The organism is Tenacibaculum sp. Mcav3-52 (assembly GCF_022347665.1).
In the GTDB taxonomy this organism is placed as follows: domain Bacteria; phylum Bacteroidota; class Bacteroidia; order Flavobacteriales; family Flavobacteriaceae; genus Polaribacter; species Polaribacter mesophilus.
The window spans coordinates 400,080-457,750 of the sequence record NZ_JAKRGE010000003.1; the positions used below are offsets into that span (position 1 = coordinate 400,080).

A 57,671-nucleotide genomic window follows, 5' to 3' on the forward strand; every position below is an offset into this window, starting at 1 on the left:
AGAACTATTAGCATCTAAAATAAAGAAGTCTGAATCTGTTTGAGTAAACGATATTTCTTTATCAACACAGTTTTCTTCCATAGCCACTCTTTCGGCTTTGGATGACTTATTATCATGTAGTTCTTTAATATTTAAATTATGAATACCATCAGGAATATCTGACGTTATAAATTGAGCTATTTGCTCTGTGCTAGAGTTTATTTCTGAGTTATGTAATAAATCTTCTTTTTGACATGAAATAATTGAAAAAAGGGTTAATCCAAGTATTTTTAGATTTTTCATTTATTTATTTTTTAAATTTAACATTGTACTAATTAAGACCTCGAGGAGTTATTAAACATCTTTAAATATGTTTTCCCTACTTTTTTATCTATTTTTTTTAGTTTTAACTACCAAACAACATCATATACTTATATATTTAACAAACAAACCCCCTGTATTTAAGTAATAATTAATTTCACATATTATTAACGAGTGTAAAGCCTATTATTCTTATTTTCGCCTTATGCAAAAACAATTATTCTTCCTAATAGCAATAGTATTTAGTATATCATCTATTCAGGCACAAGACAAATTAAAAGGGCAAATAATAGATTCAGAATCTAAAAAACCTTTAAGTGCAGCTCATATTTTAAACCTTAATAGCGTAGTAGGTACCATTACTAATGAAAATGGACTCTTTGATCTTGTTGCTCAAGCAAATGATACTGTGTTGGTTTCTTATTTAGGCTATGCTTCTATTAAGCTAAAAGTTACTAATGATCTTTTAAAAGGAAATGAAGTTGTTATATCTTTAGAGGAAAAGCCTGAAGAGGTAAAAGAAGTTGTAATTAAGTCAACTGAACTAATTGGTGTTTTAGAGGTAGATATAAAACAAGTTCCAAAAGATCGTTTTACTAGAATACATATCAATGGATTGCCACAAACGTATGAAGTTGGAAGGCCTCAAAAAATTTCCTCTCCTATTGCTAAACTCTTGAATCCGGTTGATTTGGTATATAACCTATTCGGAAGCAAACCTAAACAGCTTAAAAAATTAAAGAAGCTTAAAAAAGAAGACGATTTGCGTAAAATGTTAGCTGGTAAATTTGATCGTGAAGTTATGATGGAATATCTTGAAATGGATAGGGCTGAGTTAAATAAGCTATTATCTGACTGTAACTATTCTGAATACTTTATAAAAAAAGCCAGTGACCTACAATTAATTGAAGCTGTTTTAAATTGTTACGAAAACTATAAAACAGTAAAAAAAGGTAAAATAGAAAGAAACAGAATACCTGATAAAAATTAATTTTTTTGTAAAAAAAATAGGGTAAGTGATATTTTATATGTTATATTGTTTATAAATTAATATATAATTACTTTGAATAATGAAAAAAATCATATTACTATCCTTTATGTTTACAATTCTTTTAAGTTGTAGTAAAGATGATAAACTAGCTGAACCAGTAGATGAAGTTAAACTAAACAATAAAGTAAATAATTTTGTATGGAAAGCCATGAACTCGTGGTACAATTGGCAAGAAGATGTTCCTAATTTAGCAGATAGTAAAGATGATAATATAAATGATTACTATACCTTTCTAAACTCATATAATACACCTAATTCATTATTTGAAAGCCTTAAACATGCTGACGATGACTTTTCTTGGTTCATAGAAGATTATGTCGCTCAGCAACAACAATTTCAAGGAACTTCAAAAACTTTTGGTTTTAGACCTAGTCTCGTTAGAGTTGGTACTACTGACTATGTTGTAATATTTGTTCAACATGTTTCAAAAGGTTCTCCTGCAGATTTAGCAGGATTTAAAAGAGGAGACATAATTAATGCTATAAATGGAACTGTAATGACCGTAAGTAATTATGAAACTGTACTTGATGGATATTACCAAGAGACCTCTGAATTTTCTTTTACTGAAAAAGACGGTAAAACCCTTAAAGAGAAGAAAACTATAACACAGGCTGTAGTGTCTGATAACCCCGTCCATCTAACTAAGATTTTTGATAATATAAATGGTAAAAAAGTCGGCTACTTACTATACAATGGGTTTAGATCGTCTTATAATGATGAATTAAACGCAGCTTTTGGTGAGTTAAAATCTGCTGGAATTCAAGAATTAGTATTAGATTTAAGAATTAATGGTGGTGGTTCTGTACAAACATCTGCATATTTAGCAAGTATGATACATGCTGAAGCCGGTACTGATAAGTTTGCCGAGTTAAAATTTAACGACAAACATCCTCAACAAGATTCACCTTATTATTTTGGCAATACGTTAAATGTTTATGGAACAGATGGAAAAAAGACTAGTGAAGAAACAATCAATAGATTATCAGGTATTAATAAATTATATGTTTTAGCATCTGGTAGTACTGCATCTGCTAGTGAAATGATTATAAATGGACTGCGTCCCTTTATTGATGTTAAAATAATAGGAACTAAAACAGTTGGTAAAAATGAGGGGTCTATCACCTTATACGACTCTCCTACTACTGATTATACTTTTCATGATGGTAAAGGAGTCAATACTTCACATAAAATGGCTATGCAGCCAATTGTTTTTCAAATCTACAATAAGCTTGGTCAAAATGATTATGGTGATGGATTTGAGCCTAATATCTTAATCGAAGAATGGAAACATTGGGATAACATCTTACCTTTTGGTGATGAAAATGAAATTGTGCTTAAAACAGCACTAGATGATATAAGAGGGGTATCTTCAAAATCTACATACGAAGTAAAAAGTTTTGAACATATTGACATAAGTGTGTCAACAAACAAGTTTGAACAAGAAATGTATATTGATAGTCATTACTTTAACAAGTAAAATAACCTTATAAGAAGCAGCAAAATTTTGCTGCTTTTTTTATGCTTTTATTTCATCCAAAAGAATTAAATTTACGCCTTTCAAAAACACACACAAACACAACTAACAATGATTCATTTCTTTGGAAACGTAAACAGCAAGGTTTTTGCTGTTCAAACAACAGAAGAATTAACATCTGAAACAATTTCGAAGTTAACTTGGTTATTTGGCAACCAACCGAAAATAAACGCGGCGTCTCTCGACGCCTTTTTTGTTGGCCCTAGAGCAGCTATGATTACTCCTTGGAGTACCAACGCTGTTGAAATTACTCAAAATATGGGAATTTCTGGAATTATCAGAATTGAAGAATTTGATGCAGTAGCTAATGATTTTTCTGACTTCGACCCAATGATTTCTCAAAAGTTTAACAGCTTAAACCAAGAAACTTTTACCATCAATATTCAACCTGAACCAATTTTAGAAATTGATGATATTGCTACTTATAACGAGCAAGAAGGATTGGCGTTAAGCGATGAAGAAATTGGGTATTTAGAAGAAGTAGCAACTAAAATTGGAAGAAAGTTAACAGATTCTGAAGTATTTGGATTCTCTCAAGTAAACTCAGAGCACTGTCGCCATAAAATTTTCAACGGTACTTTTGTTATTGATGGTGAAGAAATGCCTACTTCCTTATTCAAGTTAATTAAAGAAACGTCTAAACAAAATCCTAACGATATTGTATCTGCTTATAAAGACAATGTTGCTTTTGTTAAAGGTCCAAAAGTAGAGCAATTTGCTCCTAAAAGCGCAGATAAACCAGATTTTTACGAAACAAAAGAATTTGAGTCTGTTATTTCACTAAAAGCTGAAACACACAACTTCCCTACTACTGTTGAGCCTTTCAACGGAGCTGCAACGGGTTCAGGAGGTGAAATTCGTGATAGATTAGCTGGAGGAAAAGGATCGTTGCCATTAGCAGGAACAGCTGTTTATATGACTTCTTACTCTCGTTTAGAAGAAAATCGTCCTTGGGAAAAAGGAATGGACGAACGTAAGTGGTTATACCAAACTCCTATGGATATTTTAATCAAAGCTTCTAACGGAGCTTCTGATTTCGGTAATAAATTTGGTCAGCCATTAATCTGTGGTTCTGTTCTTACTTTTGAACATGAAGAAGATGCTCGCAAACTTGGTTTCGATAAAGTAATTATGCAAGCAGGTGGTATCGGATATGGTAAAAAAGAACAAGCATTAAAAGATACTCCACAAGAAGGAGATAAAATAGTAATTCTAGGAGGTGAAAACTACCGTATTGGTATGGGAGGAGCTGCGGTTTCTTCTGCTGATACCGGAGAATTTTCAACAGGAATTGAATTAAATGCAGTGCAACGTTCAAATCCTGAAATGCAAAAACGTGCTGCCAACGCGGTTCGTGGTATGGTAGAGAGTGATGAGAATTTTATCATTTCTATTCATGATCACGGAGCTGGTGGACACTTAAACTGTTTATCTGAATTAGTAGAAGATACGGGTGGAAAGATCGATTTAGATAAATTACCTGTTGGAGACCCTACGCTGTCTGATAAAGAGATTATTGGAAACGAATCTCAGGAACGTATGGGGTTAGTTATTGCTGAAAAACATATAAACACCCTTAATAAGATTGCTGAACGTGAACGTTCACCTATGTACACAGTAGGTGACGTTACTGGGGATCACCGCTTTACTTTTGAATCTAAAACTAACGGAAACAAACCAATGGATTTAGCTTTAGAAGACATGTTTGGTAGTTCTCCTAAAACAGTTATGACTGATCATACAGTTAATCGTAAGTATGCTGATGTGGAGTATTCTAAAGAAAACTTTACTCACTATTTAGAGCAAGTTTTACAATTAGAAGCTGTTGCCTGTAAGGATTGGTTGACTAATAAAGTTGACCGTTGTGTTGGAGGAAAAGTAGCGAAGCAACAATGTGTTGGTTCATTACAAATTCCACTGAACAATGTTGGGGTAATGGCATTAGATTATAAAGGTAAAGAAGGTATTGCTACTACGATTGGGCACTCTCCTATTTCTGGATTGATTGACCCGGAAGCTGGAAGTAAAAACTCAATCGCTGAAGCTTTAACTAATATTGTATGGGCTCCTTTAAAAGATGGTTTACAATCGGTTTCATTATCGGCAAACTGGATGTGGCCTTGTAAAAATGAAGGTGAAGATGCTCGCTTATATAAAGCAGTAAAAGCGGTTTCTGATTTTTCTATCGATTTAGGAATCAACGTTCCAACAGGAAAAGATTCTTTATCAATGAAACAGAAATATCCGAATGAAGAAGTAATTTCTCCGGGTACTGTAGTTATTTCTGCTGCTGCAAACTGTAACGATATTACAAAAGTAGTAGAGCCTGTTTTACAACCAAATAAAGGAAACATCTATTACATCAACTTATCGCAAGATGATTTTAAATTAGGAGGAAGTTCGTTTGCACAAATCCTAAATAAATTAGGAAACTCAGCTCCTACTATTAAAAATAATGAATTCTTTAAATCTACTTTTAATGCTTTACAGAATTTAATAAAAGAAGGAAAAATCGTTGCAGGTCACGATGTGGCATCTGGAGGATTAATTACTACTTTATTAGAATTGTGTTTTGCAGATGTAAACATAGGTGCAAACTTAGATTTATCTGCTTTAAACGAAGCTGATAGCATCAAGTTGTTATTTGCCGAAAACTCAGGAATTGTTTTCCAAGCAACAGATGCTTCTGTTGAACAAACTTTAGCAGATAATAATATTGAATTCTTTAAAATAGGTTCAGTAACTGAATCTGATCGATTAAATATTAAAAACGGGGCTGATGTTTTTGCTTTATCGATTGCTGAATTAAGAGATACTTGGTATAAGACTTCGTATTTATTAGATCAAAAGCAAACAGCAAATGGTTTAGCTAAAGATCGTTTTGACAACTATAAAAACCAACCTTTACAATATACATTTCCAACTCATTTTACAGGAAAGCTTATTGATACTGTGGGTACTGTAACTAACAGACCTAAAGCTGCTATTATTCGTGAAAAAGGTTCTAACTCTGAACGTGAAATGGCAAACGCTATGTATTTGGCTGGTTTTGATGTGAAGGATGTTCACATGACAGATTTAATTTCTGGTCGTGAAACGTTGGAAGATATTCAATTTATTGGAGCCGTTGGAGGTTTTTCTAATTCAGATGTTTTAGGTTCTGCTAAAGGATGGGCCGGAGCATTTTTATATAATGAAAAAGCGAATACTGCTTTGAAAAATTTCTTTAACAGAGAAGATACACTTTCTGTAGGTATTTGTAACGGATGTCAGTTGTTTATGGAATTAGAATTAATTAATCCAGAACATAGTGAACATGGTAAGATGTTACACAATGAATCTGAAAAGCACGAAAGTTCGTTTACGTCTGTAAAAGTTCAAGAAAATAATTCAGTAATGTTATCTAGTTTAGCAGGAACTGAATTAGGAGTTTGGATTTCTCACGGAGAAGGAAAATTCAATTTACCTGAAACTGAAGATAATTATAACATTGTTGCTAGGTATGGATATGAAGGATATCCTAACAATCCAAACGGTTCAGATTATAACACGGCAATGCTATGTGATAAGACTGGTCGTCATTTAGTAACTATGCCACATATTGAACGTTCTACTTTCCAATGGAACTGGGCTAACTATCCACAAGACAGACAAGATGAAGTTTCTCCTTGGTTAGAAGCTTTTGTTAATGCAAGAAAATGGATAGAGAATAAAAAATAAGTAGAATACTACATTCTCAACTACAAAAAGCACTCTGTAAACAGGGTGCTTTCTTTTTTTACAAAAGTAAACAACAAAACATGTAGTTTACACTTGTTAACTATCTAGTTATGGTAACATTTGTAATATTCTTCTTATTTAACTTCTATTCTACATATATAATATATTTATATAAATACTTTGAAAGGATATGATTAATCCCATAAGTAATTTAAAGTAGTTATAGAAGTATTATAAAGTTTACAGCCTGATTCATATTTATTTAGACTAAACTACCGCAGAATCTTTATTATTTGCCTTAAAGTTGCTTATTTGATGTTTAAGTCAGTTAAATAAGGATAAATGGTTATTTAAACACATTATATTTATTAAAAAAAAGAGATTTTTACATTTATAAACTTAACAAAACAAATAATCAGTTTAATTACAAATGTAAATAAAGATATTTAACAAAAGAATAAATTTTCTCTATACGTAATACTTAAAATGTTGTTTTACAGCAATTTAAACGTTGTTTGTTAAAGTGCTTAATCGCCTTGTTTTGAATTATTTTGAAGAAATATTAAATTTTTCTTGTCTACATTTATAAAACAATATATATTTACAATCGTAAACAGTTCCTAATGTTTTACATAAGTAAACAAATGATTGAAAGATTAAAACAGATATTAGACTATTACAATTTATCAGCGTCAAGCTTTGCTGATAAAATTGATGTTCCAAGATCTAGCATTTCTCACCTATTATCAGGAAGAAATAAACCGAGCTTAGATTTTATTATAAAAGTTGAAACGGCTTTTGATGAAGTTGATCTAAATTGGTTAGTGTATGGTAAAGGCAGTTTTCCTCCAAATGTAAAAAATCAAGAGAAAGAGATAAATATAGAGAAAAATGAAGCTCCTTCTCTGTTTACTGAAAATGTAGTATTTGACCAAGAACCCGAAAAAAAATCAAATACGCAATTCTCAGAGAGTACTATGAAACCAAAAGAGTCAGCCGCTTTTAGAGAAATTAAAAATATTTTAGTTCTATACGATGATGGAACCTTTGAAGATTACAAAAAAAAATAGTATGAATGATTCCCTAACAATCCCCTAAGAATTTAATGAATTGTAAAATTCAAATAACCCCTCAGTATTTGTATCCCCCAACAAATCGTTTGAATTTTATGAGTCATTAAAAAATAAACTCCCCCTAAAACTTATATCCCCTTTAAGTTGAGTTTATAGAAATTGTCCCCCAAGGCAAATCCCTCGTGCTTGCCCGCTTACAAGCAAATCAACCCATTAAAATAGAAAAAGCCTGTATTATAAAAATAATACAGGCTTTTTACTTTTTATATTTAAGTCAAATCTTATGTTAACATTCCTCCGTCAACTGATAATGTTTGACCAGTAATATATGAGCTCATATCTGATGCTAAAAACACACAGGCATTTGCAATATCTTCTGGAGTTCCTCCTCTTTTTAAAGGAATTTCGTTTCTCCAACCTTCAACTACTTTTTCATCTAATTTTGCAGTCATTTCAGTTTCAATAAAACCGGGAGCTACAACGTTACTACGAATATTACGAGAACCTAACTCTAAAGCTACTGATTTTGAAAATCCTAAAATTCCTGCTTTTGAAGCTGCATAATTTGCTTGACCTGCATTTCCTTTTAATCCAACTACAGAACTCATATTAATAATTGATCCTGCACGTTGCTTCATCATCGGACGAATCACTGCTTTGGTTAAATTGAAAACTGATTTTAAATTTACTTCGATTACTTTATCAAAATCCTCTTCAGAAATACGCATTAATAAATTATCTTTTGTAATACCTGCGTTGTTTACTAATATATCAATAGTTCCGAATTCTGCTAAAACATTTTTTGTCAACTCTTGAGCTGCATCAAACTCTGCCGCATTAGATTGATATCCTTTAGCGTTTACCCCTAATTCTTTCAATTCATTTTCTAAAGCAGTTGCTGCCTCAACAGAAGAGTTATAAGTAAATGCAACATTACACCCTTGGTTTGCAAACTCTAATGCAATTCCTCTACCAATTCCTCTAGTAGCTCCTGTAATAATTGCTGTTTTATTTTCTAAAAGTTTCATTTATTAGTTGTTTTAATAGGGTCAAATATAAAAAGAAAATCCTGCTAAAGATTATTTTTTAGCAGGATTTTATATTGATATAAACTTTAATAAATTAAGATTTTATCTTCTTTTCGTTTACATAATTAAATAAATAATCTACATCTAGTTCTTTTATTTTACCTAATTTTTGTAACGACTTAACATCTAAATCTTTTTTATTACCAATCACCATTACGTTGTAAGATTCTCCTTTTACATTTTTATCAAAAAATGTTTTTAAATCTTGCATTTCCATATTTTTAATGGTGTTGTACATTTCTTCTCTATTGTCATTATCAATACCTAACTTTTTTAATCTTTCGTAAGACCAAAAAATGTTTGATTTTGTAATTCTTTGAGCTGCTAACTTCTTAAGTGTAGCTTCTTTAGCTGCATTGAATTGCTTTTCTGCTTCTGGCATGTTATTCATTAAATCCATCATAGCATCTACCGCTTGCTCTAACTTATTTGCCTGAGTACCAACATACGCCATTACATAGTTAGGATCTTCTTTTTTACTAGCATTACTATACGATGCAAATGCTGAATATGCTAACGATTTAGATTCACGTATTTCTTGGAAAACGATTGATGATAATCCACTACCAAAATAGGTGTTGAATAATGTTGAAGCTGCTAAGTTTTCTGGTTTGAATGGTTCTCCTTTAGCTAAAAATAGCATTTCAGTTTGTACCATGTCATAATCAGTATAAAAAACATTTCCACCAGTTTCAGTTTCAGCATATTCTTTAGCAGCAGGATAATCTTTTAACTCTCCTAAAATTTTATGATGATTGTTTAATGCAGCCACAGCATCATCTACATCTTTACCATAATAGAAAATACGTTGCTTGTAATTTTTCATTCCTTTTACAATGTTTACAAGTTCTTCAGGGTCGATAGCTTTTAACTCATCAATTTGCATGATATTTCTTAAACGAGAATTTTCTCCATATTTTCCGTAGCTATATAAACCATTCCAAAGGATATTTTCTTTTTGAGTTTTACCATCTTGACGACCTTTGTAGATTTTCTCAACATACTTATCATACGCATCTTGATCAGCTTTAGCGTTTTCCCATAAATGCTCTAACAATTCTAAACCTTTTGGTAAATTTTCTTTCAATCCACGTAAGCCTACGTAAGTTTTATCATCTTGGGCGCTTACATAATAATCTACTCCTAACTTGTAAAACTCTTTTTTAATTTCTTCAGCAGAATATTTATCTGTTCCTATATACTCTAAGTATCCAGCAGCAAGACTTAATTTTTTATCATTATCTCTACCCATATCAAAAATGATGTTCAAGTCAAATAAGTCATTCTTTTCATTTAAAACATAAGAAACTTTAATATCATTTGCCATTTTAGTTTCTTTTATAGCTGTTTTATAATCGATGAACTTTGGTTGTAAAGGAGCTGATTCAATTTTATTGAACTCCTTTAAAAACTCTGAACTTTTATCTCTATTTAAGTTAACTGGAGTAATTCCTGGGTTTTGAACTTTTACAACATTTTTATCTTCCCCTTTACGTTTATAAGTTACAACATAATTATTCTGATAAAATTTGTTAGCAAAATCTACTAATTCTTGCTTAGAAACCTTTTTTAAATCATCTAAAAATTTCACCTTATCAGACCAATTTTCATGATGAATAAATGCATTAAAATAAGCGCTAGCTAAAGCTGTATTATTCTCATAATGAAGAGTTTGACTTAATTTTAAATCATTTACAACAGCGTCAATCATCCAATCTTCAAACTCTCCTTTCTTTAATTTTTCAATTTGCTCTAATATTAAGTCTTTAACTTCATCTAAAGTTTGTCCTGATTTAGGGTTTCCTATAAAAGAATGGTAACCATAATCATTTAAAAATGTTGGAGAACAACTTGCTCTTTGTACTACTTGCTTTTGATTTAAATTTAAATCTAATAAACCTGCATTACCATTAGCCATAATCATATCACAAAGTGTAACAAACTTTTCTTCTTCAGTGTTTACTCCTTTTGATCTATAAGCAATAGATATTGATTCTGCAGTAGGGCCAAAAACTTCTTTAATAATTGGTTGAGTAATTGGCTCTTCTTTTGGTAATGTTGGGTGAACTAATTCTTTCTTCTCCATTTTACCAAAAGTTTCACTTACTTTTTTAATAGTAGCATCAAAATCTAAATCCCCTACTAATACCACAGCCATATTATTTGGCACATAATACTTATCGAAATAATTATGAATATCAATCATTGAAGGATTTTTCAAGTGTTGACCTGTACCAATTGTAGTTTGCTGACCGTAAGGATGATTAGGAAATAAACCGTCTAACATTGCTGCATAACGCTTTCTAAAATCGTTATCTTGACCTCTGTTAAACTCTTCAAATACAGCTTCTAATTCTGTATGGAATAATCGCAATACTAAAGTACTAAAACGTTCTGCTTCTAAGTCTAACCATTTATTTAATTCGTTTGCAGGTATCTTGTTTTTATAAACAGTCTCTTCAAACCAAGTATGTGCGTTAGTTCCTGTTGCTCCTAAAGATGCAGTCATTTTATCATATTCATTTGCCACAGAATAGTTTGATGCTTCTAAAGAAACCTTATCAATTTCTTGGTAAATTGCTTTCTTTTTTTCTACATCTTCTTCTGTTCTATGTTGTTCATATAAACTAGAAATCTTATCTAAATATTCTTTTTCCTTCTCCCAATCTACTGTACCAATTTTATGAGTTCCTTTAAACACCATATGCTCTAAATAGTGCGCTAAACCTGTAGATTCTTTTGGATCGTAATTTGAACCTGCTCTTACTGCAATGTAGGTTTGAATTTTAGGTTCATCAGTATTTTTACTTAAATATACTTTAAGACCATTGTCTAAAGTATATAAGCGTAAACCTGTGGGGTCGTTAGTAACAGTTTCGTAATTAAAACCGTTGACATCCTGTTTTTGCTCTGTCTTTACCTCTTTTTCTGAAGTAGTCGTTTGCTTACACCCAATAGCAGTAATAAGCAACATGCTAATAAATAGCAACTTAATTGTTTTCATTAATATTTAGTTTTGATTAAATTAAAAAGTCCGTTGAATTTACAAATTCAACGGACTTTAAAATAATTTGTGGTTAAATTTTAACAAAAAATGTTAAAAACTTATTATTTTTAAAGTTATGCTAAAACCTTAGCTACCATTTCTCCAATTTTAGCAGGAGACTCTACAACATGTACTCCATTTTCTGCTAAAATTTTCATTTTTGCTTGCGCTGTATCATCAGCACCACCAACAATAGCACCTGCATGTCCCATTGTTCTACCAGCTGGAGCAGTTTGACCTGCAATAAAACCAACAACTGGTTTACGATTTCCATCAGCCTTAATCCATCGAGCAGCTTCCGCTTCTAAATTACCTCCAATTTCACCAATCATTACAATTGCTTCAGTTTCATCATCATTCATTAATAACTCAACGGCTTCTTTAGTAGTAGTTCCAATAATTGGATCTCCACCAATACCAATAGCTGTAGTAATTCCGTAACCCTGTTTTACAACTTGATCAGCAGCTTCATACGTTAAAGTTCCTGATTTAGAAACAATACCTACTTTACCTTTTTTGAAGATAAATCCTGGCATAATTCCTACTTTAGCTTCTTCTGGAGTAATTACTCCTGGACAGTTAGGTCCTACTAAAGTACAATCTAACTTATCAATGTAAGCTTTTACTTTTACCATGTCAGCAGTAGGAATTCCTTCAGTAATACAAATAATTACTTTAATTCCTGCTTCAGCAGCTTCCATAATAGCATCAGCAGCAAATGCTGGTGGTACAAAAATAATAGAGGTATCAGCTCCTGCTTTTTGTACAGCCTCATCAACTGTATTAAAAACTGGCTTTCCTAAATGCTCTTGACCTCCTTTACCTGGTGTTACACCTCCAACTACGTTTGTTCCGTAATCGATCATTTGGCCAGCGTGGAAAGTTCCTTCGCTACCTGTAAAACCTTGAACTATAATTTTTGAATCTTTATTTACTAAAACACTCATTGGTTTGCTTTTTATTATTTTTTTAAGACAGACAAAAATAACTTTTTAATTGTGTTTTCACAATTAATTTTACGTTACTTTTTTTGTTTATTAGTTTCGTTTTTTAAATAAATTACTTCACGCATTTTTTGACGGTATTCTTTTTGAGGTGTACCAAAATAGACTCCCTTTTTTAAAGATTTCATCACACCTGTTTGTGCCATTAAAACGGTTCCTTTTTCTATAGTTAAGCCACTAACAATTCCTACTTGTCCCCAAATAGTTACTTCATCTTCAATAACAGTACATCCTGCAATACCTGTTTGAGCTGCTATTAAACACTTTTTACCTATTACTGTATCATGACCTATATGAACCTGATTGTCAATTTTTGATCCAGCACCTATTAAAGTATCTCCAGTTACACCCCTATCAATTGTACAAGAAGCTCCTAAATCTACATTATCTTCAAGCACTACTCTACCTCCAGAGATTAATTTATCAAAACCTTCTGGTCTGTTTTTATAATAGAATGCATCTGCTCCTAAAACTGTATTGGCATGGATTGTTACATTATCTCCTATTATACAGTTATTGTTAATTGACACATTTGCATGTATTAAACAATTCTTTCCTATTGTTACGTTTTCTCCTATGAAAACGTTTGGTTGTATAACAGTATTTTCTCCTATAATAGCAGATTCAGCAATACTACTTTTTGAAGCTATAAAAGGATTGAAATGTTTCGTTATTTTATTAAAATCTCTAAAAGGATCTTCAGAGATTAATAATGATTTACCTTCAGGACAATCTACTTTTTTATTTATCAGTATTGTTGTAGCAGCTGAGTTTAATGCTTTATCGTAGTATTTTGGGTGATCTACAAAGACTATATCTCCCTTTTCTACTACATGAATTTCATTAATCCCTGTTATAGAAAAACTACTTTCTCCAACAAATTCTACATTTAATAAAGTAGCAATTTGCTCTAAAGTTTGAGGATGTTTAAATTTCATCTTTAAAAAGAAATTCCCGCCAAAGCGGGAATATTATATTTATTCTTTAATACGTTCTGTATAAGCTCCTTTTTCTGTATCTATTTTTATTTTGTCTCCTTCATTAATAAATAAAGGAACATTAATTCTTGCTCCTGTTTCAACAGTTGCTGGTTTAGTTGCATTTGTTGCAGTATTTCCTTTTACTCCTGGTTCAGTATGGGTTACTTCTAAAATAACATGAGAAGGCATTTCTACTGATAATGGCATTCCATCTTCAGTATTTATTAAAACAGTAACTACTTCTCCTTCTTTCATTAAATCTGGAGCATCTAATACTGATTTTTGAAGTGTAATTTGGTTATAATCTTCCGTATTCATGAAGTGGTATAAATCTCCTTCAGGATATAAATACTGAAATTTATGCGTTTCTACACGAACATCTTCTATTTTATGACCTGCAGAAAAGGTATTGTCTATAACCTTACCTGTAGTAACACTTTTTAATTTTGTACGTACAAAAGCAGGTCCTTTTCCTGGTTTTACATGTAAAAATTCAATGATTTTAAATATATCGTGATTATACTTTATACATAATCCTTTTTTAATATCTGATGTTGTTGCCATTTATTTTGATCTTTATAGTATTGCTCTTTAAGTGCAATTTTAATAATTAATTTGCTTTAAAATATCCTTTCATGATTCCACGATGCGAATCTTTGATAAACTGAATAATCTCATCTCTTTCTGAAGTTGCTTCCATTTCAGCCTCTATAATATCTATAGCCTGAGTATTATTATAATTTTTTTGAAACAATATACGGTAAACGTCTTGAATTTCTCTTATTTTTTCAGTGCTAAATCCTCTTCTTCTTAATCCTACAGAATTGATCCCCACGTATGATAAAGGTTCTCTTGCTGCTTTTACATAAGGAGGAACATCTTTACGTACCAAGGATCCACCTGTTACAAAGGCATGATTACCTACAGAAGCAAATTGATGTACTGCCACCATACCTGCTAACACTACATTATCACCAACAGTTACGTGTCCTGCTAATGTTGAATTATTTGAAAAGATACAATTATCTCCCACTTTACAATCGTGCGCAATATGACAGTAAGCCATTATTAAACAGTTATCACCAATAACTGTTCTCATTCTATCAAGTGTTCCTCTATTAATGGTTACACACTCTCTTATGGTTACATTATCTCCTATTTCTACAGTCGTATCCTCATCATTATACTTTAAATCTTGAGGGATTGCTGAAATTACAGCTCCTGGAAAAATTCGACAATTTTTACCGATGCGTGCACCTTCCATGATAGTTACATTAGAACCTATCCATGTTCCTGATCCAATTTCTACATTTGCATGAATCGTAGTAAAAGGTTCAATAACTACATTTCTAGCTATTTTTGCTTGAGGGTGTACGTACGCAAGTGGTTGATTCATATTATTTTACTTTTGAAATTTGTGCCATAAGCTCTGCTTCACACACCAATTTTCCATTAGCGTATGCATAAGCTTGCATATGAGCAATACCTCTTCTTATTGGAGTTATTAATTCACTTTTAAATATTAATGTATCTCCTGGTAATACTTTTTGCTTGAATTTAACATTATCCATTTTCATGAAGTATGTTAAATAGTTTTCTGGGTCAGGAACTGTATTTAATACTAAAACTCCTCCACATTGTGCCATAGCCTCCACTTGAAGAACTCCTGGCATAACTGGTGCTCCAGGGAAATGTCCAACAAAAAAATTTTCATTCATTGTTACATTTTTCATACCTACCACATGCTTGTCTGATAATTCAATAATTCTATCAATCAATAAAAATGGTGGTCTGTGAGGTAAAATATCCATTATTTTATGGATATCCATTAATGGTGGTTGGTTTAAATCATAGGAAGGAACATTGTTTCTTTTTTCCTTTTTTATGATTTTAGCTAATTTCTTAGCAAAAGTAGTATTTACGGAATGTCCTGGTTTGTTAGCAATTACTTTACCTTTAATTCGAGTACCTGTTAAAGCTAAATCACCAATAACGTCTAACAATTTATGACGTGCAGCTTCATTAGCCCAATGTAATGTTAAGTTGTCTAAAACTCCGTTAGGCTTTACTGTTATGTTGTCTTTATTAAAGGCTTTTTTTAACTTTTCCATTGTACTGTCAGACAACTCTTTGTCAACATAGACAATAGCGTTATTCAAATCTCCACCTTTAATTAAATCATTTTCTAACAACATTTCAATTTCGTGTAAGAAACTAAATGTTCTTGCCGCTGAAATTTCTTCTTTAAAGTCTGAAATTGTATTTAATGTGGCATTTTGAGTACCTAAAATCTTAGTTCCAAAATCTACCATAGTAGTTACTTGGTATTCATCTGAAGGCATTAAAATAATTTCACTTCCTGTTACTTCATCTTTATATGAAATAACTTCTTTTACCACATACTCTTCAATTTCTGCTTCTTGCTCAACAATTCCAGCTTCTTCTAGAGCTTCTATAAAAAATTTAGACGATCCGTCCATTATTGGAGGTTCAGAAGCATTAATTTCAATAAGCAAATTATCGATGTCTAAACCAACAGCAGCAGCTAAAACGTGTTCAGATGTTTGTATTTGAACGCCATTTTTTTCAAGGTTTGTTCCTCTTTGCGTATTTGTTACATAATCAGCTTTTGCTTCTATCACGGGTTCCCCTTCTAAATCTACTCGCTTAAAAGCAAATCCATGATTTTCTGGAGCTGGTTTAAAAACCATTGTAACTTCATTACCAGTGTGCAATCCAACACCTGATAACGTAACTTCGTTTTGTATTGTTTTTTGTTTCTTACTCATTTTTTATTTTTTGAGCATTCAACTCTTTTTCTATTTTATGTATTGTAGTTGCTAATTTTGGTAAGTTTTTAAAGTGTACATATGACTTACTGTAGTCTGAATATCCAAATGCTGGAGAACCTTGTACTACTTCTTCATCTTTTAAACTTTTTCCTATCCCTGATTGGGCTTGGATCTTCACATTGTTTCCAATAGTGATATGACCAACAATACCTACTTGACCTCCAATCATACAGTTTTCTCCTATTTTAGTTGATCCTGCAATCCCTGTTTGAGAAGCTATCACGGTATTTTTACCAATCTCTACATTATGAGCTATCTGAATTTGGTTATCTAATTTTACTCCTTTTCTAATTATTGTAGATCCAAGAGTAGCTCTATCAATAGTTGAATTAGACCCAACATCTACATTATCTTCTATAATAACGTTTCCTATTTGTGGAATTGCTTTATATTCTCCATTTTCATCTGGTACAAATCCAAAACCATCTGCTCCAATAACTGTTCCTGAATGTATCTTACAATTATCACCTACAACGGTTTCAGAGTAAATTTTTACTCCTGCAAAAACAACTGTATTATCACCAATAGTAACATTATCGCCTATATAAGAATTAGGATAAATTTTAACATTATTACCTAAAACCACATTTTCTCCAACATAAGCATAAGCTCCAATGTACTCGTTATCTCCAATAGTAGCTGATTCAGCAATAAAATGAGGATTTTCTCTTCCTTGCTTATTATTCTTTACCTCATTGTAAAACTCCAAAAGTTTTGAAAATGCTTTATACGCATCTTCTACTTTAATCAAAGTAGTTTCTATTTCCTTTTCAGGAATAAAACTTTTATTTACAATAGCTACCGATGCTTTGGTTGTATATATGTATGAGTTATATTTTGGGTTTGATAAAAAGGTTAAAGAACCTTGCTTGCCTTCTTCTATCTTAGAAAGTGTGGATACTTCAGCTCCTGGATTTCCATCAATCTCTCCTTCTAAAATATCGGCTATTTGTTTTGCTGTAAATTTCATTATCTGCAAAAGTAATTATTTTTGTTCAAATACTTCTTGATTAGAGTTTGTTTCTAAGTATTCACCTACTTTATTTTCTTAGGATAGCAGAGGTAAAATTTTACTACAGGTTTTGTTAATGCTTTAAGATTTAGCTGATCAGAAGCTTTTGCTATGTCTTTTAACTTCCCTTTTTTTGTATAAATTTTAATTGGTTTCTTTGTATTGTATGCTTGATGTTTTATTTCATTTGAAAAAACAAAATATTCGAGCTCTTGTTCACTTAAGTCTACAAGTTTTCTGAGCTTTCTACGCCTCTTTTCAATATACTCCTCAGTAAATGGTTTTTCCTGAATTTCAATCTTTAACAAACTTCTGTCTATAATTTTTGTTGCTAATGTAGATAATATAAAGTCTTCATGATTCTTCCATTCTTTTATTGCTGATAAAACATCATAATCGTCTAACTCTGAAAATATTTCTAATGTTGTATTTGAGAAATTTTCTTTATTTATCGGATTATACAAGAAATACTTGAGTGCTCTACTAGAAGGTAACTCTACTCCTTTTGTTGCTAACTCCTTTGCTCTCTTTAATATGCTTACCAAAAGGTTTTCAGCCACTAAACCTGTTTTATGTAGATAAACTTGCCAATACATTAGGCGTCGCGCAATAACAAATTTTTCTACCGAATAAATTCCTTTTTGTTCAATAACCAATTCATTATCCACCACATTCATCATTGCTATTAAACGATCTGATGAAATATTTCCTTCTGCTACTCCAGTAAAAAAACTATCTCTTTTTAAATAATCCAATCTGTCAATATCTAATTGACTTGATATTAATTGGTATAAAAACTTACGTGGGTGTTTCCCTTCAAATACTTGAATAGCTAAACTTAACTTCCCATCAAACTCATCATTCAAGACTTTCATAAATTTTAATGAAATTTCTTCGTGAGTTATTCCATTCACAATGCTATGCTCTAAGGCATGTGAGTATGCTCCATGACCTATATCATGTAACAAAATAGCTATATACAAAGCATTTGCTTCTTCTTCTGAAATTTCAACGTTCTTCATTCGCAATACATGTACAGCTTTTTGCATTAAATGCATGCAGCCTATTGCGTGATGAAAACGTGTATGATTCGCTCCAGGATATACTAAGTTTGATAAGCCCATTTGTGTTACTCTACGTAGCCTTTGAAAATATGGGTGCTCAATAATATCAAATATTAGAGAATTTGGTATGGAGATAAATCCATAAATAGGATCGTTAATTATCTTTAATTTGTTGGTTTTTGATTTCTTCAAAATATATAAATCCTTGAATTTTAAACAAAAAAATCATAATTTATCTACAAAACCAAATTAACCAGCGTTTAATTAACGTATTTTTAGCTTTTAAAAACACAACAAAACAGCTTTTAGGCGTTATTTAGGTAGTAAATAAATTGAAAATTATGATGAGAAACATACATATTCTTTGGGTAGATGATGAAATAGATTTATTAAAACCACATATACTTTTTTTAGAAAAAAAAGATTACAAAGTTACAACCTGCACCAATGGTACAGACGCTATTGACTTGGTTAGTGAAAATAATTTTGATATTGTTTTTTTAGATGAAAACATGCCAGGTATTACTGGATTAGAAGCACTTTCAGAAATCAAACAGAAGAATACAAACCTTCCTATTGTTATGATTACTAAAAGTGAAGAAGAGTATCTTATGGAAGAAGCTATTGGTTCAAAAATTGCTGATTACTTAATCAAGCCAGTAAACCCAAATCAAATACTATTGAGTTTAAAAAAGAATTTAGATCACTCTCGCTTAGTTTCAGAAAAAACAACATCAAGTTACCAACAAGAATTTAGAAAAATTTCGATGGATTTAGCTATGGTTAATTCTTATGAGGAATGGGCTGAACTTTATAAAAAATTAGTTCATTGGGAACTTGAGCTAGAAAACATCAACGACACGGGGATGTTAGAGATTTTAGAATCTCAGAAATCTGAAGCCAACTCACAATTTTTTAAGTTCATTAAAAAGCATTACCAACATTGGTTAACAGGAGATGATAAACCCACATTTTCGCACACTTTATTTAAAGATTATATAGTCCCTAATTTATCCAAAAGCCAAGGAGTTTTATGGGTAGTGATTGATAACCTCCGTTATGACCAATACAGAGTTTTAGAACCTTTTATTAATAATTATTTCAAGAAAGAAGAAGAACATTCTTATTATAGTATATTACCTACAGCTACTCAATATGCACGTAATGCTATATTTTCTGGATTAATGCCTTCTGAAATGGAAAAAAGACATCCAGACTATTGGAAAAACGATATTGATGAAGGGGGTAAAAATTTATTTGAGGCTAATTTTTTAGATGAACAAATAAAACGTTTGGGTCTAAATATTACACATGAATATTACAAAATAGTTTCTTTAAAAAGTGGGAAGGACTTAGCTGACAGCTACAATGGAACACGACAAAATGATCTTACTACTGTAGTTTATAACTTTGTTGATATGCTTTCGCATGCCAAAACTGAAATGGAAGTTATTAAAGAACTTGCTGGTGATGATAAAGCGTATCGTTCTTTAACAGTGAGCTGGTTTAAAAACTCGCCTCTTTATGAGATTATTCAAAAAGCACAAAAATTAGGACAAAAGTTAATAATTACAACCGATCATGGTACTATAAATTGTAAACATCCTACCAAAGTTATTGGTGATAAAAACATCAGTTCTAACTTACGATATAAAACTGGTAGAAGTTTGAGCTATGAAGATAAAGATGTATATGCGGTTAAAAACCCAAAAGATATTTTCTTACCCTCAATAGCTATTAATAGCCCTTTTATATTTACAAAAGAAGATTTGTTTTTTGCTTATCCAAACAATTATAATCACTTTGTAAAGTATTATAAAAATACTTATCAACATGGAGGAGTTTCACTCGAAGAAATGATTATTCCTTGTGCTGTTTATAATCCAAAATAGTGAAAAAGTAAATTTTATTAACAAACATTACTTCATTATTTTTGCTACTTATGAACAGAAATTATTCACTTAGCGAGTTGACAGCTGTAGCTAAAGAAATCATTGCTACTTCCCAACATAAAATATTACTTTTTTATGGAGAAATGGGAGTTGGTAAAACGACATTAATTAAAGAAATATGTAAAGTTTTGGGTGTAGAAGACATTGCCCATTCTCCTACTTTTTCTTTGGTCAACGAGTATAAAACAAACTCAAACGAAACAGTATATCATTTTGATTTTTACCGTATTGAATACGAAGAAGAAGCTTATGATATGGGGGTTGAAGACTATTTATACAGCAATAACTGGTGTTTAGTTGAATGGCCTGAAAATGTTAAAAATTTACTACCTTTAGATACTGTTTCAATATCAATTAGCTTGCTAGAAAACGGGCAACGAAACATTCAATTAAAAACTAACTAAATTTAGATGGGTTCTATTTCACCTTTTACCAAAGAGCAGTTAATGCCACAAACCGAAATGCTTGAAATTAAAAAGCAGAAAGGAGATTTATTTATAGGGTTACCAAAAGAAACTCATTTTGAAGAAAAAAGAATTAGTTTATCTCCTGATGCTGTTGCTGCATTAGTAGCTCACGGACATAGAATTGTAATTGAAACTGGTGCTGGTGAAGGAGCTAATTATAGTGACCAAGAATATTCTGATGCTGGTGCAAAAATATCCTACGATATCAAAGAAGCTTTTGCTTGTAATATTGTACTAAAAGTAGAACCACCGTCTTTAGAAGAAATTCAGATGTTAAACCCTCAAACGGTTTTAATTTCTGCTCTACAATTAAAAACACAAAACAAAAAATACTTTGAAGCTCTTGCTAAAAAAAGAGTAACAGCAATTGCTTTTGACTATATTAAAGATGAACACGGTGTATTTCCTATAGTAAAATCACTAAGTGAAATTGCCGGAATTGCCTCTATGCACATTGCAGCTGAGCTTATGACTGCTTCTAATGGAGGAAATGGTTTATTACTAGGAAATATAGGAGGAGTTCCTCCAACTGATGTAGTTATTTTAGGTGCAGGAACTGTTGGAGAATTTGCAGCCAAAACAGCAATTGGACTGGGTGCAAGAGTTAAAGTTTTTGACAACTCAATAACAAAACTTCGCAATTTACAATCATGTGTACAAGCACCTATTTATACGTCAACAATTCAGCCTAAAACCCTACAAAAAGCTTTAATGCGCTGTGATGTAGCTATAGGAGCTATTAGAGGAAAAGACCGCTCTCCTGTGGTTGTTACTGAAGAAATGATTGAACAAATGAAAGATGGTGCTGTTATTGTTGATGTTAGCATTGATAGAGGTGGCTGTTTTGAAACTTCTCAAGTTACCACACATAGTAAACCTACTTTTTCTAACCATGGGGTAATACATTATTGTGTGCCTAATATTCCTTCTAGATATTCTAGAACAGCTTCTGTATCTATTAGTAATATTTTCACTCCTTACCTCCTAGAAATAGCTGAAGAAGGAGGTTTTGAAAATGCGGCTCGCTTTGATAAAAGTTTACGTAATGGCATGTATTTTTACCATGGAATCTTAACTAATAAAACTGTAGCTGACTGGTTTGACCTTCCTTATAGAGATATTAATTTATTGATTTTATAGTTCAATTTTACTTACTTTTGCACTTCAATTTTTAAATTATGCAGTGGTTAAAACGTGTTGGTTATTATTTAATAGGGATTGCCTTAGGTAGTTTAGTCGTTCTTTTTATTTGGAAAGGTAAAGATGTTTCTTTCGATTATGGAATGGATGCTCGTACTTTAAAGACTATTAGAATAAAAAAGCGTTTGTTTTCTGATAACGCTCAGCAAATATTAGCTACTTCAAAGATTGATACTACTACCATTTTTACTATTTTAAATAATGGAGATGTAGATTTTGGAAAAAGTAAACCTCGTTTAAAACCTTGTGCAGAGTACTTTATAACTGGAAAAGATAGCTTAAGTCACATTGACTTATATGTTATACGCTGTGATTCAACTGCTACAATTGATAAGATTACAATTAACTAACAATTTCTATACTTATCATACAGTCCTATACCTTTTAGTATCATCGGAATTATTTTTTCAAGCCGTTTTTCTTTGGTCGCTACTCTTTTTGCTTCAGAAATATAATTGATAAACTCTCTTTGCTTACTCAAAGTAAACTCGTTAAAAGTTTCCTTTAACCTATCGTTTTTATCCAATTCTAACTGTAATTCTTTAGGGATAATTATGGGTTTAGTATTCTTTTTCGCTTTTAATTCTCTTCCTTCTTCAGAGTTTTTAATAGCTTCTAATACATATTGTTTAATAAGTATGGTATCAATCTCACCCAATTCATTAAATCTCCATTGACGCATTGCTTGTGTTTTTCCTTCTTGAGCATTTACCAATACTTTTTCTTTATCAACTAAAAAACTCCCCTGAAAAAACCATAAACCACAATAGTTTTTAAAAGCAGATAATCCTACTATATTTTTTCCTTTATGTACATAAACAGGTGCTCCCCATTTAATAGTTTCTTCAACAGGAAGATCCATAAAAACAGAACGCAAGAGATTTAACTCTTGCGTCCAATTATTTTTATCTAATATATATTGTGTTACTTTAGGGTTCATTACGCTATTTGTTCTTCTAAAGACACCATCCAATTTACACCATACTTATCTTTTAACATTCCAAACTTACCTCCCCAAAAAGCTTCTTCAAAAGGCATCATAACAAAAGCCCCGTCAGAAGAAAGTCCATTAAAAATAGCAACTGCTTCATCTTCGTCTTCAGTATTTATACTTACTGCAAAGTTATTTCCTTTTGTAAACGCTTCTTTTTCATTTAAAAAATCAGACCCCATAATAGAGAAACCTCCTGCTTCTACAGTACAATGCATTGTTAATTCCATTGCTTCTTCAGGAATGTTTTTACAAACTTCTTCTGGAGCATCTTTAAATTGCATCAACATTGTCATTTCACCACCTAAAACATCCGCATAAAAAGTCATTGCTTCTTTGCAGTTTCCGTTAAAATGTAAGTAAGTACTTGCTTGCATATTGTTAAGTTTTTTAGTTAGCTATTTCACTGGTAAATTTAATACGCATTAATCGTAATTCATCATCATCATAATCTCCATCAAACTCATCCAAGGCTTCTTGAATTTTATCTGTCTCAGCTTCCATAAAATAATCATGAATTTCTTCCTGCTGATCCTCATCAAGTAAGTCATCTACTGCATAATCAATATTAAGTTTAGTTCCCGAAAACACAATAGCTTCCATCTCCTTTATTAATTCAGACATTTCTAAACCTTTAGACTTAGCAATATCTTCTAAAGGCAATTTTCTATCTGTATTTTGAATGATGTATAACTTTAATCCAGAATTAACTCCAGTACTTTTAACTATTAAATCATCAGGACGCATAATATCGTTGTCTTCCACATATTTTGAAATAAGCGCAACGAAATCTTTACCATATTTTTTAGCTTTCCCCTCACCAACACCATGAACCTTTGCAAGTTCATCTAATGTTACAGGGTATTTTAATGCCATATCATCTAAAGATGGGTCTTGAAAAACCGCAAAAGGAGGAACTCCTAAACGTTTTCCTACTTTCTTTCTTAAATCTTTTAGCATTACTACCAATTTATCATCTACTCCTCCTGCTGATTTTTCATTGGTTATAATAGTCCCATCATCTGCTGTTTTATAAACGTGATTTTCTGTCATCATAAATGATGATGGATTTTTTATAAACTCTTTACCTTCTTTTGTTAATTTTAGAACTCCATACTGTTCTATTTCTTTCTTGATTAAATCTGCAACTAGAACTTGACGAATTAAAGCCATCCAGTAATGATTATCTTTAGCTTTACCAATACCAAAAAAAGATTGATCGTTTGTTTTATGAGATTTTAACAATGCATTTTCTTTACCAATAATTGTGTTTACAATTTCTTTTGGTTTATACATTTCACTAGTATCTCTAATAACAGATAATAAAGTTACTACTTCATCTTTAGCTTCGTGCTTCTTCTTAGGATTTCGCATATTATCATCCATATCAGCGCCTTCTCCATTTACTTCATCAAATTCTTCTCCAAAATAATGCAGTAAATACTTACGTCTGTTCATTGATGTTTCAGCGTACCCTACAACTTCTTGTAATAGAGCATGTCCAACTTCTTGTTCGGCAACAGGCTTGTTCGCCATAAACTTCTCAAGCTTTTCGATATCCTTGTACGAATAAAAAGTTAAACAATAACCTTCTCCTCCATCACGTCCTGCTCTACCAGTTTCTTGATAATAACTCTCTAAACTTTTAGGAATGTCGTGGTGTATTACAAAACGAACATCTGGTTTGTCAATTCCCATACCAAAAGCAATCGTAGCTACTACAACATCACAATCTTCCATTAAGAACATGTCTTGATGCTTTACACGTGTTTTTGCGTCTAAACCTGCATGGTAAGGAACAGCATTAATTCCGTTAACTTGTAAAATTTGCGCTATTTCTTCCACTTTTTTACGACTCAAACAGTAAATAATACCTGATTTTCCTAGTCGTTGTTTTATAAAGCGAATAATGTCTTTTTCTACATCTTTAGTCTTAGGTCTAACTTCGTAGAATAAATTTGATCTGTTGAAAGATGCTTTAAACACATTTGCATCTGACATTCCAAGAGTTTTAAGAATGTCTTCTTGTACTTTCTCTGTTGCAGTTGCAGTTAAACCAATAATTGGTACATTATCAATCTGTTTAATAATATTTCTCAGATTTCTATACTCAGGTCTAAAGTCATGTCCCCATTCAGATATACAGTGCGCTTCATCAATAGCTACAAATGATATTTTTTGTCTTCTTAAAAACTCAGCGTACTCTTCTTTAATTAAAGATTCAGGAGCTACGTACAATAACTTGGTAATTCCCGATTCAATATCTGATTTTACTTGTGCAATCTCCGATTTGTTCAACGAAGAATTTAACACATGGGCTATTCCATGATTTTCAGAAATACCCCTAATGGCATCTACTTGGTTTTTCATTAAAGCAATTAATGGCGATACCACAATTGCTGTACCTTCCTTCATTAAGGCAGGTAATTGATAACATAGCGACTTACCACCCCCAGTTGGCATAATAACAAATGTGTTTTTATTCTCTAACACACTGTTAACTACATCTTCTTGTAGCCCTTTAAACTGGTTAAATCCGAAGATTTTTTTTAATGATCCATATAAATCCGTCTGCTCTTTATTCATCTTCTAATATCAAAAATTAAAAACGAGAACTAATTTACAAAAATTCCCAACAATACATAACGTAAACTTTCTTTTTATTAAAAAAGATTTTCTTCTCAAATTATTCCTATTTTTACACTTTAAAATATATTTAAAACTTTTTTAACTTGAAAGACGCAAACGCTATTCTCTCAACCGCAAAAGAAACTATCCTTTTAGAAAGTAATGCTATTGCTAATTTAGCAAATTTATTAAATAGCTCGTTTACGGACGCTGTTAATTTTATATTTAATTCAAAAGGTCGTGTTATTGTAACTGGTATTGGAAAAAGTGCCAATATTGCAACTAAAATGGTCGCTACTTTTAACTCAACAGGTACACCTGCTGTTTTTATGCACGCTGCTGATGCTATACATGGTGATTTAGGTAACGTACAGGATAACGATGTAGTTATTTGTATTTCTAAAAGTGGAAATACTCCTGAGATAAAAGTCTTAGTACCTTTAATTAAAAACTATAACAACAAAATTATCGCTATAACAGGGAATCCTGACTCTTTCTTAGGAAAAAATGCTGACTTCCTTTTAAATTCTTTTGTTGAAAAAGAAGCTTGTCCTAATAACTTAGCTCCAACAACTAGCACAACAGCTCAGTTAGTTTTAGGAGATGCTTTAGCTGTATGCTTATTAGAATTAAGAGGTTTTTCAAGTAGTGATTTTGCAAAATATCATCCTGGAGGTGCTTTAGGCAAGCGGTTATACTTAAGAGTTTCTGACCTTATTAAAAATAACGAATTACCTAAGGTAAAAAGTATCGACAAAGTTACCCAAGTAATTGTAGAAATTTCTGAAAAACGTCTAGGTGTGACTGCTGTTGTTGATACTAATAATAAAATTACAGGAATTATTACTGATGGAGATATTCGTAGAATGTTAAGTAAAACGACAAAGATAGATGAACTTACCGCTGCTGATATTATGAGTACATCACCAAAAACAATTGATGCAGATGCTATGGCTGTTGAAGCTCTAGACACGTTAGAAAACAATAATATCACTCAAATTTTAGTTACTGACATTAATAACAATTATGTAGGTGTAGTTCACTTACACGATTTAATTAAAGAAGGAATATTTTAAGATGGCAGAAAAAGAAATGTCTTTTTTAGACCATCTTGAAGAGCTAAGATGGCATTTAGTAAGAAGTTTTGTAGCTATTTTTATTGTTGCAATTGTAATTTTTGCAAACATTAATTTTGTTTTTAACGAGATACTTTTAGCTCATCTAAAACCCGATTTTGCAACCTATCAATTCTTTTGTAAAGTATTTTCTTCTATTGGAATTGACAGTAGCTTTTGTACAATAAAATTCAAACAAACACTACAAGCTTTAAACCCTACTCAACAATTAATGACAGGGATTTGGTCTTCTCTAATTTTAGGTTTTGTAGTTGCATTTCCTTATATTTTATGGGAATTTTGGCGATTTATAGCTCCTGGTTTACACGAAAGTGAAAAGAAAAAATCAAAAGGATTTATTTTTACTTCTTCTTTTCTATTCTTCCTAGGTATTTTGTTTAGCTATTATGTTATTTTACCTATGTCTGTATACTTCTTTTATAATTTTGAAATATCAGACGCCATACAAAATAATTTTAAATTAGAAGCCTATATTGGTCTTATTACTAACACATTATTAGGCGTAGCTATATTTTTTGAACTTCCTGTAGTTATTTTCTTTCTTTCTAAGATAGGATTGATTACACCAGATTTTTTAAGAAAATATCGTAAGCACGCCTTAGTAGTGGTGTTGGTATTATCTGCAATTATTACACCTCCAGATGTGGCTAGCCAAATAATAGTATCAGTTCCTATTATGATCTTATATGAGATGAGTATATATGTATCAAAATTTGTCATAAAAAAACAACAAAAAAATGTCACAAAAAATCCAAGAGTTTAACGACTATCGTGCTAAAATGAACGAAAAGATTTTAGCTTCAGATAATAAAGTAATCAAACGTATTTTTAATTTAGATACTAACGCATACACAGAAGGACATCTTCCCGTAAAAACAAAAGAACTTTTAGGCTTAGTAGCTTCTGCTGTATTACGTTGTGATGACTGTATTGCTTACCATTTAGAAACAGCATATAAAAATGGTGTAACAAAAGAGGAAATGATGGAAACCATGAGCATTGCTACATTAGTAGGCGGTACTATTGTTATTCCTCATTTAAGAAGAGCTGTAGAGTTTTGGGAAGCTTTAGAAAACGAAGCTTAATTTATGTATAAATTGATTTAAGAAGTTTTTAAGAAACAGTTTTGTTACTTTTATTCTTTAATCAATTCTATTTTCAACAAAAATAAATGAAGTTAAGAGCAAACAACATACAAAAGGTATACGGTAGTAGAAAAGTAGTTAAAGGAATTTCTTTAGAGGTTGAGCAAGGTGAAATTATTGGATTATTAGGTCCTAACGGAGCTGGTAAAACAACCTCTTTTTATATGATAGTAGGAATGATTAAACCTAATGATGGTCATATTTTTTTAGATGATGAAGAAATTACTACCGATGCTATGTACAAACGTTCTCAAAAAGGAATTGGTTATTTAGCACAAGAAGCTTCTGTTTTTAGAAAACTTTCAGTGGAAGATAATATTATGTCAGTTCTTGAATTTACTGACAGAACTAAAGCTGAAAGAAAACAACGTTTAGAAGAGCTAATTGATGAATTTAGTTTAGGACATGTACGTAAAAACCGTGGTGATTTGTTATCTGGTGGCGAGCGTCGTAGAACAGAAATAGCACGTTGTTTAGCTTCTGACCCTAAATTCATTTTATTAGATGAGCCTTTTGCTGGTGTAGATCCTATTGCGGTGGAAGATATTCAAGGAATTGTAGCACAGCTGAAAAATAAAAATATTGGTATTTTAATTACCGATCATGATGTACAAGCAACATTGGCAATCACAGATAGAACTTACTTAATGTATAATGGAGGTATTTTAAAAGAAGGAACTCCTGAAGAACTGGCTGAAGACGAAACTGTTCGTAGAGTATATCTTGGAAAGGATTTTGAGCTTAAAAAGAAGAAATTTGATAATCAAGCTGTAACACAAAATCATTTTATAATTGAAAACGCAAAAGAAGAAGATATCTTCTCTTCTTTCTCAGAAGCATACCGCACTCATAATTTAAAAGAAGGTTTTAAACTATATAGAAAAAAAGGAAATGTTAATTCATTTCTTGTAGTACCTGCCGATAATATGAGCTTTGTTGATTTCTGTAATCTTTCAATTGATATAAAAGGCTTAGAGGTGAAAGGAAACATTAAAGTTTCTGATCATGGCTATAAAAAAATAGCTAATTATAATGATTGGTGCAACTTTGAAATAAACGCTGATAAAATTATATTAACCAATAGAAATAACGAAAGCTGGGATGTGTATAAAAAAGGAGAGTTATCAAAAAACAAACTTATAAGTAAAGTCTTTGTTGAAGATAAAATATCTTTAGACAATTACCATTTTATAAGTAATATTTTTAAAACTTAAAAAGACACCTAAAACAACTTTCAAAAACAAAAAAGCACGTTGATTTATAACGTGCTTTTTTGTTTTATTTAAAAGGGTAACTAATTCTATTTTAAAGAAAGCTTTTTGTCTGAATTATTTACTATAGATAGTATTACATAAGAAAGAATAATCATTGGAATTGCTACTATTTTTAGCGTTACAATTAATATAACCGACAAAGTTAAAAACACATACTTAATCACATTATCTTTAAAATAAAAGTTTTTAAACTTTAAAGAGAATAACGGAATTTCAGCATTCATTAGGTACGTAAATAGTATTGTAATTAATATCAAAAAGTATTGATTTTCAATAAAACCTATTAAAAACGATTCTTTATCAAATTGAGCTATTAATGGCAATGAAATCACAAATAAACTCATTGCTGGTGTCGGCACACCTATAAAACTATCAGATTGACGCTCATCAATATTAAACTTCGCTAAACGATATCCAGCTCCCAGTGTTAACAATAATCCTAAATATGGTAAGTTACTACCTGTTGCTCCGTATTCATCAACTCCAAAATATCCAACAGCATCTATGTCTAAAGCATTCACCAACATTTGCATCATTACAATTCCCGGTACTACCCCACTCGTTACCATATCTGCTAAACTATCTAACTGTTTTCCTAATTCACCCTGTACCTTTAACATACGAGCGGCAAATCCATCAAAAAAATCAAAAAGTATCCCTAGCATTACCAAAATTGCTGTAGCAAAAAAATCACCTTTTATAGCAAAAATAGTAGCAATAGTACCACATAACAGGTTTCCTAAAGTTAATAAATTAGGGATATATTTTTTAATATTCATAGTATTCATAATTTACAGCTAAAATAAGAAATCATTCAATGGTTTTTACATTTTAGCTATTTTTTGTCATCTTTGTTTAAAAAGCTATAAAATAGTATTATGCCAATCATTTCAGATACATTTTCTCCTAGTTTACCTTTTAAAAGTGCTCATTTCAACACTGTTTACCGACCTTTATTCATGAAAGACACTATTGAATATAACCGAAAAAGAGTCACAACCTGGGATGCTGATTTTATTGATTTAGATTTTTCCATAGTAGAATCTAAATCACTTGTGTTATTAATTCACGGACTAGAAGGAAGTTCTCAATCAAACTATATGATCAGAACATCTAATCATTTAAACAATATTGGTTTCGATACAGTTTGCATGAACTTAAGAGGTTGCAGCGGAGAAGATAATTTACTTTTAGAAACTTACCATAGTGGAAAAACTGATGATGTTGAGTTTATTATTAAACATTTAAACAGCAATTATAATTACGAAAATATTATAATTATTGGTTTTAGCTTAGGAGGTAACCTAACACTGAAGTTTTTAGGAGAGTATAACAATATTCCTTCCGAAATAAAAGGAGGAATAGCTGTATCTGTCCCTGTGGATTTAACATCATCTCAAGCCGAATTAAACAAACTAAAAAACAAAATTTACCTAAATGAGTTTTTACGTACCATGAAGTTGAAACTGTTACAAAAAGCCGAAAAGTTTCCTGATTTTCAGCTTGATAAAGAACTTTTATTCAAAGCAAATAAATTTAGACATTTAGAAAAACAATATACAGTTCCTGTTTTTGGATTTAAAAGTTCAGAGGATTATTGGGAAAAAGCAAGTGCAAAACCTTTCATTCCTGAAATAAAAGTACCTACATTACTCATAAATGCTTTAGATGATAGTTTTTTATCAAAAGAGTGTTACCCAATAAAAGAAGCTAAAAACATGAAAAACTTTTATTTATCCACACCAAATTATGGAGGTCATGTTGGTTTTATATCTTCTTTTTCTAATACAGAAAACAAGTGGCTAGAGCAACGTATTTCAAAGTTTATTCATGAAACTCTTGGAATTAAACCTTAAACAATAACCTTAAAAACCCCAATTATATTAATCAGATTTATGATATTTGTATAAACACCAACAATAACCTTCTCATATCCTTATGATGATAAAAAAACATGTATTTCTTTTACTTTTTTTAGCAGTTATTAACCTAGGTTTTTCTCAAAGAGTTAATACTTTAGGTTTATCTAAGTTTTCTCAAATCAGTATCATTACTTCTGGTCCTGGAGAAGCTTTATATGAGAAATTTGGACACACAGCTATCCGTGTGAAAGATCCTGTTTTACAGTTAGATTTACTCTACAACTATGGTATTTTTGATTTTGACGACCCTAACTTTTATGTAAACTTTACTAAAGGATATATGAAATATAAATTAGCTCGTTATCCGTTTCATTTATCTTTAAAAAGTGCTCAACAAGACAAACGTTGGGTTAAAGAGCAAGTTTTAAATTTAACACAGCAACAAAGAAATGAGTTCTTTCAGTTTTTAGAAACAAATTCTCTACCTGAAAATGCAAGCTATTTTTACGACCCTTTTTTTGATAACTGCGCTACTAGACCTCGTGATATAATTCAAAAAATCACAAGTGATAATTTAGTTTTTAAGGATGATTTTGTTACTAAAAAACAATCTCTAAGACAATTAATGAACAAAGAAATCAATCCGAACACTTGGGGTAGTTTAGGAATTAATATTGCATTGGGAAGTAAATTAGATAAAATTGCAACACCTTTAGAATATTTATATCTGCCCGATTATGTTTTTGAAGCTTTAAAAGCATCTAGGGTAATTAAAGGTGAAAAAGAAGAAAAATTAGTACAAAAAACTAATATCTTGCTCGATTTTAAAGAGAAAGAATCAAAAAGTGATGCTTTTAGTCCGTTTTTAATTATTTTATTATTCTCTCTACTGGGATTATTTATTACTTATAAAGACATTAAAAACTCTAAAAGAAGTAAATGGTTTGATTTTGTTTTATTTTTCACCACAGGAACTTTAGGATTGTTAATTGTGTTCTTATGGTTCTTTACCAATCACTCCACAGCTCCAAGTAACTTTAACTTTTTATGGGCGTTTGCTCCAAATCTTATCATAGCTTTTTTCTTGTTAAAAAAAGAACCTCCTATTTGGGTTTATAAATACTGTCTAGTTCTATTATTTTTTTTAATAATTATACCATTTGTATGGTTAACTAAAGTACAGTTATATACCTACCCTATGATTCCTTTATTTGTATTTTTAGGAATACGTTATTGGTATTTACAAAAAACTTTGAAGCGCTAATTCATACCCTTTCAAGCCAAAACCAAAAATAACTCCTTTTGCATTTGGAGCTATATAACTTACATGACGAAACTCTTCACGAGCATGTATATTAGATATATGCACTTCAACCACAGGAGTTTCTATACCTTTTACAGCGTCACCAATACCAACAGAAGTATGGGTATAAGCTGCTGCATTTAGAATAATACCATTATAATTAAAACCAACTTCATGCAGTTTATCTATTATTTCTCCTTCAATATTCGACTGAAAATATTCTAACTGAATATCTACATATTTATTTTTTAATTCTTTCAAATAGTCCTCAAAAGTGCTTGCTCCATAAATAGTTGGTTCACGCTTCCCTAATAAATTCAAATTAGGCCCATTAATTATGATTACTTTTTTCATTCTTAATATTTTCTAAAGTAAAAATACTCTTTTTAACTTTTAAGCATAAAAAAAGGAAGCAAATTTGCTTCCTTTTTTCTTATTGTAAAGTCTGTTACTATAAAGAGAAAGAATAAGTTCCTCCAATTCCAATTGTAGCTGGGTTACCTAAAAGGTCATCACCTGAAACACCTGTATAATCTACATGTAAATTAATTTTTTCAGTTACTTGGTAACCAACTAAAGCACGGTAGTAAAAACCACTTTCTTTATTTGCTGAAGGTCTTACACCAATACCATACCCTAAATCAGTACCTACTGAAAATTTATCAGCAAAACTATAACGACCTGCTACAGCTACTGGAATAAAAGCTACATCAGCTATTTCTTGTTGAAAATGCAAATAAGATACAGATGGTCCAACCTTAAACTTATCATTAAGCTTGAATAAATAGTTAGCTTCAATTGCTCCAGTTACATTAGCTTTATCAGCATCTCCAACAGGTAAACCAATAGTTCCACCAACGTTTAATTCTGTTTCTTGTGCATTAACAGCTAAACCGAAAGCCATCATAGCAACTACTAAAAATTTTTTCATAATTTTTGTTTTATAAGTTTTGTTTTGAGCCGGCAAATATACATTTAATTAAGAATCTAGTTGCTCTTTTTTTAATAAAAAAGAGGTTAAAACACACAACACCATTTAAAACACTAAGAATAAAAAAGTTAACTAAAAAAATATTTTTTACTTATTTCTTGTTTATTCTTAAAAACACAAAGCGAAACCTATAAATCCTTTAAAAACAACACTTTGATTATCTAAATCAACATTATATCTAACATCTGGTTTTAAACTTACGTTTTCTCCTAAAAACCATGCATAACTTGTTTGTAAGCCTAACCGTTTTAAATTAGAATTAGTGTTTCCAGTGAAATCTACACTTACAGGAAATTGACTATCAATATAGTATTCTGCTCCTAATTTATATACGAATGCATCAATAAAACCATTATCTGCATACCCAATTCCAGCTTTTATAGCTAAATCATCTGCTACAAAATAACCTCCACCTAAACCTAAACTCCATTACGTGTTTCCATTCGAAATAGCCTAAGAAAAAGAAGTATTACCTGTATTTACTTCAATAACCCATTTCCCTTTTGCTGTTTATCCATTAGCTTCTTGTGCATTCGCTGTAAAACCAGCAGCTACCATAGTAATTACTACTAATATTTTTTTTATAGTTTTTTAATTTATAATTTTAATTTTGTGCTGCACTAAAATAATTTTATTTCTATTCTTAATAATGTCTTTTTCTAATAAAAGCACTTCTTTTTATAATGAACTGGAAACAAGCTATATCTGATTATACTAACTTTTTAAAAATTGAAAGAGGACTTTCAAAAAACTCTATAGACAGCTATCAAAGGGATGTAAATAAGCTATTCTTATTTTTAGATAATCTAGAAAACTCTCCTTCCCCAATTTATATAGCTGCAGATACTATTCAGCAATTCATCTATGAAACTAGCAAAAGTATCAATGCTCGTAGTCAAGCTAGATTAATTTCAGGTTTACGTAGCTTTTTTGATTTTCTGGTATTTGAAGATTATCGAGAAGACAACCCAACTGATTTAGTAGAAAGCCCTAACATTATTAAAAAGTTACCAGATACTTTAGAAAAAGAAGATATAGATAAATTAATAGCTGCCATCGATTTAAGTCATCCACAAGGAGAACGCAACAAGACTATTATTGAAACTATTTATAGTTGTGGTCTTCGTGTGAGTGAACTGATTAATTTACAATTATCCGATTTATTCTTCGACGAAGGATATATACGCATACTAGGAAAAGGAAATAAATATCGTTTTGTTCCAATACACATTACAACAATTCATAGACTTAGCTTTTATATTAATGAAATCAGGTCTCAAATTACTCCAAAAAAAGAAGATGAAGACACTGTTTTCTTAAATAGAAGAGGAAAACGTTTAACTAGACAAATGATTTTTATAATTCTAAAAGAGTTAGCCCAAAAAATCAATCTTCAAAAAAGTATTGGTCCGCATACATTAAGGCATTCTTTTGCCACCTATTTACTTAAGAATGGAGCTGATTTACGTGTTATTCAACAATTATTAGGACATGAAAGCATTACAACTACAGAGATTTATGTGCATTTAGACACTAGTTTTCTCAAAAAAGTAGTAGAAGATCATCACCCTAGAAGTGATAAGAAAATGAAAAACGAAGAAGAGGAGGAATAAACGAAACTATTGGACACAAAAAAAGGCAAGCTACCTACATCACACCGCTACGACCTAATACCCTTGCTGCGTTCCCGCCCTGGGGGATTCAAAGGGAGCTGGTTGTGTAGGACTTGCCGATGCAAATTTACAACCATTTTTTCGTAAAAAACAACAAAATTTCAATAAAAAAACTGTAACATTTCTAAGTTTTTGAATACTAATAGTTTGTTGTTGTTATTTTTTGCTTTTACCAGTATTAAATAAACGTAACATTAAAAAAGAATATATTTGTATCACTAACTAAAATCACACAATGGAAAATCAAACAAACAGCAAAAACATCATTTTAAACTATGGATTAATTTACGGAGGAGCTATAGTTTTAACCAACCTTATAATTTACGCTTTGGGTATGACCTTCGATACTGTGGGAGGAATAATTAATATAATTGTGTTAGCTGCATGTATTATTGCTCTTCCTATTTTAGCTATTAAAAAATTTAAAAAAGATAATAATTCTTTGTTAATTTGGGGGCAAGCTTTAAAAATAGGTGTAGGTGTTGTTGCCATTGGCGCTTTAATAAGTATTATCTATAGTCATATTTTCACTGGTCTTATTGAACCAGATTTCTATAACCAATTAAACGAATTCCAAACTCAAAAATTACTAGACGCCGGTTTAACAGACGAGCAAGTTGATACTCAATTAACTATGCAATCTAAGTTTCAAGGAACTCTTATTGGAGACGCTTTAGGGTTTTTATTTTATATTTTTCTTGGCTTTGTAGTATCTGCTATTGCCGGTGCTATCATGAAAAAAACAGAAGAAAATCAATATTAAAAATAGTTTAAAGTAGTAAAAGTTTTACATAAAAGTAATACTTCGTAACTTTACCTTTTTTTAACATCGAATAAAATATATGGATATATCGGTAGTAATACCACTTCTTAACGAAGAAGAATCTTTACCAGAATTATATGATTGGATTGCAAAAGTTATGCAATCCAATCAATTTTTATATGAACTTATCTTTATTGACGATGGTAGTACTGATAATTCATGGAAAATAATACATGAGTTATCGCAACAACACCAAGAAGTAAAAGGCTTACGATTCCAGAAGAATTATGGGAAATCCCAAGCCTTAGACGCTGGTTTTAGCTTAGTACAAGGGCGCGTTGTAATTACCATGGATGCCGATTTACAAGACAGTCCGGATGAAATTCCTGAACTATACCGTTTAATCACTGAAGATAATTTTGATTTAATTTCTGGATGGAAGAGAAAACGCTATGACAATGTAGTCACTAAAAATATTCCATCTAAGCTATTCAATTGGGCAGCACGTAAAACATCAGGGTTAAAATTACATGATTTTAACTGCGGACTAAAAGCTTATAAAAATGAAGTAGTGAAAGCTGTAAAAGTAAGTGGTGAAATGCACAGATACATTCCTGTGCTAGCTAAAAATGAAGGATTCAACCGTATTGATGAAAAGATAGTACAGCATCAAGCTAGAAAATATGGAGAGACAAAATTTGGTATGGATCGCTTTGTAAATGGATTTTTAGACTTAATTACCATTTCATTTTTATCTAAATTTGGAAAACGTCCTATGCACTTTTTTGGCTTGTGGGGAACGTTAATGTTCATCTTTGGTTTCCTTTCAGCCTTTTATATTGGAGCGATGAAAATTTACCATCTCTCTACAGGTACCAAAACAATACTTGTTACCAGTAACCCTTGGTTTTACATTGCCTTAACCTCTATGGTTTTAGGTACACTTTTATTTTTAGCAGGCTTTTTAGGCGAGCTGATTATTAAGAGTAATCCGCAACAAAAACATTATACAATCAAAGAAAAACTGAACTTTTAAACCCGTATCTTTGTATGTTTTTAAATTTTACACATGAAAGAGATTTTAAACAACGCTAAACAATGGCTTTCTGACACTTTCGATTCAGAAACACAACAAGAAATTCAGCAATTAATCAGCTCTAGTGCTGAGGATTTAGCTGATCGTTTTTATAAAAACCTAGAATTCGGAACGGGTGGAATGCGTGGAGTTGTAGGTGTAGGTACTAACCGAATTAATAAATATACTTTAGGAAAGGCTACTCAAGGGTTAAGTAATTACTTATATAAAACACACCCTAATAAAGCGTTAAAAGTAGCTATCGGTTATGATTGCCGTCATGATAGTGAATGGTTAGCAAAGGTGGTTGCTAATGTGTTATCAGCAAATAACATTCAAGTATTTTTATTTGAAGATATGCGTCCCACCCCAGAATTGTCTTTCGCTGTAAATTACTTAGGGTGTGATGCTGGAATTGTTTTAACAGCTTCTCATAACCCACCAGAATATAACGGATATAAAGTATATTGGAATGATGGCGGACAAATAGTACCTCCACAAGATACAGAAATCATTAATGAAGTAAATTCGTTAGCTTTTTCTGAAATCAATTTCAATACGAAAGAAGAATTAATTACTTCTATAGGAAGTGAAATAGATGAAGCTTTTTGGAAAGCTTCCTTAGCCAATGGTACTTTTGATATAAAAGGACGTGAAGATTTAAAAATTGTATTTACTTCGTTACACGGAACTTCAATCAAATTAATTCCTGAAGTTTTAAAACGTGCGGGATATACACAGGTTCATATTGTTGAAGAACAAGCCATTCCTGATGGTGATTTTTCTACGGTTGAATCTCCAAATCCTGAAGAACCAGCAGCTCTTAAAATGGCCGTAGATTTGGCTAATAAAATTGACGCCGATATTGTTTTAGGAACTGATCCAGATTCAGATAGAATTGGAATAGCAGTAAGAGATATAGATGGAAACATGACCTTGTTAAACGGAAATCAAACCATGAGTATGATGACCAATTTCTTAATCAACGATTGGAAAAAACGAGGAAAACTAAACGGAAAGCAATTCGTAGGTTCTACGATAGTTTCTACTAATTTGGTCAATGAAATTGCTGATTCTTATGGAGTTGAAACTAAAGTTGGTTTAACAGGTTTCAAATGGATTGCTAAAATGATCAAAGATCACCCAGAACTTAATTTTATTGGTGGTGGCGAAGAGAGTTTTGGCTATATGGTAGGTGATTTTGTTCGCGATAAAGATGCAGTTACCTCTGCCCTACTTGCTTGTGAAATTGCAGCTAATGCAAAAGCTAATAATAGTTCTTTTTATAAAGAATTATTAAACTTATACACACGTCATCATTTATACAAAGAACATTTGATTTCTTTAGTGAAAAAAGGAATGGACGGTGCGCAACAAATCAAACAAATGATGATTGATTTACGCAACAATCCATTAACTGAAATAGATGGTACTAAAGTTGAATATTTGTATGATTATCAATCTTCAATAAGAAAAAACTTACTAACTGGTGAAGAAACTGCAATTGATATTCCTAAATCAAATGTATTAATCTATCAAACCCAAGACGGAACTAAAATTGCCGCTCGCCCAAGTGGTACTGAACCAAAGATTAAATTCTACTTTAGCGTTAACAGTAAATTAAATGATATTTCCAATGCTAAGGCTGTAGAAGAAGAGCTAGACACCAAAATACAACGAATTATAAAAGAATTAAACCTATAATGGACTACTTTAAAAAGATTATTAAATATGCTATTCCATATAAAAAGTATGGCTATTTAAATGTATTATTTAATATCTTATATGCTCTTTTTTCTACACTTTCTTTCTTGGTATTAATGCCTATGTTAGAGGTTATTTTTAAACCAAATACTATTAAAGTAACTGAAAAACCAGTTTTTGAAAGTATTACAAAAATAATTGACTATTTTAAGGCTAATGTTTCTTATTATGTATATGAAATTGCTGGTGACGATAAATCAAAAACATTAATGGTTGTTGTAGGTTTAGTTATAACTACGTTCTTTTTTAAGAATATTTTTAACTACTTAGCTATGTATTTCATTACTTTTTTAAGAAATGGTGTTTTAAAAGATATTCGAAATGATTTATATAGAAAGACTATAGAATTACCTATCTCCTATTTTTCTGAAAAAAGAAAAGGTGACACCATGGCTAGAATAGGAACTGATGTATTGGAAATCCAGCATTCATTTTTATCTATCTTGGAAATGTTGGTAAGAGAGCCTTTAACTATTATTTTCACCATTACTGCAATGATAGCTATTAGTTTTAAACTTACTCTTTTTGTGTTTGTTTTTATTCCTATTTCCGGATATGTTATTTCTCTAATTGGTAAAAGCTTAAAGCGAAAATCAGATAGTGTACAAAAAGAACAGGGATATTTCTTATCGCTTTTAGAAGAAACTTTAGGAGGACTAAAAGTAATTAAAGGCTTCACTGCTGAAAAAGAATTTCAACAGAAATTTGAAAAATCAACCAATCGTTTTTACCATTTTTCCAATACTCTACTTAATAGAACAAATTTAGCAAGTCCAGCTAGTGAGTTTTTAGGAATTGGTGTTATCGCTGTATTACTTTGGTATGGAGGTATATTAGTTTTAGAAGAAGGTACGTTACAAGGAGAAGACTTCATTGCTTATATGGGGTTAGCTTATAATATTTTAACACCTGCTAAAGCTATTTCTAAAGCTAGCTACGGAGTTAAAAAAGGAAACGCTGCTGCTGAACGTATCTTAGAAGTTTTAGAAACTAGCAATCCTTTAAAAGATATTCACAATGCTGTTGATAAGAAGACTTTTGATACTAAAATTGTTATAGAAAACGTTTCTTTTAAATACGAAAATGAATATGTTTTAAAAGATTTCTCCTTAACTATTCCTAAAGGAAAAATGATTGCTTTAGTAGGGCAATCAGGAAGTGGTAAATCAACCATTGCTAATTTATTAACTCGTTTTTATGATGTAAATAAAGGTACCATTCTACTTGATGGAATAGATATAAGAAACCTTAAAAAACAGTCATTAAGACAACTAGAGGGCCTAGTTACACAAGACTCTATTTTATTTAACGATACTGTAAAAAACAACATTACTTTAGGAGTTGAAGGTAAAAGCAACGAAGAAATTATTGAAGCTGCTAAAATAGCCAATGCACACGAGTTTATTAAAGATTTACCAAATGGTTATGACACCAATATTGGAGATAGTGGAAATAAATTGTCTGGAGGGCAAAAGCAACGTTTAAGTATTGCGCGTGCTGTACTTAAAAATCCTCCGATCATGATTTTAGATGAAGCAACATCGGCTTTAGATACAGAATCAGAAAAATTAGTACAAGATGCTTTAGAAAAAATGATGCAAAATAGAACTTCAGTTGTAATTGCACATCGTTTATCTACCATTCAAAAAGCAGATATGATTGTAGTAATGAAAAAAGGTAAAATTGTAGAACAGGGAACTCATGAAGAATTAATATCTAAAAGCGGAACATATAAAAAACTTGTAGAAATGCAGTCTTTAGGATAATAAAAAAAGAGAAGCATTAGCTTCTCTTTTTTTATTGATTTGTTTTTAATCCTAACTGTACTCCTTTTTCCAACATAAACTGGTAAGAAGCCTCGTGTTCATTAGGTATTTTGCCATCTAAAATGGCTTCTTTAATCGCTTCTTTTATCTGACCTATTTCTCTACAAGGCTGCAAATTGAAAGCTTCCATTATTTCTTCTCCAGTAATTGGAGGTTGAAAGTTACGTACTCTATCACGTTCTTCAACTTCTTTAATTTTTTGACGAACAATCTCAAAATTCTTGTGATAACGTTTAAATTTCTTTGGGTTTTTCGTTGTAATATCTGCTTCGCATAAGGTCATTAAAGACTCTACATCATCTCCTGCATCGAAAATTAAACGACGTACAGCAGAGTCTGTCACTTCACTCGCTAAAACAATCGGACGAGAGCTCAACATCACCATCTTTTGAACAAATTTCATCTTATTGTTCAATGGCATTTTTAAACGTTTAAATAACTTGTATACCATCTTCGATCCCACAAATTCATGAGAGTGGAACGTCCAACCTATTTTTTTGTGATAACGTTTCGTTGGCGCTTTACCAATATCGTGCAACAATGCTGCCCAACGAAGCCAAACATCCTCCGTATTCTCAGAAATATTATCAACTACTTCTAAGGTGTGGTAAAAATTATCTTTGTGCTTTTGTCCCTCTACTTCTTCTACCCCTTTTAAAGCAGTTAATTCAGGAATAATTAGATCTAATAAGCCTGTTTTTTCAAGTAACAAGAATCCAGTTGATGGAACTGGAGCTTCCAATATTTTATTCAGTTCAACCACAATGCGTTCACGAGTTATAATTTTAATTCTCGAAGAATTTTTTGTTATTGCATTTAATGATTGTTCTTCTATTTCAAAGTTCAATTGTGTAGCAAAACGAATGGCACGCATCATGCGTAGTGGATCATCAGAATAGGTAATATCTGGATCTAAGGGAGTTCTAATTATTTTAGCTTCCAAATCAGCCATTCCTCCGAAAGGATCAAGTAACAATCCGAAATCACCTTCATTTAAACTTAATGCTAAAGCATTAATTGTAAAATCTCTCCTATTTTGATCGTCTTCTAAGGTTCCTTCAGAAACTTTAGGGTTTCTACTTTCTTCCGAATATGATTCTTTTCTAGCCCCAACAAATTCTATTTCAATATCTTGAAAACGCAACATAGCTGTTCCGTAAGTCTTAAATACCTGGACTTTTGGCTTATTGGGTAGTAATTCAGCTACTTTTTGTGCTAAATCTATTCCACTTCCAACTGCAACCACATCAACATCTTTGGCTGTACCACGTTGTAAGATAAAGTCACGTACAAAGCCACCAATTACATAACTCTCTAGTTGTAGTTCTATAGCGGCTTGGGATATATATTGAAATATTTCTGCAGAAATTGCTTCCTTAAAATATTGTTTTTGCATACAAATTATTCTCTAATCACAATAACATCGTCACCTTCAATTTTTAAAATCGTTGAAGACTTTTCTGCTATTTTTTCTTGATGCAAATCTACCACATAATCTACATTCTTTAAAATTGCTTCGTTTATTTCTGAAAATGATTTTGGAGTGGGCTCTCCACTTACGTTTGCAGAAGTAGAAACAATAGGTTTTCCAAACCCTTTAATTAGCTGAATACAAAACTCATCCTTTGGAATACGAATAGCAATTGTATTGTCTACAGCAATGGTGTTAGCTGCTAATCCTTTTGGGTTATTGTAAATAATAGTAGTAGGTTTTACTGATGTCTTTAAAATTTCCAAAGCTTTTTCAGGAATATTACCTACATGGTTTTGCAACATTTCAATAGAGTCTACCAAAATAATTAGACTCTTCGATTCTTCTCTATTTTTTAATTGATAGATTTTCTTAACAGCTTCTTGGTTAGTTGCATCACAACCCAATCCCCAAACTGTATCAGTTGGATAAAGTATAGAACCTTCCTTTTTTAAAAAGGAAATCGCATTTATAACAATTTCAATCACTTCTATAAAAACTCTTTCTTTACCCTTTTTAACGATGCTGCTATTACCTGATGCATATCATAGTATTTATACTCTGCTAATCTACCTCCAAAGATCACATTATTCTTTGACTCAGAAAGTTTTTTATACTTCTTATACAATGCTGAATTTGCTTCATCATTTACTGGATAATATGCTTCCTTTTCTCTATTCCAATTTTCTGGGTATTCTCTTGTTATAATTGTGTTCTTTTGAGTTCCAAACTCAAAATGTTTATGTTCTATTATACGAGTAAACTTATAATCAAGGTCATTGTAATTAACTACAGCATTTCCTTGATAATTATCTTCTTCTAATTCTTCATGTTCAAAACGTAATGACCTATACTCTAACTCTCCAAATTCATAATTAAAATACTCATCAATCTTTCCTGTAAATACAATTTTAGTAGCTAATTGCTCAAACTTCTCCCTTTCTTTAAAAAAATCTACATTTAGCTTAACTTCTATATCTTTAAGAAGTGCTTCTATTATAACATTATAACCTCCAATAGGTATCCCTTGATACCTATCTTTAAAATAATTATTATCGTAAGTATAACGCACCGGTAACCTCTTTATAATAAACGCAGGAAGTTCAGTCGCTTTTCTTCCCCATTGTTTTTCTGTATATTCTTTTATCAAAGTTTCATATACATCTTTTCCTATTAAAGATAAAGCCTGTTCTTCTAAGTTTTTGGGTTTCTTTACTCCATATTTTTCAATCTGCTCATTTATTATACTTTTAGCCTCTTTAGGTGTTATAACCCCCCATAGTTGATTAAATGTATTCATATTAAAGGGCAAATTGTATAGTTTTCCTTTTGATATACTTACAGGAGAGTTTGTATAGTTATTAAATTCAGCAAATTGATTTACATAATCCCAAATTTCTTTATCGTTTGTATGAAATATGTGTGCTCCATATTTATGAATATTTATTCCTTTATTTTCTTCACAGTAAACATTACCTCCTTTATGAGTTCTCTTATCTATAACTAAACATTTTTTCCCTTTTTTAGCTGCTTCATAGGCAAAGATACTTCCGTATAAACCAGCTCCTACTATAAGATAATCGTACTTTTTATTCATATTTTTAATTATTTCAAAGTTTCTATCATACTTAAATAATTGACTGCAAAGTTTTTGTTATCAAAATATTTTTTAAAAATTTCTTTATTCTGATTGTTTATCTCAGACTTATTCTCATATATAAATTCAAATGTCTTTAGCATATCATCTAAAGTATTGTTGTAATAAAAAAGACCTCCTGTTTCACTTTCGGGTAATCTTTTGAAATATTTATTCCCTCCAGTTGTACTCAACAAGCTTGTGGTTCCAATTGACAAAACTTCTAGTAAAGCTAAATCAAAATAAGTTTCTTTATTTGGTAAAATATATAAATCCGCTGCAGATACAATAGAATGAGGATCATTAGTCCACCCTACTTCAATCCATCTTTCATGCTTTAATCCTCTTAAAGGTTCTTCCGTCCCCGCTATTAAAAAATAAATGTTCGGATACTTCTTTAAAACCTCTTTTCCAAATCTTTTTAAAACATCAAAACCTTTTACTTCATTATGTCTTCCAAAATAAGTTATTACAAAAGAACCTTTTGGGATATTATACTCTCTAAAAACGTCTTCTTTTGTTCTTTTTATATTTGCTTCTGAACAACAAGTTAAAAATTCTACTACTTTATTTTTTCTTTGAATGTTTTTATAATCACTCCAAGAATTAAAATAAGGTTCTTGAGCTTCAATACATGGAAAAATTACATAATCGGTATTGGAAAAAGCAAATTCATCAATCTTTCTTAACACTTCTCTCTCATCCTCTTTTAAAGAAAAACCATACAGTAAGTCTTCTATAATCTCAATATGAGTAGCTTTGGGCGAGTGAGAAGTTAATAATACCTTTCCTTTAAAATCCTTAAGAATTTCTTTTGCTTTATAATAAGAATATGTAGTATGAAAATGTATGTGACTATACTCATTTAACCTAATCCCTTCAGGTAATTCAATAGGAGTAGTATGAAATTTTATTGTTTTCTTTATTTTTCTATTGGCTTCAAAGTTATTACCAAAAAAAAACTTAAAAATGTTTTTACGAAAGACATTTTTATAAAAATAAGTAAACTTAGTAGTTCTAACTTTTTTAATTCTGGGGTCTTTGTTATTTAAAAAAGTAATATTTTGAATTTTATTGGATTCAACTGACTTTTTTAAATTAAAGAGATAAGTAGACGGTCCTCCTTGCCTAGCTTTTAACGGAAAATCATTCCAAATTAGTATTTTCATATTTACTCTTTTATTTTAAAGCTTATTGTTAATAAAATAAAATCTTTCTTTATTAATGTTAAAGCTTATTTTATTTTTTATAATTAATGGAGTTTTTTGTAGCTTTCTACCTAGACTATCAAGAATATATTTTATCCCTTTTTTCTTATTCCCCCATGAATCCTGCCACCAATGAATACAAATAGTTTCTTCATCAATACAATCTTGAGTAAACTTTTCTGTAATGTAAAATGGATAAAAATACCTCTTATCTAAAACTAATACTTTATTTATAGTTTGGGTCTTATATTCTGCCAACCCATAACCTAAAAGTACTTTAGTTAAAATAGGAGGGCCACCCATCCCATTAAACTTAAGTCGTTGTTTTTTTTCAGTCTCTTTTATACAATCTAAAATAAAATTATCTCCTTTTTTTGCTCCAATAATACCAGCCGCTACAGGAAATGGTGAAGATTCCATATCCGTTTGAAACCCTGTAAAAGCTTCTTCTGTGTGTAACTCATCAAATCTTTTTAAGATTTCTATATCGGTATCCAAATAAATCCCTCCTTCTTTATACAAAGCATACAAACGAACATAATCAGTAATAAAAGACCATTTTTTTTGTTTATAAAGCAACCTTAAAAACGGCAGTTTATCAAAAGGTGTATTGGTTTCATCCCACTTCTTTATGGTATAATCAGGTAGTTTTTCCTCCCATGAAGCAATACATTTTTTTATTGTTTCATTGTACTCCCCTTTTCCATACCAACAGAAATGTATAATTTTTGGAATCATTTAATAATTGTATTTTTGACCGCACAAATCTACAATAATATTTACACATGAATATAAGTGGTCTCGTAATTACTTTTAATGAAGAAGCAAACATTAAAGATTGTATTATATCTTTAAATAGCGTATGTGACGAAGTAATTATAATTGATTCTTTTAGTTCTGACAAGACTGTTGAAATAGCAGAATCTATGGGAGCTAAAGTTTATTTACAAAAATTCTTAGGAGATGGTCCTCAAAGAGTACATGGGCTTCAATTTTGTAAGAATGATTGGATTCTAAACTTAGATGCTGATGAACGCCTAGATAAAGATAGTTTTGAATTTATTAAGAGTGGAAAGTATTTAAATGAACCTTACGATGCTTATAATTTTAGACGTAAAAACTTTTTAAAAGATCAACCTATTGATTTTGCAGGATGGTATCCATCGTATACTTGTAGGTTTTTTAACAAGCAAACCGCTAAACCTGCAACCACCAAAGTTCATCAAAGCATACAAGCCACCAATTTAAAAACAACCAAACTTCATTTATTACACTATGGTTGGAAGGATTTTCATCAAATTATAGGAAAATATAACTTATATACTACTTGGCAATCGGAAGAATATTTTGAACAAAACAAAAAAGTAAACTTCTTTACCCCTATAGGGCATGGACTGTGGTCTTTTTTACGTTGTTATATTCTTAAGAAAGGTATTTTTCATGGATTAGACGGAATTACATTTTCTATGATGCAAGCCTTTTTTTCTTATATAAAATATGTAAAACTTAGAAAATTATATGAAAACAATAAAAAAGGGAAGATTTAAAATCTTCCCTTTTTTATCCTATTTATACGTTCTTAAACCGCTACATCATACTCTCTAAGAGCATCATTCAACGACGTTTTTTTGTTTGTACTCTCTTTACGTTTACCAATAATTAAAGCACAAGGAACTTGATATTCACCTGCAGCAAACTTCTTGGTGTAACTTCCAGGAATTACTACAGAACGTGCTGGTACTACTCCTTTCATTTCAACTGGTTCATCACCTGTTACATCAATAATTTTAGTACTCATTGTTAATACTACATTCGCACCTAAAACAGCCTCCTTCTCTACTCTAACCCCCTCAACAACAATACAACGAGAACCGATAAAAGCTCCATCTTCAATAATTACTGGTGCTGCTTGTAAAGGCTCTAAAACCCCTCCAATTCCTACTCCACCAGATAAGTGTACGTTTTTACCAATTTGTGCACAAGAACCTACAGTCGCCCAAGTATCGACCATCGTACCTTCATCAACATACGCTCCAATATTTACATAACTAGGCATTAAAATAGTTCCTGCTGAAATATAGGCTCCGTGACGAGCTACAGCATTTGGTACTACACGAATTCCTTTTGCTTCATAACCTCTTTTTAATGGAATTTTATCGTGATATTCAAAAATACCTGCTTCTAAGGTTTCCATTTTTTGAATTGGAAAGTATAATACTACTGCTTTCTTTACCCATTCGTTTACCTGCCATCCATCCTCTGTTGGTTCAGCAACACGTAAATCTCCTGCATCTAATAAATCTACTACTTTTCTAATAGCATTAATCGTAGTTTCTTCTTGTAATAACTCGCGGTTATCCCACGCTTTTTCTATAATTGATTGTAATTCTGTCATTTTTCTAAAATATTTTCAGCAAAAATAAAATTGCTTTCCATAATATACTGCGAAGATACATTTTTTAAACAGATATTTCTTCCTTGTTTAATTTAGCTACCTTTGCAAAAACTTATAGAATGGGCAGAATAGTAGCCATAGATTTTGGAAAAAAAAGAACAGGAATTGCGGTAACCGATGAGCTTCAAATTATTGCTTCGGGTTTAACAACTGTGGATACCTCTGAACTTATCGCATTTTTAAAAGATTACACACAAAAAGAAAATGTTGAACTTTTTTTAGTAGGAAAACCAAAGCAGATGGATAATTCTGATAGTGAAAGTGAAGTTCTTATTCTTCCTTTTCTCGAAAAACTTGAAAAAGCGATTCCTTCTATCCCCATAAAACGTGTAGACGAGCGTTTTACCTCTAAAATGGCTTTTCAAACTATGATTGATAGCGGTTTGAAGAAAAAACAACGTCAAAACAAAGCTTTGGTAGACGAAATAAGTGCTACAATCATCTTACAGTCGTATTTATATAACAAATAATTTTCTACCCAAAGCATTCTTTGTATTTTTGCGTTCCTAAAAATTAAAAAGTAAATGATTTTACCCATTGTAGCATACGGAGATCCCGTTTTACGTAAAGTAGGAAAAGAAATCGATAAAGACTATCCGCAGTTAGACAAATTAATTGCCGATATGAGAGAAACTATGTACAATGCTAACGGACTTGGTTTAGCAGCTCCTCAAATAGGAAAAGACATCCGTTTGTTTGTTATTGATGCCTCTCCTTTTGCAGAAGATGACGATTTAAGTGAAGAGGAAAAAGAAGTTTTCAAAAACTTTAATCGCGTATTTATCAATGCTAAAATCATTAAAGAAGAAGGTGAGGAATGGGCTTTTAACGAAGGGTGTTTAAGTATACCTACTGTTAATGAAGATGTTTTTCGCCAAGAAAAAGTTACTATTGAATACCTAGATGAAAATTTTGAAAAACACACAGAAACGTTAAGCGGATTACCTGCACGTGTTTTTCAACATGAATACGATCATATTGAAGGAGTTTTGTTTACCGACAAACTTTCTTCACTAAAGAAACGATTAATAAAAAAGAAATTAGACAATATTTCTAAGGGGAAAGTAAACGCTGGATATCGCATGCGTTTTCCTAATGCTAAGAGATAATAGTTATACACTAAAAACATTAAGACATGGAATTTAACAAAATTATAGCTGTAACAGGTAAGCCAGGTTTGTATGAAATTTTATCACAAACTAAAACAGGAGTTATCGTAAAATCTATTGTTGACGGTAAACGTTTTCCTATTACTGCAACTCATAACGTAAGCTTATTAGAAAACATTGCTATTTATACGTACGAAGAAGAAGTGCCTTTAGCGCAAGTATTTAAAAATATTGCTGATAAAGAAGATGGTAAAGATGCAATTTCTCACAAAGAAAGTGCTAATAAATTAACGGAGTACTTCGGAGAAGTTTTACCTGGGTTTGATGAAGAACGTGTATACGCTTCAAACATTAAAAAAGTAATTCAGTGGTACAACATTTTAGCAAAAGCTGAATTTGATTTTAGTACGTTAACTGAAGCTGAAGAAACAACTACAGAAGAAGCTTAAATCGTGAATACTCGTAAGCAACAGTTAGCCGCCTTTAATCGTTTGTTAGACATCATGGACGATCTTCGTGAGAAGTGTCCGTGGGATAAAAAACAAACCTTACAAAGTCTGCGCCATTTAACTATTGAAGAAACTTACGAATTAGCAGATGCTATTTTAGACAACGATTTACAAGAAATAAAAAAAGAATTAGGCGATGTGCTTTTGCACATCGTCTTTTATGCTAAAATAGGAAGCGAAAAACAAGCTTTCGACATTGCTGATGTTGCCAATTCAATCTCAGACAAACTTATTGACCGTCATCCGCATATTTATAGTGATGTGGTTGTTGAAAACGAAGAAGACGTTAAGAAAAACTGGGAAAAACTCAAACTAAAAGAAGGAAAAAAATCAGTTTTAGAAGGTGTTCCTAAAAGTTTACCTGCAGTAGTAAAAGCCAATCGTATTCAAGATAAAGTTGCAGGTGTTGGTTTTGATTGGGAAGAACCACATCAAGTGTGGGAAAAGGTTCAAGAAGAGCTTTCTGAATTGAACGACGAAATTAAAAACAATAATCAAGAGAAAATAGAAAAAGAGTTTGGAGACGTGTTGTTCTCCATGATTAACTACGCACGTTTTATTGGGGTAAACCCCGAAAATGCACTGGAAAAAACCAACAAAAAATTCATCAATCGCTTTCAGTTTTTAGAAGAAGCTGCCAAAAAAGAAGGCAAGCAACTTTCTGACATGACCCTCGCTGAAATGGATGTGCATTGGGAAAATTCTAAGGAATTTTTCAAATAGTCATAATTGGGAGAATTCAAAAGAATTCTTCAAATAGTCATAATTGAAAAAATTCGAAAGAATTCTTCAAATAATCATAATTGGGAATAAAAACATTTTTAGTAGGCACTAAATACCACTTCTATTAGGCACTAAATGTCTTTTCCACTATATATATCAAGTTTAATAGTACTTTAGCTCATTTCGAGTTAAGTTTAGGTTCAATGACCTCCCTACTATGATATTTCCTGTCATTCCGAACGCGAGAGAGGAATCTCATCCAATGAAGTTCCAAATACTCTTTGGAGTCACAAACAATCAACTATAAGATTTCTCAGTTGTATCTCCTTCGAAATGACAACTAACACCCCAACCGTCATTGCGAGTGAGAACGAAGCAATCTTTGTATCCACCAAAAGATAGCCACGTCGTTATCACTCCTCGCTATGACGTTACTCGTCATTTCGACCGAAGGAAGAAATCTCTCAATTTAGAGTACAACTACTAATATTTCCCTATTTTTACCCTATGGATATAATCATCATCACCGGAGGAAGTAAAGGAATTGGTAGAGCATTAGCCGAAAAATACACACAAGAAAATTACAGAGTATACTCACTATCCAGAAGTAGTGTGGATTTGGAAAATGTGGTACAGCTTTCTGTAGATTTATCTGATACCAAAGCCACGCATAACACATTTAAAATGTTATTAGACGAAATTCAGAAATTGGAAGTTTCATCGATTACCTTGGTGAATAATGCGGGAAGACTCGGTACCATAGCGAACCTAGAAAATATTCCTTCGGAAGATATTGCCAAAAGTATTCATTTGAATACCACTACTCCACTGATTTTATCCAGTTTGTTTATCAAAGCCACACAACAGTTGATGTGTAAAAAGCAGATTATTAGTATTTCATCTGGAGCAGCCGTAAAACCTTATGAAGGTTGGAGTATTTACTGTACGTCTAAAGCTGCGATTGATATGATGACCAAAACCATTGCTGCGGAACAAAACGAGCTTGAACATGGTGTAAAGTGTAATGCTATTTACCCTGGTGTGGTAGATACCAATATGCAAACTGATATTAGAAGTACCAATGAAAAAGATTTTAAAAACGTACAACGTTTTATCGATTTAAAAGAAAACGACCAGTTGTACACTCCTGAGTACGTTGCTAAAACCATTTTTACCATAGACACCCAAAACAAACTACAAAATGGGGATATTGTGGATATTCGGAATTTTGATAATGATTAGTTTCAATACTTAATTGAATAAATATGAAAAAGAATTTACTTATACTTTTTAGCACTATTTGTCTTTTTAGCTGTCAGAATTATGAAAGCGAAAAATATATTGAGAATGAGAATATAGCTATTAATGATCTTATCCTTGAAATGATAAAATTCGATGAAATAGTAAAACTTAATAATTGGGAGGATAAACAATTAAAACTTTATATTTTTTCTAAACTGGATACAAATACAGCTAATTCTGTTAAACCTAATGGATATGATACTGGAGCAAATGGAATTAGTTATTCTAAAGAGAAAATAAAGGAAAATAAAGAGAGGTTTGAAAATGAATTAGAAAAATTTGAGAAAGAAGAACGTTTATTTTACGACTTGAAAAAAGGAAAGATAAAAGAGCGAAACTTAGATTACAATTTCTCGAATGAAAAAATTGCCTTTGAATACATTAATCCTCAAAACATAAAAGACTTTAACCCCCAAAAAAATGAGTATGGTTACTTGGGCGTTTCAAGAATTATATTTAATTGGAATTACACTGTTGGTTATTTACATTACACCTTTTTTTGTGGAGATTTATGTGCTTGGAACGACAATATTAAAATAGAAAAGATAAATGGGAAGTGGAAGATAGTCGAACGCTATTCTGGAGGAATTTCTTAAAAATGAAATATGAAAAAGAAAATAAAATTGCTAACAATTAGTCTTCTAGCGTTTATAACTATAGGACATTCACAATCAAACGATACAATAAGAGGGAAAATTATTTCTTCTATCACTCGCAAAAAACCAGTAGGAGAAATAGTTATCTCTGAAAAAGGTAGTACTGATTTTATTAAAGCAGATAGCTTAGGCTATTTTAAATTTATAACCAAAAACAAAAAATCTGAATATCATTTAGTTATAATTGCAGGAGATTATGATGTTCAAGAATTTGTCTTTAAATCTAAATGGTTAAACTATAAAAGACCTAAACATATAGTTGTTAATGCTAAATGTAGACTGAATAAAGAGAAAGCCTCATCAGATTGGAAAGCTGGGAAAGCTAAGCTTTATTTAATGAGTGGAATTACCCCCATAGCTACTACTAAAAAAGATAAAAGATTTGAAAGAAAATATGGGCTTAAATATTACGATTTTGGTTGTGAAGCAAGACTACCTGAATGCTTAATTGATTACAATACAAGGGTTTTTAAAAATTTAGATTTAACATTTGGAAGGAAATGGAAGAAGAATGTAAGGAAAGAGGTTATTGGGTATCAATAACCATCCTTAACATAGACACCCAAAACAAACTACAAAATGGGGATATTGTGGATATTCGTGAGTTTTAAAAAGTATTTTACCAACAAAGACACAACAGGTATAATTATTAGGTGCATCTATAAAATGAAAAATACATATTGAAAAAAGAAATCAAATTAACTCCAATTTTAACACTTATCATACTAGCCATACTTTTTTCATTTATTTATGGTCTTAGAGCTTACCAAAAAAACAAACTGAATAAAGGAGCATTTATAACTTATGCTACAATTGAAAAACTTAAAGAAAATACGAGAAAAGGAAAATCAGGGAGGACAGATATAGTATATTTTTATTTTATAAAAAATGATAGTGTAATTCACAAGCTCAAACAAATACCTCCTAAAAGTATAAAGAAAGAAAAATTAAAGCTTAATGAAACATTTAAAATTCGTGTCGCCAAATCAGACTATAATGTTTTTGAAATTGATTTTGATGAAAGAATAGATACAGTTATTAGAAAACAAGACTACAAAACACAGGTATATAATACATTTACACATCATAACATAATTGAACAATAAGTTTTCTTTAGAGAATTAGTTTGATTCTTAACCTAAATTCCAATACCTTTCGCTAACGTTGAATATAACTCATTGAATGGATTTATATTCTCAAGCGAGTTATTGGCAGTTTTAAAACAAACTCCCTAGAATAATAAATTCTTATATGAAAAAAATCTTTTTAGTACTGACTATCATTTTATCATCAATTCAACTTCAAGCACAGGAGAAAGCCCCGATGATTACAGGAAAAGTAAACATTTCAATAAAAGAAGGAACATTTGAGTGTGATGTAACTTTAAGTGATATTCCTCATTTAAAAGATTATTTTATCAGACTTAATTCAGGAATGAATGTACTTCATTTTAGAAGTAAAGAACCTAATGACTTTTTGATTTATGCAAACAAATCCTGGTCAGACTCAACTTCTACAGGAGAGTCTTTAGCATATTATTTTGCTGGTAATGACGGGAAATTTCTACCCAAATCTTTACAAATAAAATATGTTGGTAAATTTCCGGTAGTGAATGATACCATTGAAAATTACAGCAGAAAAGATTGGAAGGGAAATATTGCTTTTAATCATAATTCTTTAAGAACTGACGGAGTTCAATCGGCTTGGTACCCTGTTCTTTATGATATAAAAAAAGATAAAGCTTTTGAAAAAGTGAGATACGACATTAAAATTGTTTGTGAAGATTGCAATACAATTTATGTAAACGGAAGTTTACCTGTTAAAAAGCAGTCGACTCATTTTAAAAGTGAAATTCCACAAGAGTTAACACTTTTCTGTGGTAAATATGAATATTCCAATATTGATGAAACTTATATTTTGAATTCCGATTTTACCAACGAACAAATAAACGAATTTAGTTCTGTCATTAACGATTACAAGAAATTTTATGAATCCAAACTCAATATTCCGTATGAGCTAGCAACGGTTTTTGTAAATACTACACCAACGTCAATAAAAGACGGCTGGATGTTTGTATCATATCCAACAATTATGAGCATTGGTTGGCAAAATGGATTAGAGAAGGTTATAGAACCAGAATATCAAAATTTTTACCGTCCATTTATCGCTCACGAATTAGGTCATTTTTATTTCGGTACATATAAAGTATTTAATTCCGAACTCGGGGATATGATGAGTGAAGGTTTTGCAGAATATTTAGCTTTACAGCTAACTAAAAATAATATCGGAAAAGATGTTTATGAAGAAATGATAAATAAAAAGATTGAAAATTTACAAGAATTTAAAAAAGAAGCTATCCCTTTTAGCAAAATAAAATCACAATCAGAGTATTTAAACAGGCAGTTATACGTTTATAATTATGCACCGCTTATTTTTCTTGCTATCGAAAAAGAAATTGGAGAGAAGAAAATGTGGCAATGGTTAAATACTATTTTAAAAACTAAAACCACTTATACAAATTATGACTTTTTAACTACCACACTAAAATCAACAATTAATAACGACCAACTATATGAAAATATTAAATATTTGTATTTTGAAAGCAAGCAATCAATTGATAATGCCGAAAATAAAATTGTGGAAAAATAAAAACTGTCACTAGCAAGGGTTTAGCAAAATGGAGGGGTTTCGTCTAAATTGAAACTTTCAGTTTCGTAATCCGCAAAAGCCCCAGACGTTAGCAAACCTCTTAATAAGCATCCACATCTACAATAAAACGGATAGGTCTAAAATCTTTTACGGCTTCAAAGGTATTTTTAATTTTTTGTAGCTGTTCTTTGGTTTTTCCTAAGGATTGTTTTGGCGGAATTTTAATCACCAAATTTTTAATATACTGGTTACGAATACGAGAAACCGCAGGTGCCGAAGGTCCCAATACATTTTCGTGAAATACATTTTGTAAGGCTTTCGCTAACCAGTTGATACCGTTATCAACACGCGTGTAATCTTTGTGTTTTAAGGTAATTTTTATCAAACGATAGTACGGCGGATAATGAAACTGCCAACGATCTTGCAACTGCTCTTTATACATTTCTGTATAGTTGTTAGTAGATACCTGCTGTAAAATCTGATGATACGGATTGTAAGTTTGTATGGCTACATTTCCTTGCTTTTTAGTACGTCCTGCCCTACCCGATACTTGTACCATCAACTGAAAGGCACGTTCATGTGCTCTAAAATCAGGGAAGTTGAGCATAGAATCTGCATTCAGGATTCCTACCAACGATACATTTTCAAAGTCCAATCCTTTGGAAAGCATTTGCGTTCCTACCAAAATATCAATTTCTTGGGCTTCAAAAGCCCCAATAATCTTTTGATACCCATATTTACCACGCGTGGTATCTAAATCCATTCGTCCAATGGTATGGTTTGGAAATAGCTCTTTGAGTTCTAGTTCAATCTGTTCTGTTCCAAAACCTTTGGTATCTAAGGTAGCACTACCACAAGCGCCACAACTATTCGGCATTGCACGTTGGTAATGACAATAATGGCATTTTAACTCCTTACGGAATTTATGGTAGGTTAAACTCACATCACAATTCGGACATTGAGGAGAAACACCACAAGTTGTACACTCTACCACAGGCGAAAATCCACGTCGGTTTTGAAATAAAATAACCTGCTCTTTTTCCTCCAACGCTTCCGTAATCATTTTTAATAAACGATCCGAAAAATGACCATTCATTTCCTTTTTTCGATGTTTTTCTTTAATGTCTATCAGCTCGATTTTAGGCAACTGAATGTTTCCGAAACGACGAGTTAATTCTATAAATCCGTATTTAGATTGTGCAGCATTGAAATAACTCTCTATTGACGGTGTTGCAGAACCTAACAATACTTTTGCTTGATGTAAATGACCTAATACTACCGAAGCATCGCGTGCGTTGTAACGTGGTGATGGTTCAAATTGTTTATAAGATGTTTCGTGCTCTTCATCTACCACAATCAACCCTAAGTTTGAAAACGGTAAAAACAAAGAAGAACGCGCTCCTAAAATAACCTGTGCTTTTGGTTTATTTTCTAACACGTTATTCCACACCTCTACCCTTTCGTTTATCGAATATTTAGAGTGGAATACTGATATAAAGTTTCCAAAATAGTTTTGTAAACGGGTAATAATTTGGGTTGTTAAAGCGATTTCTGGTAGTAAAAACAATACCTGTTTTCCTTCAGCAATCACTTCTTTAATTAGTTTTACATAAATTTCTGTTTTACCAGACCCTGTAACCCCGTGTAATAAGCTTACTTGCTGTGTTTCAAAAGAAGTTTTTATTTGATTGAAAGCTTCCTGCTGAAATTCATTCAACTCTTTTATCTGATTCGTTTCTCCTTGATAGCTAATTCGATCGGTTTGAATATGATAAAATTCAAAAATATCTTTCTCTACCAAGGCTTTTAAAACTGCGGAAGAAGCTCCCGATTGTTCTTCTAAATCTTTTGCTTTTATTGGCTTTTTAGCCGCCGCTAATTGAAAATACGTCAATACAGCTTCTCGTTGCTTTTTCGCTCTTGAAAGTTCCTCTAAAAGCGTTTGTAAGCCTTCATTTGAGTTATAGTTGTTATGTAACCGAACATACTTAACCAGTTTAGGTTTGTATGTTTCATAAATCTCTTCTTTAATGTAAATCGCACTCTTCTCTATTAATCCATTAATGATAGGTAGCACGGTTTTCTTTCCTAAAATATCAGCAACCTGATGAATGGTTAACTGTGAATGATGTTGTAAGGCTTCAAAAATTAAAAACTCCTCATCGGTTAGTATTGCTTCCTCTTCAAAGTTTTCATTTTTATAGATGATGGTTTCACTTTCTAGCAGAAAAGCGGATGGTAAAGCTGCCCTATACACATCGCCTAACGAACACATATAATAGCTCGAAATCCATTGCCAATGTTTTAACTGTTGTTCCGTTATAATAGGCGTATCATCTAATATTTGATGAATGTCTTTGGCTTCGTATACTTCGGGTGCATTTTGGTGAATGTTAAACACCAATGCGGTATATATTTTACTTTTTCCGAAAGAAACCGCTACACGCATTCCTTTTTTTAAGAAAGAGGCTTCTGCTTCGGTTACCGTATAGGTAAACGTTTTTTGCAACGGAATGGGTAATATGACGTCGATGAAATATGGCATTATTCTACTATTTCTAATGGAGCTGGTGGTGGGGGTGGCGGAAACTCTATTAAATTACCCTTCTTATCAAACAATCTGAAGTCTTTTTCCAATAATATTTGAAGAGGATATACTCTCTTTAAAGAATCTATATTTTTCTTTTGAAAACTATTAATAAAATTAAAATATGATACTGATATAGTATTCAATGCTTTATATACTCTTTCTTTAGATTTTTTAGTTAAATCGCGATACCTAAATAGTATTATACTTCTATCTGGACTATCAGAATATCCATAATCTTTTCCCCAATTTAACAACTGTTTATTTAAATACTCTTCAAAATTTTTAACACTAAGAACTTTTTCATCTTCATGAAAAAAAAGTGTTTTTTCTTCTTTAAAGTCGCCTTCCAATACAATTATATTTTTTTCTTTAATACAAAAAGTTGGCAAATGACACTTTATAAAAAAATTAATATTTAGGGGTATATCATTATTTTGTGTTCTTACATACTGTTTCTTGTGAGTAATCTCGTCATAATACTCGCATTTTTCTATATAGTTTTTGAAACTAATAATTGTATCTAAATCAAAAACAAAAGTTGAGTCTGTATTTTTCTGTGTAGGAAAAACATCTTTCATAGTTAAGGCTT

General features: G+C 31.3%; 52 protein-coding genes, 1 other RNA gene and 1 pseudogene (2 of these 54 cut by a window edge). 29 read left to right on the forward strand and 25 right to left on the reverse strand.

All coding sequences use genetic code 11. From position 1 onward, the window contains the following. A protein-coding gene (locus MHM83_RS11130) for a thiol-activated cytolysin family protein (protein WP_239179809.1) crosses the window boundary here: on the reverse strand, nt 1–282 show its 5' end (the start). 1,437 nt of this gene lie to the left of the window's left edge; only the first 282 of its 1,719 coding nucleotides appear in the window; its start codon is at nt 280–282; the stop codon falls past the left edge of the window. Nucleotides 283–505: 223 nt separating this feature from the next. On the opposite strand from MHM83_RS11130, the gene MHM83_RS11135 reads away from it, so the two are divergent. The 4 genes from MHM83_RS11135 to MHM83_RS11150 all read left to right on the forward strand — a co-directional run bounded on the left by MHM83_RS11135 (nt 506) and on the right by MHM83_RS11150 (nt 7,675). Beyond that, on the forward strand, nt 506–1,291 hold the full coding sequence (locus MHM83_RS11135; RefSeq protein ID WP_159614974.1) for a carboxypeptidase-like regulatory domain-containing protein: 786 nt from the start codon (nt 506–508) through the stop codon (nt 1,289–1,291). Nucleotides 1,292–1,370: 79 nt separating this feature from the next. Beyond that, entirely contained in the window at nt 1,371–2,828 is a 1,458-nt protein-coding gene (locus MHM83_RS11140) for a S41 family peptidase (protein WP_239179811.1), read from the forward strand. 108 nt (nt 2,829–2,936) lie between these two features. After that, on the forward strand, nt 2,937–6,605 hold the full coding sequence (gene purL, locus MHM83_RS11145) for a phosphoribosylformylglycinamidine synthase (protein ID WP_239179813.1): 3,669 nt from the start codon (nt 2,937–2,939) through the stop codon (nt 6,603–6,605). A 623-nt stretch (nt 6,606–7,228) separates the two neighbouring features. Beyond that, nucleotides 7,229–7,675 (forward strand): helix-turn-helix domain-containing protein, encoded by a 447-nt coding sequence (locus MHM83_RS11150; protein ID WP_239179815.1) that lies wholly within the window; start codon nt 7,229–7,231, stop codon nt 7,673–7,675. Between the two features lie 284 nt (nt 7,676–7,959). Here the strand turns inward: MHM83_RS11150 and fabG are convergent, their stop codons facing one another. The 9 genes from fabG to MHM83_RS11195 form a co-directional block, all read right to left on the reverse strand. Next, nucleotides 7,960–8,706, reverse strand: coding sequence for a 3-oxoacyl-[acyl-carrier-protein] reductase (gene fabG / locus MHM83_RS11155; protein WP_159614978.1), 747 nt, complete (start codon nt 8,704–8,706; stop codon nt 7,960–7,962). Between the two features lie 94 nt (nt 8,707–8,800). Then, on the reverse strand, nt 8,801–11,770 hold the full coding sequence (locus MHM83_RS11160) for a M16 family metallopeptidase (protein WP_239179817.1): 2,970 nt from the start codon (nt 11,768–11,770) through the stop codon (nt 8,801–8,803). Between the two features lie 116 nt (nt 11,771–11,886). Continuing rightward, nucleotides 11,887–12,759 (reverse strand): succinate--CoA ligase subunit alpha, encoded by an 873-nt coding sequence (sucD, locus tag MHM83_RS11165; protein WP_047788761.1) that lies wholly within the window; start codon nt 12,757–12,759, stop codon nt 11,887–11,889. Nucleotides 12,760–12,833: 74 nt separating this feature from the next. Continuing rightward, a complete protein-coding gene (locus MHM83_RS11170; protein ID WP_239179819.1) occupies nt 12,834–13,754 on the reverse strand; it encodes a UDP-3-O-(3-hydroxymyristoyl)glucosamine N-acyltransferase in 921 nt (306 codons plus the stop codon). Nucleotides 13,755–13,793: 39 nt separating this feature from the next. Beyond that, nucleotides 13,794–14,360, reverse strand: coding sequence for an elongation factor P (efp, locus tag MHM83_RS11175; protein ID WP_125067518.1), 567 nt, complete (start codon nt 14,358–14,360; stop codon nt 13,794–13,796). 46 nt (nt 14,361–14,406) lie between these two features. Next, nucleotides 14,407–15,192, reverse strand: coding sequence for an acyl-ACP--UDP-N-acetylglucosamine O-acyltransferase (gene lpxA / locus MHM83_RS11180; RefSeq protein WP_047788758.1), 786 nt, complete (start codon nt 15,190–15,192; stop codon nt 14,407–14,409). Nucleotide 15,193: 1 nt separating this feature from the next. Then, on the reverse strand, nt 15,194–16,585 hold the full coding sequence (locus MHM83_RS11185) for a bifunctional UDP-3-O-[3-hydroxymyristoyl] N-acetylglucosamine deacetylase/3-hydroxyacyl-ACP dehydratase (RefSeq protein ID WP_239179821.1): 1,392 nt from the start codon (nt 16,583–16,585) through the stop codon (nt 15,194–15,196). Further along, complete coding sequence (gene lpxD, locus MHM83_RS11190; protein WP_047788756.1) at nt 16,578–17,618, reverse strand: UDP-3-O-(3-hydroxymyristoyl)glucosamine N-acyltransferase; 1,041 nt, start codon at nt 17,616–17,618, stop codon at nt 16,578–16,580. Before lpxD ends, MHM83_RS11185 begins: the two co-directional genes overlap by 8 nt. A gap of 65 nt (nt 17,619–17,683) precedes the next feature. After that, nucleotides 17,684–18,916, reverse strand: coding sequence for an HD domain-containing protein (locus MHM83_RS11195; RefSeq protein WP_239179823.1), 1,233 nt, complete (start codon nt 18,914–18,916; stop codon nt 17,684–17,686). Nucleotides 18,917–19,068: 152 nt separating this feature from the next. On the opposite strand from MHM83_RS11195, the gene MHM83_RS11200 reads away from it, so the two are divergent. From MHM83_RS11200 to MHM83_RS11215, 4 genes are read left to right on the forward strand one after another with little or no spacing between them, the layout of a single operon-like run. Further along, on the forward strand, nt 19,069–20,616 hold the full coding sequence (locus MHM83_RS11200) for a bifunctional response regulator/alkaline phosphatase family protein (RefSeq protein WP_239179933.1): 1,548 nt from the start codon (nt 19,069–19,071) through the stop codon (nt 20,614–20,616). 50 nt (nt 20,617–20,666) lie between these two features. Continuing rightward, nucleotides 20,667–21,080 carry a tRNA (adenosine(37)-N6)-threonylcarbamoyltransferase complex ATPase subunit type 1 TsaE gene (gene tsaE, locus MHM83_RS11205; RefSeq protein WP_047788754.1) on the forward strand — a complete coding sequence of 138 codons (414 nt, stop codon included), beginning with the start codon at nt 20,667–20,669 and terminating at the stop codon, nt 21,078–21,080. Nucleotides 21,081–21,086: 6 nt separating this feature from the next. Then, nucleotides 21,087–22,283 carry an alanine dehydrogenase gene (locus MHM83_RS11210; RefSeq protein ID WP_047788753.1) on the forward strand — a complete coding sequence of 399 codons (1,197 nt, stop codon included), beginning with the start codon at nt 21,087–21,089 and terminating at the stop codon, nt 22,281–22,283. A 38-nt stretch (nt 22,284–22,321) separates the two neighbouring features. Continuing rightward, complete coding sequence (locus MHM83_RS11215; protein ID WP_167713798.1) at nt 22,322–22,693, forward strand: DUF4258 domain-containing protein; 372 nt, start codon at nt 22,322–22,324, stop codon at nt 22,691–22,693. Here MHM83_RS11215 and MHM83_RS11220 read toward each other — a convergent pair. From MHM83_RS11220 to MHM83_RS11230, 3 genes are read right to left on the reverse strand one after another with little or no spacing between them, the layout of a single operon-like run. Next, entirely contained in the window at nt 22,690–23,283 is a 594-nt protein-coding gene (locus MHM83_RS11220; RefSeq protein ID WP_239179825.1) for a YdeI/OmpD-associated family protein, read from the reverse strand. The genes MHM83_RS11215 and MHM83_RS11220 overlap by 4 nt on opposite strands. Further along, the gene (locus MHM83_RS11225; protein ID WP_047788750.1) at nt 23,283–23,711 is read right to left on the reverse strand and encodes a VOC family protein; all 429 of its coding nucleotides are present in this window, start codon (nt 23,709–23,711) and stop codon (nt 23,283–23,285) included. The genes MHM83_RS11220 and MHM83_RS11225 overlap by 1 nt, the downstream gene beginning before the upstream one ends. 13 nt (nt 23,712–23,724) lie before the next feature. Then, nucleotides 23,725–25,920, reverse strand: coding sequence for a RecQ family ATP-dependent DNA helicase (locus MHM83_RS11230; RefSeq protein WP_159491039.1), 2,196 nt, complete (start codon nt 25,918–25,920; stop codon nt 23,725–23,727). Nucleotides 25,921–26,066: 146 nt separating this feature from the next. Here MHM83_RS11230 and MHM83_RS11235 point away from each other — a divergent pair, with 146 nt between their 5' ends. The 4 genes and pseudogenes from MHM83_RS11235 to lptB form a co-directional block, all read left to right on the forward strand. Next, nucleotides 26,067–27,038: a KpsF/GutQ family sugar-phosphate isomerase gene (locus MHM83_RS11235; RefSeq protein WP_047788748.1), complete on the forward strand. Its 972-nt coding sequence runs from the start codon at nt 26,067–26,069 to the stop codon at nt 27,036–27,038. 1 nt (nt 27,039) lies between these two features. Continuing rightward, nucleotides 27,040–27,861, forward strand: a complete 822-nt coding sequence (gene tatC, locus MHM83_RS11240) for a twin-arginine translocase subunit TatC (protein ID WP_047788747.1) — start codon at nt 27,040–27,042, stop codon at nt 27,859–27,861. Further along, nucleotides 27,836–28,183, forward strand: coding sequence for a carboxymuconolactone decarboxylase family protein (locus MHM83_RS11245; RefSeq protein WP_239179827.1), 348 nt, complete (start codon nt 27,836–27,838; stop codon nt 28,181–28,183). The genes tatC and MHM83_RS11245 overlap by 26 nt, the downstream gene beginning before the upstream one ends. Nucleotides 28,184–28,269: 86 nt before the next feature. Then, a pseudogene (gene lptB, locus MHM83_RS11250) lies at nt 28,270–28,998 on the forward strand (LPS export ABC transporter ATP-binding protein); the annotation flags it as partial. A gap of 545 nt (nt 28,999–29,543) precedes the next feature. On the opposite strand, the gene MHM83_RS11255 reads toward lptB, so the two are convergent. Continuing rightward, nucleotides 29,544–30,296, reverse strand: coding sequence for a CDP-alcohol phosphatidyltransferase family protein (locus MHM83_RS11255; protein ID WP_172644834.1), 753 nt, complete (start codon nt 30,294–30,296; stop codon nt 29,544–29,546). A gap of 99 nt (nt 30,297–30,395) precedes the next feature. Between MHM83_RS11255 and MHM83_RS11260 the strand changes: the two genes are divergently transcribed. Then, nucleotides 30,396–31,373 (forward strand): YheT family hydrolase, encoded by a 978-nt coding sequence (locus tag MHM83_RS11260; RefSeq protein WP_047788745.1) that lies wholly within the window; start codon nt 30,396–30,398, stop codon nt 31,371–31,373. An 82-nt stretch (nt 31,374–31,455) separates the two neighbouring features. Further along, nucleotides 31,456–32,643: a lipoprotein N-acyltransferase Lnb domain-containing protein gene (locus MHM83_RS11265; RefSeq protein ID WP_239179829.1), complete on the forward strand. Its 1,188-nt coding sequence runs from the start codon at nt 31,456–31,458 to the stop codon at nt 32,641–32,643. Here MHM83_RS11265 and aroQ read toward each other — a convergent pair. Both aroQ and MHM83_RS11275 read right to left on the reverse strand, forming a co-directional pair. Then, nucleotides 32,620–33,036 (reverse strand): type II 3-dehydroquinate dehydratase, encoded by a 417-nt coding sequence (gene aroQ / locus MHM83_RS11270; RefSeq protein ID WP_047788744.1) that lies wholly within the window; start codon nt 33,034–33,036, stop codon nt 32,620–32,622. The genes MHM83_RS11265 and aroQ overlap by 24 nt on opposite strands. Before the next feature lie 97 nt (nt 33,037–33,133). Next, the gene (locus MHM83_RS11275; protein WP_047788743.1) at nt 33,134–33,613 is read right to left on the reverse strand and encodes an outer membrane beta-barrel protein; all 480 of its coding nucleotides are present in this window, start codon (nt 33,611–33,613) and stop codon (nt 33,134–33,136) included. Between the two features lie 743 nt (nt 33,614–34,356). Here MHM83_RS11275 and MHM83_RS11280 point away from each other — a divergent pair. Then, entirely contained in the window at nt 34,357–35,286 is a 930-nt protein-coding gene (locus MHM83_RS11280; protein WP_239179831.1) for a site-specific tyrosine recombinase, read from the forward strand. A 20-nt stretch (nt 35,287–35,306) separates the two neighbouring features. Here the strand turns inward: MHM83_RS11280 and ffs are convergent. Next, an RNA gene (gene ffs, locus MHM83_RS11285) (signal recognition particle sRNA small type) lies at nt 35,307–35,405 on the reverse strand. Between the two features lie 176 nt (nt 35,406–35,581). Between ffs and MHM83_RS11290 the strand changes: the two genes are divergently transcribed. The 4 genes from MHM83_RS11290 to MHM83_RS11305 all read left to right on the forward strand — a co-directional run bounded on the left by MHM83_RS11290 (nt 35,582) and on the right by MHM83_RS11305 (nt 40,714). After that, nucleotides 35,582–36,109 carry a DUF4199 domain-containing protein gene (locus MHM83_RS11290; protein WP_239179833.1) on the forward strand — a complete coding sequence of 176 codons (528 nt, stop codon included), beginning with the start codon at nt 35,582–35,584 and terminating at the stop codon, nt 36,107–36,109. Nucleotides 36,110–36,188: 79 nt separating this feature from the next. After that, nucleotides 36,189–37,145 carry a glycosyltransferase family 2 protein gene (locus tag MHM83_RS11295; protein WP_047788740.1) on the forward strand — a complete coding sequence of 319 codons (957 nt, stop codon included), beginning with the start codon at nt 36,189–36,191 and terminating at the stop codon, nt 37,143–37,145. 33 nt (nt 37,146–37,178) lie between these two features. Then, entirely contained in the window at nt 37,179–38,888 is a 1,710-nt protein-coding gene (locus tag MHM83_RS11300; protein ID WP_239179835.1) for a phospho-sugar mutase, read from the forward strand. After that, on the forward strand, nt 38,888–40,714 hold the full coding sequence (locus MHM83_RS11305) for an ABC transporter ATP-binding protein (RefSeq protein ID WP_239179837.1): 1,827 nt from the start codon (nt 38,888–38,890) through the stop codon (nt 40,712–40,714). Before MHM83_RS11300 ends, MHM83_RS11305 begins: the two co-directional genes overlap by 1 nt. Before the next feature lie 31 nt (nt 40,715–40,745). Here MHM83_RS11305 and MHM83_RS11310 read toward each other — a convergent pair whose 3' ends face one another. From MHM83_RS11310 to MHM83_RS11330, 5 genes are read right to left on the reverse strand one after another with little or no spacing between them, the layout of a single operon-like run. Beyond that, the gene (locus tag MHM83_RS11310; RefSeq protein WP_239179839.1) at nt 40,746–42,170 is read right to left on the reverse strand and encodes a CCA tRNA nucleotidyltransferase; all 1,425 of its coding nucleotides are present in this window, start codon (nt 42,168–42,170) and stop codon (nt 40,746–40,748) included. 5 nt (nt 42,171–42,175) lie between these two features. Continuing rightward, nucleotides 42,176–42,733, reverse strand: coding sequence for an L-threonylcarbamoyladenylate synthase (locus MHM83_RS11315; RefSeq protein WP_239179841.1), 558 nt, complete (start codon nt 42,731–42,733; stop codon nt 42,176–42,178). Nucleotides 42,734–42,735: 2 nt separating this feature from the next. Continuing rightward, nucleotides 42,736–43,842 carry a UDP-galactopyranose mutase gene (gene glf, locus MHM83_RS11320; RefSeq protein WP_239179842.1) on the reverse strand — a complete coding sequence of 369 codons (1,107 nt, stop codon included), beginning with the start codon at nt 43,840–43,842 and terminating at the stop codon, nt 42,736–42,738. An 8-nt stretch (nt 43,843–43,850) separates the two neighbouring features. Then, a complete protein-coding gene (locus MHM83_RS11325) occupies nt 43,851–45,050 on the reverse strand; it encodes a glycosyltransferase family 4 protein (RefSeq protein WP_239179843.1) in 1,200 nt (399 codons plus the stop codon). Nucleotides 45,051–45,065: 15 nt separating this feature from the next. Next, complete coding sequence (locus tag MHM83_RS11330; RefSeq protein ID WP_239179845.1) at nt 45,066–45,827, reverse strand: glycosyltransferase family 32 protein; 762 nt, start codon at nt 45,825–45,827, stop codon at nt 45,066–45,068. Nucleotides 45,828–45,874: 47 nt separating this feature from the next. Between MHM83_RS11330 and MHM83_RS11335 the strand changes: the two genes are divergently transcribed. Beyond that, a complete protein-coding gene (locus tag MHM83_RS11335) occupies nt 45,875–46,636 on the forward strand; it encodes a glycosyltransferase family 2 protein (RefSeq protein WP_239179847.1) in 762 nt (253 codons plus the stop codon). Between the two features lie 32 nt (nt 46,637–46,668). Here MHM83_RS11335 and MHM83_RS11340 read toward each other — a convergent pair whose 3' ends face one another. Continuing rightward, a complete protein-coding gene (locus MHM83_RS11340) occupies nt 46,669–47,484 on the reverse strand; it encodes a 2,3,4,5-tetrahydropyridine-2,6-dicarboxylate N-succinyltransferase (protein ID WP_239179849.1) in 816 nt (271 codons plus the stop codon). A 119-nt stretch (nt 47,485–47,603) separates the two neighbouring features. Between MHM83_RS11340 and ruvX the strand changes: the two genes are divergently transcribed. From ruvX to MHM83_RS11385, 9 genes are all read left to right on the forward strand, one after another. Beyond that, nucleotides 47,604–48,014 (forward strand): Holliday junction resolvase RuvX, encoded by a 411-nt coding sequence (ruvX, locus tag MHM83_RS11345; protein WP_239179851.1) that lies wholly within the window; start codon nt 47,604–47,606, stop codon nt 48,012–48,014. 54 nt (nt 48,015–48,068) lie between these two features. Next, entirely contained in the window at nt 48,069–48,653 is a 585-nt protein-coding gene (gene def / locus MHM83_RS11350; RefSeq protein WP_239179853.1) for a peptide deformylase, read from the forward strand. A gap of 26 nt (nt 48,654–48,679) precedes the next feature. Beyond that, the gene (locus MHM83_RS11355; protein WP_047788730.1) at nt 48,680–49,102 is read left to right on the forward strand and encodes a DUF5606 family protein; all 423 of its coding nucleotides are present in this window, start codon (nt 48,680–48,682) and stop codon (nt 49,100–49,102) included. Nucleotides 49,103–49,105: 3 nt separating this feature from the next. Further along, nucleotides 49,106–49,885: a nucleoside triphosphate pyrophosphohydrolase gene (gene mazG, locus MHM83_RS11360; protein WP_239179855.1), complete on the forward strand. Its 780-nt coding sequence runs from the start codon at nt 49,106–49,108 to the stop codon at nt 49,883–49,885. Between the two features lie 507 nt (nt 49,886–50,392). Next, nucleotides 50,393–51,127: a (S)-benzoin forming benzil reductase gene (locus tag MHM83_RS11365; protein ID WP_239179857.1), complete on the forward strand. Its 735-nt coding sequence runs from the start codon at nt 50,393–50,395 to the stop codon at nt 51,125–51,127. 23 nt (nt 51,128–51,150) lie between these two features. Next, nucleotides 51,151–51,783: a hypothetical protein gene (locus tag MHM83_RS11370; protein WP_239179859.1), complete on the forward strand. Its 633-nt coding sequence runs from the start codon at nt 51,151–51,153 to the stop codon at nt 51,781–51,783. 9 nt (nt 51,784–51,792) lie between these two features. Then, complete coding sequence (locus MHM83_RS11375; RefSeq protein ID WP_239179860.1) at nt 51,793–52,386, forward strand: hypothetical protein; 594 nt, start codon at nt 51,793–51,795, stop codon at nt 52,384–52,386. 137 nt (nt 52,387–52,523) lie between these two features. Next, nucleotides 52,524–52,949, forward strand: coding sequence for a hypothetical protein (locus MHM83_RS11380; RefSeq protein ID WP_167713786.1), 426 nt, complete (start codon nt 52,524–52,526; stop codon nt 52,947–52,949). 145 nt (nt 52,950–53,094) lie between these two features. Then, nucleotides 53,095–54,492, forward strand: a complete 1,398-nt coding sequence (locus tag MHM83_RS11385; protein ID WP_239179861.1) for a hypothetical protein — start codon at nt 53,095–53,097, stop codon at nt 54,490–54,492. A gap of 100 nt (nt 54,493–54,592) precedes the next feature. Here the strand turns inward: MHM83_RS11385 and priA are convergent, their stop codons facing one another. Further along, nucleotides 54,593–57,037, reverse strand: coding sequence for a replication restart helicase PriA (priA, locus tag MHM83_RS11390; RefSeq protein ID WP_239179862.1), 2,445 nt, complete (start codon nt 57,035–57,037; stop codon nt 54,593–54,595). Further along, nucleotides 57,037–57,671, reverse strand: partial view of a hypothetical protein gene (locus tag MHM83_RS11395; protein WP_239179863.1) — the 3' portion only. The gene runs 76 nt beyond the window's last position; only the last 635 of its 711 coding nucleotides appear in the window; its start codon lies off the right edge, out of view; the stop codon is at nt 57,037–57,039. The genes priA and MHM83_RS11395 overlap by 1 nt, the downstream gene beginning before the upstream one ends.

Bases quoted from the DNA above. Each gene is read 5' to 3' on its own strand.
- MHM83_RS11185 (WP_239179821.1), bottom strand. From the start codon at position 16,585: ATGAGTAAGAAACAAAAAACAATACAAAACGAAGTTACGTTATCAGGT.
- MHM83_RS11160 (WP_239179817.1), bottom strand. From the start codon at position 11,770: ATGAAAACAATTAAGTTGCTATTTATTAGCATGTTGCTTATTACTGCT.
- ruvX (WP_239179851.1), top strand. From the start codon at position 47,604: ATGGGCAGAATAGTAGCCATAGATTTTGGAAAAAAAAGAACAGGAATT.
- MHM83_RS11225 (WP_047788750.1), bottom strand. From the start codon at position 23,711: ATGCAAGCAAGTACTTACTTACATTTTAACGGAAACTGCAAAGAAGCA.
- MHM83_RS11305 (WP_239179837.1), top strand. From the start codon at position 38,888: ATGGACTACTTTAAAAAGATTATTAAATATGCTATTCCATATAAAAAG.
- tatC (WP_047788747.1), top strand. From the start codon at position 27,040: ATGGCAGAAAAAGAAATGTCTTTTTTAGACCATCTTGAAGAGCTAAGA.
- MHM83_RS11355 (WP_047788730.1), top strand. From the start codon at position 48,680: ATGGAATTTAACAAAATTATAGCTGTAACAGGTAAGCCAGGTTTGTAT.
- def (WP_239179853.1), top strand. From the start codon at position 48,069: ATGATTTTACCCATTGTAGCATACGGAGATCCCGTTTTACGTAAAGTA.
- MHM83_RS11135 (WP_159614974.1), top strand. From the start codon at position 506: ATGCAAAAACAATTATTCTTCCTAATAGCAATAGTATTTAGTATATCA.
- lpxA (WP_047788758.1), bottom strand. From the start codon at position 15,192: ATGAATCAACCACTTGCGTACGTACACCCTCAAGCAAAAATAGCTAGA.
- MHM83_RS11280 (WP_239179831.1), top strand. From the start codon at position 34,357: ATGAACTGGAAACAAGCTATATCTGATTATACTAACTTTTTAAAAATT.
- MHM83_RS11340 (WP_239179849.1), bottom strand. From the start codon at position 47,484: ATGACAGAATTACAATCAATTATAGAAAAAGCGTGGGATAACCGCGAG.
- MHM83_RS11150 (WP_239179815.1), top strand. From the start codon at position 7,229: ATGTTTTACATAAGTAAACAAATGATTGAAAGATTAAAACAGATATTA.
- MHM83_RS11330 (WP_239179845.1), bottom strand. From the start codon at position 45,827: ATGATTCCAAAAATTATACATTTCTGTTGGTATGGAAAAGGGGAGTAC.
- MHM83_RS11140 (WP_239179811.1), top strand. From the start codon at position 1,371: ATGAAAAAAATCATATTACTATCCTTTATGTTTACAATTCTTTTAAGT.
- purL (WP_239179813.1), top strand. From the start codon at position 2,937: ATGATTCATTTCTTTGGAAACGTAAACAGCAAGGTTTTTGCTGTTCAA.
- tsaE (WP_047788754.1), top strand. From the start codon at position 20,667: ATGAACAGAAATTATTCACTTAGCGAGTTGACAGCTGTAGCTAAAGAA.
- sucD (WP_047788761.1), bottom strand. From the start codon at position 12,759: ATGAGTGTTTTAGTAAATAAAGATTCAAAAATTATAGTTCAAGGTTTT.
- MHM83_RS11370 (WP_239179859.1), top strand. From the start codon at position 51,151: ATGAAAAAGAATTTACTTATACTTTTTAGCACTATTTGTCTTTTTAGC.
- aroQ (WP_047788744.1), bottom strand. From the start codon at position 33,036: ATGAAAAAAGTAATCATAATTAATGGGCCTAATTTGAATTTATTAGGG.
- lpxD (WP_047788756.1), bottom strand. From the start codon at position 17,618: ATGAAATTTACAGCAAAACAAATAGCCGATATTTTAGAAGGAGAGATT.
- MHM83_RS11260 (WP_047788745.1), top strand. From the start codon at position 30,396: ATGCCAATCATTTCAGATACATTTTCTCCTAGTTTACCTTTTAAAAGT.
- MHM83_RS11300 (WP_239179835.1), top strand. From the start codon at position 37,179: ATGAAAGAGATTTTAAACAACGCTAAACAATGGCTTTCTGACACTTTC.
- MHM83_RS11265 (WP_239179829.1), top strand. From the start codon at position 31,456: ATGATGATAAAAAAACATGTATTTCTTTTACTTTTTTTAGCAGTTATT.
- MHM83_RS11290 (WP_239179833.1), top strand. From the start codon at position 35,582: ATGGAAAATCAAACAAACAGCAAAAACATCATTTTAAACTATGGATTA.
- priA (WP_239179862.1), bottom strand. From the start codon at position 57,037: ATGCCATATTTCATCGACGTCATATTACCCATTCCGTTGCAAAAAACG.
- MHM83_RS11220 (WP_239179825.1), bottom strand. From the start codon at position 23,283: ATGAACCCTAAAGTAACACAATATATATTAGATAAAAATAATTGGACG.
- MHM83_RS11200 (WP_239179933.1), top strand. From the start codon at position 19,069: ATGAGAAACATACATATTCTTTGGGTAGATGATGAAATAGATTTATTA.
- fabG (WP_159614978.1), bottom strand. From the start codon at position 8,706: ATGAAACTTTTAGAAAATAAAACAGCAATTATTACAGGAGCTACTAGA.
- MHM83_RS11365 (WP_239179857.1), top strand. From the start codon at position 50,393: ATGGATATAATCATCATCACCGGAGGAAGTAAAGGAATTGGTAGAGCA.
- MHM83_RS11170 (WP_239179819.1), bottom strand. From the start codon at position 13,754: ATGAAATTTAAACATCCTCAAACTTTAGAGCAAATTGCTACTTTATTA.
- MHM83_RS11385 (WP_239179861.1), top strand. From the start codon at position 53,095: ATGAAAAAAATCTTTTTAGTACTGACTATCATTTTATCATCAATTCAA.
- MHM83_RS11295 (WP_047788740.1), top strand. From the start codon at position 36,189: ATGGATATATCGGTAGTAATACCACTTCTTAACGAAGAAGAATCTTTA.
- MHM83_RS11275 (WP_047788743.1), bottom strand. From the start codon at position 33,613: ATGAAAAAATTTTTAGTAGTTGCTATGATGGCTTTCGGTTTAGCTGTT.
- MHM83_RS11335 (WP_239179847.1), top strand. From the start codon at position 45,875: ATGAATATAAGTGGTCTCGTAATTACTTTTAATGAAGAAGCAAACATT.
- glf (WP_239179842.1), bottom strand. From the start codon at position 43,842: ATGAATAAAAAGTACGATTATCTTATAGTAGGAGCTGGTTTATACGGA.
- MHM83_RS11375 (WP_239179860.1), top strand. From the start codon at position 51,793: ATGAAAAAGAAAATAAAATTGCTAACAATTAGTCTTCTAGCGTTTATA.
- MHM83_RS11230 (WP_159491039.1), bottom strand. From the start codon at position 25,920: ATGAATAAAGAGCAGACGGATTTATATGGATCATTAAAAAAAATCTTC.
- MHM83_RS11245 (WP_239179827.1), top strand. From the start codon at position 27,836: ATGTCACAAAAAATCCAAGAGTTTAACGACTATCGTGCTAAAATGAAC.
- MHM83_RS11215 (WP_167713798.1), top strand. From the start codon at position 22,322: ATGCAGTGGTTAAAACGTGTTGGTTATTATTTAATAGGGATTGCCTTA.
- MHM83_RS11210 (WP_047788753.1), top strand. From the start codon at position 21,087: ATGGGTTCTATTTCACCTTTTACCAAAGAGCAGTTAATGCCACAAACC.
- MHM83_RS11325 (WP_239179843.1), bottom strand. From the start codon at position 45,050: ATGAAAATACTAATTTGGAATGATTTTCCGTTAAAAGCTAGGCAAGGA.
- MHM83_RS11310 (WP_239179839.1), bottom strand. From the start codon at position 42,170: ATGCAAAAACAATATTTTAAGGAAGCAATTTCTGCAGAAATATTTCAA.
- efp (WP_125067518.1), bottom strand. From the start codon at position 14,360: ATGGCAACAACATCAGATATTAAAAAAGGATTATGTATAAAGTATAAT.
- MHM83_RS11255 (WP_172644834.1), bottom strand. From the start codon at position 30,296: ATGAATATTAAAAAATATATCCCTAATTTATTAACTTTAGGAAACCTG.